The organism is Synechococcus sp. RS9909, assembly GCF_014279595.1.
Taxonomy (GTDB): Bacteria; Cyanobacteriota; Cyanobacteriia; order PCC-6307; family Cyanobiaceae; genus Synechococcus_C.
The window spans coordinates 2,068,175-2,121,620 of sequence record NZ_CP047943.1; the positions used below are offsets into that span (position 1 = coordinate 2,068,175).

Genomic DNA, 53,446 nt, shown 5'->3' on the forward strand with positions numbered 1-53,446 from the left:
TTGATCTCCAGCACATGGATTCCCCGCCCCTTGGCCTCCAGAGCGGCATTCACATAATTGATGCGCTCACCAAGGGCACTGGAGAGGAGCCCCTTGAGAGCCGCCACCACCAGGGGTTGGGAGGGATGCTCGGCGAATTCGCCCTGGAGTCGCACCTCCAGCTCCTGCACCTGACCGCCCGAGAGCTGACTCACCAGCAAACCGAGGGTTTCCGCCAGCTGGAGATGGGGCTTGAGCCGCTCCATGATCTCAGCGCTGAGACCGGGAATATTGACGGCGCTGCGGGCGGGCAGACCGAGCAAGACGTCGCGGATCTGCTCGGCCACATCGATCGCCACATTCTCCTGAGCCTCCTCGGTGGAGGCACCGAGGTGGGGCGTGAGCACCAGACCCCGCTCCACCGCACGAAGCGGAGACTCCACCGCCAGGGGTTCGCTGGCGAACACATCGAGACCAGCCCCGGCGATCACACCGGTGTTGATGGCCTCTGCGATCGCCGCCTCATCGACGATGCCGCCCCGGGCGCAGTTCACGAGGCGGGCGGTGGGCTTCATGCTGCGCAGCAACTCCGCATTCACCAGATTTTCGGTATCTGGCGTGCGCGGAATGTGAAGGGTGATGTAATCGGCCGTGCGAAACAGCTCGTTGAGCTGGGTGAGTCGCACCTGCATCTGCTGAGCCCGATCAGCGGAAATGAACGGATCAAAGGCGATCACATCCATGCCCATCGCCTTGGCCACCCGGGCCACATGGGAGCCGATCTTGCCGAGCCCCACCACCCCGAGAGTTTTCTTGTAGAGCTCGTTCCCCACATATTTCTTGCGATCCCAGGCGCCCTGCCGCATCGAGGCATGGGCCTGAGGCACATGGCGGGACAGAGACAGCAGCAAGGCCAGGGCATGCTCCGCCGCCGCAATCGTGTTGCCCTCCGGTGAATTCACCACCAGCACCCCCCGTTGGGTGGCCGCCGGCACGTCGACATTGTCGACACCAACGCCGGCGCGGCCGATGATGCGCAGTCGATCGCCGGCAGCGATCACATCGGCGGTGACCTGCGTGCCGGAACGGATCATCAGGGCGTCGTAGTCACCGATGATCGCCTTGAGTTCATCGGGGCTGAGACCGGTGCGCTGATCCACCTGTGCCACCTGGCCAAGGATGTCGATCCCCGCCTGATCAATGGGATCGGAAACCAGAACTTTCGTCATCAACCGGCGGAACACAGCCACCCTTCACTGTAGAGAGCGGCTCGCGAAGCACCTGTTGTGCAGCGGACCATGACAGAGCGAATCGTGGCGCAACGGCCCACAGGCGAGACTTGGCAAGTGCGAGGGGATGGTCATGCCGGTCTGTGTGCTGGTGCTGAAGGAGCTGACGGACGCCACCAGCCTCAGGCAACGACTGGACGCTGAACCGTTCCCCCTGCGCCAGTGTCTGCTCGTGGCACCGGAGGGGGAGGACACCGCCGCTGCCGTGGCGATGGATCAGGTGGATCTGCTCAATCCGAGTCTGGCCCGCCAAAGGCGCCAACGATCCATGGCCCGCTGGCTGATGCCCTTCGGCTTCTTCGCTGGCCTCACCTTCACCCAGATCACCAACCTGGAGACCTTCTCGGCCCTCGGCCCCTGGGGAGAACCGGTCGTGGGGGGCCTGCTGGGACTGGTCTCAGGCCTGATGGGCAGTTACGCCGCCGCCGCCAGCGTGCCGTCCGACAACGAAGACGGCGTGCGCATCCTGCGCAATCGCCATGAGGAAAGGCGCTGGCTGCTGCTGCTGGAAACCCCAAGTGGGGTGGAACCGCCCTGGCAGCTGCTACAGAGCGCCCGTCCCCTGCAGGTGGTGCGCCTCAGCGAACTCTGATGCTCCCCCGCACCGAACTGCTGCAGGGGGCCCGTCACCGGGAGGACCTTGAACGCCTGCTCGATCAAGCGGAGGCGGTGCTGCGCACCTGGCAGCCCCAGTGGAGCCCTTTTCTGGAGGCCCCCCTCCAAGAAGAAGCCTTCGACCGTTTCTCCAGCCTCACCGAACTGTCCTGGCAGCGAGAGGGGGGATACCCCGGCGCTGAGCGCTGTCGCCTTCTCTGCCAGCGACGGGATCCCGACCTTGATCCAAGTTCGGAAACGCAGGAGCCAGCGCCGATTGTGGGGCTCACGGTGGAGGGGAATTTCCTGTTTGACCCGATTGTTCCCGCCGACATCCGCCGGGCCCTCGCCCCCCTGGGCGCTGCCCCTGAGCAACTCGGCGACGTCTGGATCCGTGGCGATCGTGGCGCCCAGCTGCTCTGCACTCCGGAGGCCGCCGATCGCCTGAATGGACGAAAGGGGCGACTGCGTGACGTGGAGATCCACTGCGAAACCGTGCCGATCGATGGCCTTCAGCTGCCAGTGCGCCGCGCCATCAAACGCTTCAGCAGCGTGGAGGCCTCCTGCCGACTCGATGCGATCGCCTCAGCCGGCTTTGGGTTATCCCGCAGCAAGGTGAGCCAGGAGATCCGATCGGGGCAGCTGCGCCTGAACTGGGAGCCAATCCGTCAGGCCAGCAGGGAGCTCAAGGTGGGCGACCGATTGCAGCTGCAGAACCGAGGCAGCGTCGAGGTGCTGTCGCTCACGCTCACCAAGCGTGAGCGCTGGCGGGTGGCGATGGAGCGGCGATGAGACCTCATCACCACTCAACTGCTAGGTTCACTCTCACAGCAGGACAACTGCTGGTCACGCCTCTCGCAATGTCCGATGCGACGGGAGGGCGATTAGCTCAGAGGTAGAGCACTACCTTGACACGGTAGGAGTCACTGGTTCGATTCCAGTATCGCCCACTTCCTTTCAACACGATCCAGCTCCATCATGACGCGCACCGTGGTCGTGGGTCTGGGACGCTCGGGAATCGGAGCGGCACGGTTGCTACGGGCGCAGGGGAAAACCGTCACCGTGCTGGAGCGGCTTGAAGGTGACAGCCAGACGCGGCGAGCCAGAGATCTGATCAATCAGGGGATCGAGGTGCAGCTCGGTCGTCCACTCACCCTGCCGAGTTTCGCGCCATGGCTCGACGACCTCGAGGCCGTGGTGGTGAGTCCTGGGATCGACTGGAATCACCCCACTCTGGAGGCCTTGCGGCAACAGGGGGTGGCCGTGATCGGCGAAATGGCCCTGGCCTGGCAGTTCCTCAACAGAACGCCTTGGATTGGCATCACGGGAACCAACGGCAAAACCACGGTGACCCAACTGCTGCAGCACGTGCTCAGCTCAGGCGGACTGCACGCCCCCATGGCAGGCAACGTGGGCCATTCCGCCACTGAATTGGCCCTGAGCCTGAGTGCAGTAGCGCCCAATGATGGCGACCCTGCCACCCCAGATTGGCTGGTGATGGAGATGAGCAGCTATCAGATCGAAGCTGCCGCGATCGTGGCCCCTCGCATCGGCATCTGGACGACGCTGACGCCCGACCACCTGGAACGACACGGCACGCTGGAGGCCTATCGCGCCATTAAACGGGGACTGCTCGAGCGCTCGCAGATTCGCATTTTCAATGCCGATGACTCCGACCTGAGCCGCCAGCGGGCGAGCTGGGACCACGGCCTCTGGATCAGCGCTGCGGGGGCTGGCGACGGGGCAACGGCCGCTGATCTCTGGTGCGATGCCGAGGGCGTTGTTCATTGCAGGCGCCGGGGCCCCCTGTTCCCAGCCAGCGCACTGGCCATGCCAGGAGATCACAACCGCCAGAACATGCTGTTGGTAACCGCCGCGGCCCTGGAGGCGGGGCTGGAACCCGAGGTGATCGCCGCGGCCCTGCGCACCTTCCCGGGGGTGCCCCACCGCCTCGAACGGCTGGGAGAGCTCAAGGGCATGCAGGTGTTCAACGACAGCAAAGCCACCAATTTTGATGCGGCCGTGGTGGCCCTCCGCTCCGTGCCCAGGCCAGCGGTCGTGCTCGCCGGGGGCCAGACCAAGCAAGGGGAGGCAGGTGAATGGCTCACCCTGATGGGCGAACGCAGCTGCGCGGTTGTGCTGTATGGCAGTGGCGCCGAGGAACTCGCCAACCTGCTCAGCTCCAGCGGTTACCCCGGCCAGATCAGACGCTGCGACGACCTGGACGCAGCCGTGCCGATCGCACTCGACCTCGGCCGTCAGTTGCGTGCGGGCACGCTGCTGCTGTCGCCGGCCTGCGCCAGCTTCGACCAATACAGCGATTTCGAAGCACGAGGCGACCATTTCCGCACGCTGATCGCCACGCAGCTGAGCACCTAACCTCGGCGCAGGAAACGGACATCGCCTTGGCCTACTGGCTGATGAAAAGTGAGCCGGATGCCTACAGCATCGAGGATCTTGCCCGAGACAGCACCACCCTCTGGGATGGAATCCGGAATTATCAGGCTCGCAATTTCATGCGCAGCATGAACGTGGGCGATCGTGCTTTTTTCTATCACTCCAACTGCAAACCACCGGGAATCGTGGGGCTGATGGAAGTGGTGGAGACCGGCCTGGTGGATCCCAGCCAGTTCGATCCGAGCTCGAAGTATCACGATCCGGCCTCCAAGCCGGAGTCGCCACGCTGGGACTGCGTGAAGCTCCGCTATCTGGGGGTCTTCAGCGCGATCTTGAGCCTGGAGGCCTTACGCAACACCTACAGCGACGACGATCTGGCGGTGGTGAGGCGCGGCAACCGCCTCTCCATCCTGCCGGTGCCCGAGGCAATCGCCACGGATCTGCTGCAACGCCTTGGCGAGCTCCAGTAACGGCGCAGTGCCGAGCGGAAGGGAGGTCCTCCCCCTGGCCACGGTGTTGCCACGGGCCTGGATCGGATTCAGCAAAGCCCCGTGGCGCTGTGTGGGCCTGGCGGCCTTGATTCTGATCACCCTGATGGGACCAGGGGTGCTGGCCAGCGACATGCAACGCAGTGGCTGGCCCCTGATTGCGAGCCTGGGCCACCTGCTCGTGGCCTGCAGTCTGCTGCTGCCGATCGCTCCCGCCGTGGCGTTGCTGCAGCTGGCGGATCAACTGCTCCCCGGCCCGGGAGCCGCTCCAGAAGGCCACAACCATCCCCAACCCACCACAAGGCTCTGGCTCTGGCGTCAGGGCGTGGCACTGCTGCTTCTCGAGCTGCTGATCCTGGCCGGCGGACTGACGGGCCTGAAGCTGCTGTACGACCTCTTGATCGCCCAGAGCGGCGTCTTGGCTGGAGCAGCCCTGCTCGCTGGCGGACTGGCTCTCAGCGTCTGGACAGCCGGGCAGCTGCTGGCCTTCCCGTTGCTGGTCCATCACCGGCATCGACCCCTGGCTGCCATGGAGCACAGCAGTCGCCTGGTGAATGGCAACCGCCTCAAGGTGCTGGCCCTGATCGGGCTTCTTCTCGGACTCAATGCCGTGGGACTGATGGGTGCCTGCCTCGGGCTGCTCATCAGCCTCCCCTTGAGCGCCTTGGTTCTGATGGCCAGCTGCCGGACTCAGACGTCCTGAAGCAAGGACTGGCGACAGAACAGATTGCCCACATAGAGACGGGTGATCGACCTGGAGCTGACCCCGTTCTGCACCAGAAACCCAGCCAGTGCGGCCTGCACCAGGCGGTAGTGGTCCCAGTTGGGGTGTCGCTCGATGAAACGACGCATGGCCTGCTGGAGCGGTTCGGGAAGCTCGGTCTGAAAACTCACGGTCGCGGTTTCAGCCACCTGGGGGGCGGGAGCTCGATGACCTGAGGGCGCCCCAACCGACACAGGCGCCCCTGCTTCCGCAACCTCAGCTGTGTTCATCACCCGCATGTCGTGCACTGACCGCATCCCAGACCCCTCAAACGCTCACCAGTTCTCCACACCCTGAGGGCGACGTCAAGCGGCAAATGCGACGCCCTTCCAAGCGGTTCTCCCGATAAGACTCCAGGCACAAAGCCCTTTCCTGGCCTGTGATGCGGTGAAGAGTCCGAGACAAGCCGCCTCGCGCCGCCCGTCAAGGGAGCGAGAGCCAGAAAGCCGACTTTTCCACAGTCGAAGCCCATGCGCGCCATTCCAAGCAAAAGCCTGTGGAAAAGCTCCTCAAGACCACGCGGCAAACCGTGGAAAAACAAAAACGAGAAAATGATCAGCAGGGCTTATGAAGGCGGGGAGTCCCAGAGCGTTCTCACCGCTGCCGCCATCGCCTGGGCTGCGGGGGCCGGCCAATGCCCTTCCACGCCCCGTTCCCCCAGGGTGTCGTCCTGCAGAACCACCCGCAGATCCCATTGATCGCGATCACCATCGAGACACCCCCACCAGGGCAAGCGCTCCAACTCCAGGCTCAAAGCCTCTTCAGCCATCAACTGATCGACCAGCGCTCGATGCTGCTCCACCAGGGCGGTGATCAGGGAGACAAGCTCGCGCCACTCGTCTCCGGTCAACTCAAAAGCCCATCCCTCACCACCAATCAAGACGGGATAGCGGCAGCGGGAAGGATCCCAGGCCAGGCGCCAACCGGGCCCCTCGCGCTGAATCATCCAGGCAGAAGGTCAGGTTGGTCCTGCTCGTCGCTCAGCTCAACGATGGCCCGTTGCACCGGCTTGACACTGGATTCCTCCAACAAACCATCGAAATCGTCGAAGCGACGCTGCTTGGCGCGGAAGGCAATGCGCACCGTGGTGAGGTAGCGATTACTCGACTGGCGGATCAGACTTTCGCCCCGTTTGGCGAGATCCTGGGCACTGACACCGGCACTCATCACGCGCGACCAATCGAAGCTTGAACCTTCACCTTAATTGAGCAGGTCGCTGTGAAAGGGAACGTGCATGGGATAGCTGCGCTGCAGCGACCCCGGCACCCTGAGCACGATCTGACGACCGAGCCCCATGGCCGCCAGGGGGCGGCGCACCAGCTCCAACAAACCACTGATCTCCTCGAGATGGCTGGCATCGAGGCACTCGATCCGAACACTGCCCCAGCTGCGCGAGATCCTGCAATCCCGCAGCGGTTCGAGCTTCGCCTCCAGCAGCGGCTCCTCGCGGTAAAAGGACAACACCAGACGCTGCAAGCGGTCCATACCGATCCTCTTTAGTCTCACCACATCTCCAACCTGCCCATGGCAGCGGATCCCCCCCCGGCGGACGAAGAAAACCTTCAGGTTTCCCCCCGCAGCGGCACCCTGGCCATCGACCTCGGCAGCACCACCACCGTGGTGGCCTTCCAGGCGGATGGCTCCAGGCACCTGGAACCGGTTGATCTGCCACCGATCAGCCGCACACCAGGCGAAGTTCCCAGCCTGTTGTGGCTCAAAGACAGCCAAGACACCCACCCCCTGGTGGGCCGCCAGGTGATCGACAGCGGCCTGAATACCTGGGATGGGCCGGAACTGCTCAGGGATTTCAAACGCTCGATCGCAGGCAGCAGCCCAGAATCAGGCGAGGCCGGCCGCAACCTCTCAGCGCAGGAGGCCGCCGAACGGTTGCTGGCAGAGATCTGGCGTCGCCTGCCGAACCAGCTGACCGTGCACCGCTTGGTGCTCACAGCGCCGATCGACCATTACCGCGGCTACCGCCACTGGTTGCTGCGTGCCTGCGAGGCGCTGCCCGTCGACGCCATCGCCCTGGTGGATGAACCGACGGCAGCGGCCCTCGGCGCGGGATTACCCCCCGGCTCCAAGCTGCTGGTGGTGGATCTGGGGGGGAGCACCATCGACATGGCGTTGGTGGCCCTCGAGGGGGGCGAAGGACGGGCGGCACCCCTGGCCCAGCTGCTGCGCTTCAACGGCCGGATGCTGGGATCCAGTCGTCAGGCCCTTCGCTGCGCCAGGGTGCTGGGAAAAGCAGGCTTGCGCCTGGGCGGCAGGGATCTGGACCACTGGATCCTCGATCACCTCACAGGCGCGAGCCGAACCGCTGAGGGCGTGCTGCCGTTGGCCCTGCTCAACGCGGCGGAGCGGCTGAAATGCCGCCTGAGCGATCCAGACCTCGAGGCGCAAACCAGCGTCACGGAACTCGCCGTCACCAGCCATGATGCGGCGCCCTGTGAGCTGCGTCTGAACCGAGAGGAGCTGAACCGTTTGCTGCAGGCGCGCGGCCTGGTTGAGGCCCTGGATGATCTGCTGGAGCAGACCCTCGCCGGCGGCCGCCGCCACGGGGTGAACCTGGAGGACCTGCAGGGGGTGATGGCGGTTGGAGGCGGCGCTCGACTGCCCCTGCTGCGCAATTGGCTGGAACGTCGCACCAGGCCCGTTCCCCTGCTCACGCCCGCCCCGGTGGAGGCGGTCGCCCGTGGCGCCCTGGCCCTGACTCCGGGGGTTCAGATCCGGGACGTGCTGCGTCACGGTGTGTCCCTGCGCTGCTGGGACCGGCGCAGCAACCGCCATCACTGGCACCCGCTGTTCATGGCTGGACAGACCTGGCCCACCACCACGCCCCTGGAGATCGTCCTCGCCGCAGGACGCGACGACCAGAGGCAGGTGGAGCTGGTGCTGGGGGAACCCGAAGTGGTCGGACACCACGATGTGGTGTTTCGCCACGGCCTGCCGACCCTGCAGTCGAGTGACCGCGCCCCCCGCATCCGTGTCTGGGATGGCGACCCTGTCGCCGTGCCGCTCCAGCCAGCGGGGAAAGCTGGCGAAGACTGCCTGCGACTGCGCTGGTCTCTCGACGCTGCTTCCCAGCTGCGCGTGGGGATAGAGGATCTCCGCAACGGCAAATCCCTGCCCTCTCTCGTCCTCGGCACCGTGAGATAAGACGACCGTGGGGTGAGGCGATAGAAAGATGATGATTCCGCCTGATCGCCTTGGCGCTGCGCCGCCACACCCTGCCCCGTTACTGGCTCGGGCTGACCCTGGGAGGTGTCGCCCTGCTGTGTGGTGTCGCCTACTGGTGGGAGCAGCAACTACCCCTACGCCTGCGTGACGCCGCCCAGCGAGGCGACTTAGAGGCCTGCCTCCGGTACAGCGAACAGCTTGCGGCGCTGCGCTGGCTGGGCCAGAAAGCGCCGAGCGAACAGGCCACCTGTCGGCGCCGTCAGGCCGAACTGGCCTGGGAGCAAGGCGACCGATCGCAAGCCCTGCGCCTCCAGGAACAGCTGGTGAATTCGGCGATCGGCAGCAGCAGCGAACAACAACAGGACCGCCAACGTCTGATGCGTTGGCGCGATCAGCTCCGCAATCAGGCGCTTCTTCGCTTCCGGGAAGGCGATCTCGATGCCGCCATCACCCTGCTCCAACCGGTCGAGCAAGGGGATGGTCGTCCCGGCACGCGCCTCAGCGACAGCCTGAGGGAAACCTGGAACCGCAACCGCCTCAACCACGAGCGGTTGCTGGAGATGGTGCAAGACCAGAAATGGTGGGAAGCCCTCTCGCTGCTCAATCAGCTCGACCATCCCTGGTGGCAGCGCAAAGCCCTTGCCGAGAGAGCCAAGGTGGAAGCGGCGATCGATGCGCTCCGCGATCGGGAGGAGCACCACAGCCACGGTGAGCTGCCGGCCCACACCGTTCCCCAGGCGGAACTCGACGCTGCCGTGCGACAACGCATTCGCATGGGCATGGATCCCTGGCAGGCCTTCATCTCGGGCTGCGCCGATGTGGGTGGCACGGTGGTCGAGGACGGGCCGGAAAGCCTCTGCCGCAGGCCCTGATCGGGCAGACGTCCCCCGGTGCATGACACAATGCGCCCCAGCGACAACGGGCCCATGCAAGCGGGAGACAAGGTGACGGTCTCAACCAGCGTCGTGGTCTACAACCACCCCCAGCACCGCGGTGAGGGCTTCGATCTGCAGGGTCAGGAAGGCGAAGTGGTGAGCCTGCTCGGTGAATGGAAGGGCCGCCCGATCAGCCCCACCCTGCCGGTGGTGGTGGCCTTCGGGCGCTACAAGGCCCACTTCCGGGAAGACGAACTCACCGCGCTGAACTGACCGACTCATCGCGGCGCAGATACACACCTTCCTCACCATCGAGGTCGAGCAAGCGCAGTTCAATGGTTTCCGTGCGTCGTGTCGGCACAACCCGTCCACAGAAATCGGGTTGGATTGGAAGCTCACGATGGCCGCGATCCACCATCACCAGCAGCAGCACGCGACAGGGTCGCCCCCAGGTCTGGATCGCTTCCAGAGCAGCCCGCACCGTGCGACCCGTGAAGATCACATCATCCACAAGCACCACCGTGCGGCCCTCGACAGTGATCGGTAGATCGGTGGCCTGCACAAGACGGGTGCCAACCCGATCGAGATCATCGCGATAAAAGGTGGGATCCAGGGTGCCCTGGGCAATGGTGCGACCTGTGAGATCCTCCAGCTGCCGGGCCAGAACCCTGGAGAGATGAACACCACGGGTGGGAATGCCGAGCAACAACAGATCATCGATGCTGTCGACCGCTTCCAGCACTTGCGATGACAGGCGGGCCAGCGTGCGCGCCAGCTCCTGGGCCGAGAGAATTTCAATCCGTTCGGATTCAACAGAACCGGCCATTCTCAACTGCTCGGTTGGCACTCAGTGTATGGCCGAGCCATGGGCGAAAGCTGACGCATGCCAGGGTTCAAGACTCGAGAGGATGGCCCTCGCGGTAACTTGATTCTGGAGAAGCCCTTAAGAACTGATCTTTGCGGAGTGAACGTGCCGAACACCAGTGAGAAGAGCTTTCGTCACTCAGGCGGCGTTGCCCCTGTTGTGCTGACCATTCTGGACGGTTGGGGATATCGGGAAGGATCGGATCACAACGCGATCCGCAGTGCGCAGACACCGGTGATGGATGCCCTCTGGCACGCCTATCCCCACGCGCTGATCGAAGCCAGCGGCGCCCATGTGGGTCTCCCGGATGGGCAGATGGGGAACTCGGAGGTGGGCCACCTCACAATCGGAGCCGGTCGGATCATCCGCCAGGAGCTGGTTCGCATCAGCGAAACCGTGCGCAACGGTCAGCTGGGGGAACGAGAGGCTCTGCGGGAGCTGGCCGCAGACCTGCGCCGCAGCGGCGGCACGCTCCATCTGCTCGGGCTCTGCTCCGATGGAGGCGTGCACAGCCACGTGGATCACCTCTGCGGCCTGCTGCGCTGGGCCGCCGCCGAAGGCCTGGAGCGCGTGGCTATTCATGCGATCACCGACGGTCGCGACACCCCCACCGACAGTGCGCCCCGCTACATCCGCCAGGTGGAGGAAGCGATCCACTCCTGCGGCGTGGGCGAACTGGCCAGTCTCTGCGGTCGCTACTGGGCCATGGATCGGGATCATCGCTGGGAGCGCACCAGCAAGGCCCATGCCCTGCTGACCGATCCCACGCTCCCCAGCAGCGGCCTGAGCGCTGCTGAAGCGGTGGCAGCGAGTTATGCGCAGGGCACCACGGATGAATTCCTCGAACCGGTGCGCCTGAACGATCGGTGCCTGCGCGATGGGGATGGCCTGGTGGTGTTCAACTTCCGCCCCGACCGGGCCCGTCAACTGGTTCAGGCGCTCTGTCTCGAGCACTTTGATGGCTTTGAGCGCGGGCATCACCCCAGGCTCAACGTGGTGACGTTCACCCAATACGAAGCCGATTTGCCCGTGGCTGTGGCTTTCCCGCCGGAATCGCTCGATCAGCTGCTCGGCCAGGTGGTGGCGGAGCACGGCCTGAAGCAATACCGCACCGCTGAAACGGAAAAATATCCCCACGTCACCTATTTCATGAACGGGGGGATCGAGCAACCGCTGGACGGGGAGGATCGTCACCTGGTGCCTTCACCAAGGGTGGCCACCTACGACCAGGCTCCCGCCATGGCCGCGGCCAGCCTCACCGACAGCTGCATTGCCGCCATCGAGAAGGGGGTGTATTCCCTGATCGTGATCAACTACGCCAACCCCGACATGGTGGGGCACACCGGCGTGATGGCCGCAGCCACCGAAGCGATCCAGGCAGTGGATCACTGCATCGGCCGCCTGCTGGACGCGGTGGGCCGCATGGGCGGCACGATGCTGATCACCGCCGACCATGGCAACGCTGAAGTGATGCAGGGCCCTGATGGTCAGGCCTGGACCGCCCACACCACCAATCCGGTGCCGGTGATTCTGGTGGAAGGGGAGCGGCGCAAGGTGCCCGGTCTGGGGAATGCGATCCAGCTGCGTGACAACGGTGGCCTCGCTGACATTGCGCCCACGCTGCTGCAATTGCTTGATCTGCCTAAACCCGACGCCATGTCGGGTGCGAGCCTGATTGAAGCGATCGATGCCCTCGCCTCGCGCTCCCGCCTGCCCCAACCCGTCTGATTCCCCATTCCATGCTCACCTCCGTTCTCTCCTGGATCTGGATCGGCAGCGGCGTGCTGCTCATCCTGCTCGTGCTGTTGCACAGCCCGAAGGGCGATGGCATGGGCGGGTTGGCCGCCAGCGGCAGCTCGATGTTCACCAGTGCCAGCAGTGCTGAAGCCACGCTGAACCGCTTCACCTGGACCTGCCTGGCGATCTTCCTCAGCCTGGCCGTGATCCTCAGTGCTGGCTGGCTTCGCTGACGCGCGTTGGCGCCAGTCTTCAAGCTTCAGCGAGAGCCAAGCGGTTGGCATGAACATGAAATAGTCAGCATGAAAAAACCCCCGCCGCAGCGGGGGTGAATCGTTGATGCTTGCGGAGCCGTCGATCAGTAGTCGAAATCGCCACCGCCCATGCCGCCACCGGCAGGAGCTGCTTCCTTTTTCTCGGGCAGATCGGCCACGATGCACTCGGTGGTGAGCACCATGCCGGCGATGGAGGCAGCGTTCTGCAGTCCGGAGCGGGTCACTTTGGCGGGATCGACAATGCCGGCAGCCAGCATGTCGACATATTCGCCGTTGGCAGCGTTGTAGCCCTCATTGAAAGGCTTGGCCTTCACGTTTTCTGCGACCACAGCACCGTTGACACCAGCGTTCTCGGCGATGCGCATCAAGGGAGCGGTCAGGGCCGCCGCCACGATTTTGGCACCGATCAGCTCCTCACCGTTGAGGCTGCCTGCGGCCCACTGCTCAAGCGCGGGGGCGAGATGGGCCAGGGTGGTACCGCCGCCAGGAACAATGCCCTCCTCAACAGCCGCCTTGGTGGCGTTGATGGCATCTTCGAGACGGAGTTTCTTGTCTTTCATCTCGGTTTCGGTGGCTGCACCCACCTTCACCACGGCCACACCACCGGCGAGCTTGGCGAGACGCTCCTGGAGCTTCTCTTTGTCATAGGTGGACTCGGTTTCGTCCATCTGCTTCTTGATCTGCTCGCAGCGCGCCTTCACGGCCACCTCGTTGCCTTCGGCCACGATGGTGGTGGTGTCCTTATTGATGGTCACGCGACGGGCGGTGCCCAGCATCTCGAGCTTGGCGTTCTCGAGCTTGAGGCCGGCATCTTCGGTGATGAGCTGGCCATTGGTGAGCACAGCCATGTCCTCGAGCATGGCCTTGCGGCGATCACCGAAGCCGGGTGCCTTGACGGCAGCCACGTTCAGCACACCACGCAGACGGTTCACCACCAGGGTGGCGAGCGCTTCCTTCTCGATGTCTTCCGCGATGATCAGCAGGGGCTTGCCGGTGCGGGCGATCTGCTCGAGCACGGGCACCAGATCCTGCACCAGACCGATCTTTTTGTCAGTGAGAAGGATGTAGGGCTCATCGAGGACGGCTTCCATCCGCTCCGTGTCGGTGGCGAAATAGGGCGAGATGTAGCCCTTGTCGAAACGCATGCCCTCGGTGACCTCCAGCTCGGTGGTCATCGATTTGCCCTCTTCCAGGGAGATCACGCCTTCCTTGCCGACTTTGTCCATGGCGTCGGCGATCATCCGACCCACTTCCTCATCGTTGCCGGCGGAAATGGTGCCCACCTGGGCGATGGCGTTGCTGTCGCTGATCGGCTTGGCGTGCTCCTTGATCTTGCCGACGAGGAAATCGGCAGCCTTGTCGATGCCCTTCTTGAGGGTGATCGCATTGGCACCGGCGGCCACGTTGCGCAGACCGGCCTTCACCATGGCGTGCGCCAGGACGGTGGCGGTGGTGGTGCCGTCACCGGCGGCGTCGTTGGTCTTGGAAGCAGCCTGACGAATCAGGGCCACACCTGTGTTCTCGATGTGATCCTCGAGCTCGATCTCCTTGGCGATGGTGACGCCATCGTTGATGATCTGGGGAGCACCGAACTTCTTCTCGAGCACCACGTTCCGGCCCTTGGGACCGAGGGTCACGGCCACAGACTCGGCCAGGATGTCGATGCCTTTCTCGAGCGCGCGACGGGCGTTCTCGTTGTAGATGATGCGCTTGGCCATGGGAGGCAGGAATACAAGAGGATGTGAAAACGGTCAGTCAATCGATCAGGCCCTGATCCTGAGGATTGGGCCTGGGGCTCGGAAGCCTCAGTTCACGACGGCGAGAATGTCCTTCTCGGACAGCAGCACGTATTCATCGCCACCGAGCTTGATGTCGGTACCGGCGTACTTGCTGTAAAGCACCTTGTCGCCCACGCCCACTTCCGGGGCCTGACGGGAACCGTCGTCGTTGCGCTTGCCGGGCCCCACCTGGACCACCTCGCCCACCTGGGGCTTTTCCTTGGCGGTATCAGGCAGAAGGATGCCACCGGCGGTCTTCTCCTCCGACTCAGACACTTTGACGAAAACGCGATCTCCAAGGGGCTTGACGGTGGAGACGCTGAGGGAAACAGCTGCCATGGGTGAATGCAGGAGCAGGAACAGGAGGCGCGAAGCGCCACGGGCCGGCACGAGCTGGCACTCGAGGCCGACGAGTGCCAACCTACGCTTCCGATCCAAGACTCCGCCAGCACCTCGGCGTGCGGGTGACCGAACCCAACCTCGGCAGCCATTGCGGTGGTAAGGTTGCGCCGCTCAGGCGAACTCCTCCTTTCTTATGGCCGCTGCTGCTCCCGCCTCCGCCGGTACCAAGGGTGTTGTCCGCCAAGTGATCGGCCCGGTTCTGGACGTGGAATTTCCAGCCGGCAAGTTGCCCAAGATCCTCAATGCGCTCCGGATCGAAGGCACCAATGCCACCGGTCAGCAAGTGGCACTCACCGCCGAGGTTCAGCAGTTGCTGGGTGACCATCGCGTCCGCGCCGTGGCCATGAGCAGCACCGACGGCCTGGTGCGTGGCATGGAAGCGGTGGACACCGGTACCGCCATCTCGGTTCCCGTTGGTGAAGCCACCCTCGGACGCATTTTCAACGTGCTCGGCGAGCCCGTCGATGAACAGGGCCCGGTGAATGCGACCGCCACAGCGCCGATTCACCGCGAAGCTCCCAAACTCACCGAACTCGAAACCAAGCCTAAGGTGTTCGAGACCGGCATCAAGGTGATCGACCTGCTCGCGCCCTATCGCCAGGGCGGCAAGGTGGGCCTTTTCGGTGGCGCCGGTGTCGGCAAAACCGTGCTGATTCAGGAGCTGATCAACAACATCGCCAAGGAGCACGGTGGTGTATCCGTGTTCGGTGGCGTGGGTGAGCGCACCCGTGAGGGCAATGATCTCTACGAGGAATTCAAGGATTCCGGTGTGATCAACGCTGACGACCTCTCCAAGTCGAAGGTGGCTCTCTGCTACGGCCAGATGAACGAGCCCCCCGGCGCTCGCATGCGCGTGGGCCTGTCAGCTCTCACCATGGCTGAGCACTTCCGTGATGTGAACAAACAGGACGTGCTGCTGTTCATCGACAACATCTTCCGTTTCGTTCAGGCTGGATCCGAAGTCTCCGCCCTGCTGGGTCGCATGCCTTCCGCTGTGGGCTATCAGCCGACCCTCGGCACCGACGTGGGCGCCCTGCAGGAGCGCGTCGCTTCCACCGTCGAAGGTTCGATCACCTCGATCCAGGCGGTCTACGTCCCCGCTGACGACCTCACGGACCCGGCACCGGCTACCACCTTCGCCCACCTTGATGCCACCACGGTGTTGAACCGTGCCCTTGCTTCCAAAGGGATCTATCCGGCTGTGGATCCCCTCGACTCCACCAGCACCATGCTGCAACCGGCCGTTGTGGGTGATGAGCATTACCGCACAGCCCGTGCTGTGCAGTCCACCCTGCAGCGCTACAAGGAACTGCAAGACATCATCGCCATTCTCGGCCTCGATGAGCTCTCTGAAGACGATCGTCGCACCGTGGATCGCGCCCGCAAGATCGAGAAGTTCCTCTCCCAACCTTTCTTCGTGGCTGAAATCTTCACCGGCATGCCTGGTAAGTATGTGAAGCTCGAAGACACCATCGCCGGCTTCAATCAGATCCTGGCCGGTGAACTCGATCACCTTCCTGAACAGGCCTTCTATCTCGTTGGCAATATCGACGAGGTCAAAGCCAAGGCAGAGAAGATCAACGCTGAATCCAAGTGATTGGTCGGGGGGTGTGATGCACACCCCTTGATTGCGATCCCTCGTCCGCTCACCCCTCCGATTCAAGGTTCATGTCACTCACCCTTCGCGTTCTGGCTCCAGACCAGAACGTTTTTGATGGACGTGCTGATGAGGTGATCCTCCCCAGCACCACCGGTCAGCTCGGCATCCTCCCCGGCCATGTGTCGTTGCTTGCGGCGCTGGATGTGGGAGTGTTGCGCGTCCGCGACACCAATGGCTGGCAATCCATCGCCTTGATGGGAGGCTTTGCCGAGGTGGAAGCCGATGAAGTGACGGTGCTTGTGAATTCGGCGGAACTGGGCAGCAGCATCAATGCCAGTGAAGCCGAGGCTGATTTGGAGCAAGCCCGAGCGGCCGTGACTCGCATGGAAGGTCAATCACCGACTCCAGAGAAGGTGAAGGCACAGCAGACTCTCGATCGAGCCCGCGCCCGCGTTCAGGCAGCCAAATAACCAAATAATTTCCAATCATCTTCTCCGTTCAGGAGCCAGACGCGTCTCCCTTCGGGGAGATTTTTTTTTGCCCGCGGGTCGCGATCAGCCATCAAAAAACCGCCCGAAAGGGCGGTGATGACGTGGTCGGTCTGTGCCCAACAGGCCATGGCAAGCCAAACTCAGGCGGTACCGCAGAAGGTGACTTCAGGGAACTTGAGCTTGGCCTCTTCGAGGCTCTTGCCCTTGCCCTCTTCCTGCCAATAATTGATCACCTCGGTGGCCTTGTTCAGAACCTCGACACGCTCGTTGTCCGTGATCCAGCTTTTGCCCTCCAGCTCAGTCTTGAGGGTCTCCCAGGCGTCCTCGCGAGGCCAGAAGAAGTAGGAGGTGAGCGGGCTCGGACCACCGCCCACGATCTGGTCAACGGCCAGAGCGACGTTGTCGGGCAGCCAGAGGATCTTCAGCAGAAAGCGACCCTCATCCGCCTTGGGGGTGTAACCGGAGGGAACCCCATCAGCATCGATCGTGGCGGACGCCAGTGCCGCACTGCCGCCCCGCATCACCGGACGGCCTTCCGTGGCCTCCTGAGCCTGCTCGGCCGCCGCAGGTTCGGGAGCCGATTCGACTGCTGGTGCTGCGGTCGCGACCTCCTGGTCGGCTGCAGCGCCTTCGGAAACCGTCATGGTGTCAGCGCTCAAGAAATCAGGACAAACAACTAACCTACCAGCCACCCGCGATCGCCCCTGCTGAAGCGTTCCAAGGATCGGCCCCGCTGCCTTCTTCTCTTTGACATCGATGGTGTGATCCGCGATGTGGCCGGTAGCTATCGGCGCGCCCTGCAGGCGACCGTGGAGCACTACTGCGGCTGGCGACCTGAGCCAGGAGTGATCGATGCCCTCAAGGGAGAAGGGCGATGGAACAACGACTGGGACGCCAGTCTGGAGCTGCTGCGTCGGCGCCAGGCTCAATCTGGTGAGAACAACGCCTTCACCCTGCCGCCAAGACCGGATCTGGTGGAGATGTTCAGTCGTTTCTATTTCGGCGACCAGCCGGATGGCGATCCCCGTGCCTGGACCGGTTACATCATCGATGAACCCCTGCTGGTGGAACGGCAGTTCTTCACCGACCTCACGGCGATGGCCGTGACCTGGGGCTTCGTGAGCGGGGCTGAGCCTCCCTCAGCCCGTTTCCTGCTCAGCCAGCGGCTGGGGCTGGAGTCCCCACCCCTGATCGCCATGGGCGATGCCCCCGACAAGCCGGATCCCACCGGCCTGCTCCGCCTGGCCCAGAGCCTTCTTCAGGCACCCCTCGGTGCCGGTGCACCCCCGATTGCCTACCTGGGCGACACCGTCGCCGACGTGCAGACGGTGGTTCAAGCGCGCGCGCAATGCCCTGACCAGACCTTCGTGAGCCTGGCGGTGGCCCCCCCCCATCTGCATGGGGCAGAGCAGACCTCAGCGCGACGCCACTACGAACAACGCCTGCAGGATGCGGGTGCGGATCGGGTGCTGGCCAGCACCACCGCCGCCCTCGACTGGTGTCATGCTCTGGGGCCGGCATCAGCGCCATGAACGGAATGCCTTGGAGCGTGTTGGGCAGGGAGTGGTCCCTGCTGATCAGCGCCGTCCTGCTGGTGACTCTGGAGGTCAGCCATGTTCTGGACTGGTTGGTTCAGCAGAACTCCGCGCTGGTGCTGGGCGGGCTGCTGCTGCTCAGCCTGAGCGTGCTGTTGCTCGCCCGCCGAATCGCCCACCATGCCGATCACCTGGCGGAACACCTCGGCGAGCCCCTGGGAACCCTGATGCTGCTCACCGTGGGGGTGGTGTGGGTCGCCCTGCAGGTTGTGTGATCGCCAGATTGTGTGATCGCCGCTCAGCGCTCCATCGCCGCCAGGCTCTTGGCGGCGGCGGCCGTGAGCACCTCATGGCCGCAGGCCACCTCAGCGCGATCCCTCACGGCCACATCATCCTCGATGCGGATACCGATGCCCTTCCAGCGCTCCTCAATCGCCGGCTGCCCCTCAGGCACGGGCAAGCGATCGCTCACATAGAGCCCCGGTTCCACCGTGAGCACCATGCCCGGCTCCAGTTCCACCGGATGCTCACCGAGGCGATAGGCCCCCACATCGTGCACATCCAACCCGAGCCAATGGCCGGTGCGGTGCATGTAGAGGTGGCGATAGGCGCCCTGCTCAATCACGCCGTCGACCTCGCCGCGCAGCAGGCCGAGCTCCAGCAAGCCCTCCACCAGCTGCCGCAGGGCGGTCTGATGCACATCCTCCGCGGTCGCGCCCGGTTGCACCGCCGCCACTGCGGCCTCCTGGGCCGACAGCACCAGCGCATACAGCTGCCGCTGCTCCGCACTGAAGCGCCCATTCACCGGAAAGGTGCGGGTGATGTCGCCGTTGTAGTAATCGGGAAGGGAGCAGCCCGCGTCGATCAGCAACAGATCTCCGTCACGCAAGGGATCCCGATTGTCGATGTAATGGAGCACGCAGGCGTTATCGCCACCGGCCACGATCGAGCTGTAGGCCGGCCCGCGAGCCCCGGCGGCGAGAAAATGCTGTTCAATCAGGGCTTGCACCTGTCGCTCGCCCATCCCCGGCTCCACAGCAGCCCGGGCCAGCTCATGGGCCTCCGCCGAAATGCGGCAGGCCTGCCGCAGACGCGCCAGTTCCTCCGGCTCCTTGCGCAGGCGCTGGCGATGCAGCATCGGGCAGGGAGCCACCAACCCCAGGGCCGCTGCACCACTGCGCGGCGCCCGATCCAGCTGCTGGGCCCAGGCCTTCAGCACCAGGGGTTCCACGGCGGGGTGCCGCCCGACCCGAAAGGCGATGCCCTCCGCACCCTTGAGATACTCCGGCAGGCGTTGTTCCAGCTCATCGCGAGGGTGGGCGATGTCCGCCCCGTAGTGCTCCACCGCTCCCTCACAGCCCCAGCGCCGGCCGGTCCACACCTCGGCGCCTGGCTCGCGCGGATTCACAAACAGCACATAGCGCTCACCCTCCGCTCGGTGGGGCAACAGCAGCGCCACCGCATCGGGTTCGTCGAATCCGGTGAGATACCAGAAGTCGCTGTCCTGCCGGAACGGCCACTCGCAATCGGCATGGTGGGTGACCAGCGTCGCCGCCGGGATCACCGCCGCCGCACCACCGAGCTCAGCGAAACAGCGCTCACGTCGCTGGGCATGACGCTGCTGGTCGATCACGGCGGAGACAGAGTGACAGGGAACCGTCAGGATGGCAGGCAAAGCACCCCGGCATGACCACCGACCTGCTGACCCTGCTGTTGATGGTGCTGGTGGTGCTGGCGGGATCCGCCGTCTGCTCGGGCGTTGAAGCGGCCCTGCTCACGGTCAATCCCGTGCGCGTGCACGAGCTGGCCGCACGGACAGGGCCGCCAGCGGGAGCACGACGGCTGGCCCAGTTGCGTCAACGCCTCGGCCGCACCCTCTCGGTGCTGGTGATCGCCAATAATGGGTTCAACATTTTCGGCAGCATGATGCTCGGCGGCTACGCCGCTTGGGTGTTTCAGAAAAACCAGTTCAGCGACGTGGCCCTGCCGCTGTTTTCGGTGGCCCTCACCGTGCTGGTGATTCTGCTGGGTGAAATTCTTCCCAAGGCGATCGGCACCCGGCTCGCCCTCCCCGTGGCCCTGGCCAGCGCGCCGGTGCTGCACTGGCTCGGGGTGCTGATGCGACCCCTGGTGCTGCTGCTGGAGCGATTGCTGCCTGCGATCAGTGAAGAGAATGAAATCAGCACCGACGAGAACGAAATCCGGCTGCTGGCACGCCTCGGCTCCCAGAAGGGACAGATCGAAGCCGATGAGGCGGCGATGATCGCCAAGGTGTTCCAACTCAATGACCTCACCGCCAGGGATCTGATGACCCCCCGCGTGGCCGCACCCACCCTGGAGGGTGCCGCCTCGCTCGAAGCCCTCCGCCCCCAGCTGCTGGCGAACCCCTCGGCCTGGTGGGTCGTGCTCGGCGCCGAGGTGGATCGGGTGCTTGGGGTGGCCAGTCGCGATCAGCTGCTCACTGCCCTGCTGGAGCAACGCGGTCAGCTCAGTGCCGCTGATCTCTGCGAGCCGGTGGAGTTCGTGCCCGAGATGATCCGGGCCGACCGCTTGCTCACCAGCTTCCGACGCGACAACAGCGGTGTGCGCGTGGTGGTGGATGAATTCGGCGGCTTTGTGGGCGTGATCGGTGCCGATGCGGTGCTGGCGGTGCTGGCCGGCTGGTGGCGCAAAGGTGCGGGCGTGGGGATAGCGGAATGAGAGCCAGCGATCCCAGCCATGCCTGCGACGGGGGGCCATCCACCCTGAAACGTTGCCTGCAGCTGCTGGACCAGTGGCGTGCGGAGCTGCACCTCACCCCCAGGGAAACCACGCTGCTGGCCGGCAACCTCAAGGCGCTGGAACGCCAACTCGATCGATTGGCTCAGCGACGGCTGCGGGTGGCGGTGTTCGGGCGCGTCGGTGTTGGGAAGTCGAGCCTGGTGAATGCACTGGTGGGGGAGGCCGTGCTGGCCACCGACGTCGCCCATGGCTGCACCCGCCAACAGCAGGCCGTACCCTGGCCCATCGCTGTGCCGGGGCTGAAGGGCGTCGATCTGGTGGACACCCCGGGCATCGATGAGGTCGCCGCTGCCGGACGGGCCCGGCTGGCCGCTCGGGTGGCGCTGCAGGCCGATCTGGTGCTGTTGGTGCTGGATGGCGACATCACCCGTGTGGAACTGGAGGCCCTCGAAGCCCTGCGCGACGGCGGCAAACCCGTGCTGCCGGTGCTCAACCGCAGCGATTGCTGGCCGCCACAGGAGCTCGACGCCTTGCTGCAGAGCATCCAGCGGCGACTCCCCAACGGCATGGTCGCCCCCGTGGCGGTAGCCGCCGCACCGCGTCAGGCGGTGCGGCTGGAGGATGGCCGGGTGCGCAGCCGGGCCATGGCCGCCCGGATCACGGCCCTGGCCACAGGCCTGCAGCAGTGGCTGGAGGCGCAGGGCCCGGCCCTGCTCGCCCTCAACGCTCTGCGCCAGGCGGAACGACTGCAGCAGGCGCTGGAGGCTGGTCGACTGAAGCGCAGGCGCCAAGCGGCCCAGGGGCTGATCGGTCGCTACGCCGCCCTCAAGGCGGCGGGCGTCGCGGCCAATCCCTTGGTGCTGCTGGATCTGGCCGGAGGTCTCGCCTGCGACACGGCCCTGGTGGTGCAGCTCTGCCAGCTCTATGATCTGCCCATGGGGGGACCCGCCGCCCGCCGGCTGCTGCAGCGACTCTCGGGCCACAACGCCCTGATCGGCGGGGCCCAGCTGGGCATTCAGGTGGCCCTCAGCGGCGTCCGCCAGCTGCTGTTGGTGGCTGCCCCATTCACAGCCGGCCTCTCCCTGGCACCAGCGGCACCGGTAGCTATGGCCCAGGCGGCTCTGGCCGTCCACACCACCCGCCGCACCGGGCGACTCACCGCTCGCTGGCTCCTGGAGCAACGGGGCCGAGGCCGGCGGAGCCAACCACAGCCCACCAGCCTGCTGAAGCGGCTCGCCTGGCAGGACGCCACGCTGGGGCGACTTCTGATGACCTGGCCCCAGCGCCGGGATCGGGGCGGCCTGCGAGAGCTGCTGCCATGACGGCAGCTCCTGGCCTTGCCCTGTTCGGCACCAGCGCCGATCCGCCCACCTGCGGGCATCAGGCGCTGCTGGAGGGACTGACCGACCGCTTTTCCGAGGTGGCCACCTGGGCGAGCGACAACCCCTCCAAGCAGCACGCCATCCCCCTGGAGCAGCGCCTCGAATTGCTCAGCACCCTGGTGCAGTCGATGCAGGCCCCCCGGTTGCAGCTGGTGCAGGAGCTCAGCAGCCCGTACGCCATCACCACCCTGCAACGCGCCGAAGCGCGCTGGCCCGGTCGCCCCCTCAGCTTTGTGGTGGGCAGTGACCTCACTGCCCAGATCCCCCGCTGGAAAGACGCGGCATCGCTGCTGCAACGCTGCCAACTGGTGATCGTGCCCCGCCAAGGCTTCCCGATCCAGCACCAGGATCTCGACCAATTACGCAACCTGGGCGGCCAGTTGGAGATCTTGCCGCTCACGATTCCAGCGACGGCCAGTTCGAACATCCGGCAACGGCCTGCCGCGGAACAGATTCCAGCCGCCCTGCACCCCCTGCTGCTGAAGCACAATTTCTATGGTTTTGCCCCCGGCTCGGGCTGAGGATCCATGCGCATCGCCCTGGCCCAGATCAATCCACTGGTGGGCGATCTACCTGGCAATGCCGCGCGCATCCTCGCCGCCTGCCAACAGAGCCAGCAGCAGAGCGAACCGGCGGATCTGCTGCTGACGCCGGAACTCTCGCTCTGGGGCTATCCCCCGCGCGACCTGCTGCTCAACCCCACAGGGGTGGCTCAGCAACAGACGGTGATGGACCACCTGAGCCAAGACCTGCACGACCTCGCCCCGGCGCTGGCCGTGCTGGTGGGCGTGGTGGAACCAGCCGGGGACAGCGCTCTGCCCCATCTATTCAATGCCGTGGCCTTGATCCAGGCGGGACGGTGGCGGGTGGTGGGACGCAAACAGCTGCTCCCCAGCTACGACGTGTTTGATGAAAGCCGCTACTTCCGCGCCGCCAGCGGCCCCTCCTGCCTGACCCTCAACCTGGCCGGGCAGCCCTGGCGTCTGGGACTCACCATCTGCGAAGACCTCTGGGTGGAGCCCGCGCTCCAGAACCAGCGGCTCACAGGCCCCGATCCTGTGGCGGCCCTCGAACCGCTCGGCGTGGATCTGCTGCTGAATCTTTCCGCCTCCCCGTTCGCCCAGGAGAAATCCCCCCTGCGCCGCGAGCTGGCCGCACGGGCCGCCGCCCGCCTCAACTGCCCGGTGATCTACGTGAATCAGGTGGGGGGCAACGATGAGCTGATCTTTGATGGCGGCAGCTTTGTGATCGACCGCCCCAGGCAGGAGGGTCAGGCCGTACCGACGCTGACCCTGCAGCTGCCGATCTGCAAGGAAGCCCTGGACCTCTGGGATGCCGGCAGCACAGCCGCCGCGTCTGAGCTCAACCCCAAAGGGGCCGCAGCGATCAGGCCCGATCACCACGCCATGAGCCGCGAAGAGCAACTGCTGCGCGCTCTGGTGCTGGGGGTGCACGACTACGCCGGCAAATGTGGCTTCCAGCGCGCCCTGCTCGGCCTCAGTGGAGGCATCGATTCCGCCCTGGTGGCCGTGATCGCCTGCGCTGCCCTGGGGGCCGATCGGGTGCAGGCCCTGCTGATGCCCTCCCCCTGGAGCTCCAGGGGCTCGATCGAGGACGCCGCTGCCTTGGCGCATCGACTGGGCCTCCACACCGACACCACACCGATCGAGGCGCTCATGGACAGCTTCGCCGCCACACTGACGCCGGTGCTCCAGGGTCCGCCGGCGGATGTGACCGCCGAGAATCTCCAGTCGCGCATCCGCGGCACCCTGCTGATGGCCGTGGCCAACCAGCAGGGGCAGTTGCTGCTCTCCACCGGCAACAAATCGGAACTGGCGGTGGGGTACTGCACCCTCTATGGCGACATGAACGGGGGCCTGGCGGTGATCGGTGACCTCTACAAATCCACCGTCTTCGCTCTCTGCGACTGGCTCGACAGTCCGGCCAGCCAGACCTGCCGCCGCGACCTCGGGCTGCCGACCAACGGCGAACTGGTGGGGCGCCCGATCCGGGAGAAACCCCCCAGCGCCGAATTGAGGCCCGACCAAAAAGACAGCGATTCGCTGCCCGATTACGCCGTGCTCGATCCGCTGCTGCGCGACCTGATCGAAGAGCATTGCGGAGAGGAGGCGTTGCTGCAGCGGGGCCATGCCCCCGAGACGATCACCCGGGTGCTGCGCCTGTTCCGCCGGGCCGAATTCAAACGACGCCAGGCGCCGCCGCTCCTGAAGGTGAGCCGTCAGGCTTTCGGCACAGGCTGGCGGCTGCCGATCGCTGCCGTCTGAGCCAGATTGAAGCAACAGCCCCGCAGCCATGGCCCACTCCATTCTCACCGCTCCGATGGCGAGCATCGGGGTTCCCACCGAAATCAAGGCGGATGAGCAGCGGGTGGCCCTCACCCCCGATGGCGTCAGGGATCTGGTCACCCAGGGGTTGGAGGTGCGCGTGCAGGCCGGCGCCGGTGATGGCGCTGGCATCGCCGATGCAGCCTTTGCAGCGGCCGGCGCCCAGGTGGTGGACCGGGACACCGCCTGGGCTGCCCATCTGGTGGTGAAAGTGAAAGAACCGCAGGAGGAAGAATTCCGGTTCCTTCGCGATGACATGGTGCTGTTCACCTACCTGCATCTGGCCGCCTACCCGAAGGTGGGGCAGGCCCTGCTGGATGCGGGCACCACCGGCGTGGCCTACGAGACGGTGCAACTCGAAAATGGCAGCCTGCCCCTGCTGGCGCCGATGAGCGAAATCGCCGGACGCCTCGCGGCTCAGGTGGGCGCGCGGCTGCTGGAGAGGCCGAACGGTGGACGCGGCGTGCTGATCGGTGGCTGCACCGGCGTGCGCCCGGCCCGTGTGGTCGTGCTCGGAGCCGGCACGGTGGGCTGGAATGCGGCCCGACTGGCGGCGGCGATGGATGCGGAGGTGATGCTGCTGGATCGCTCCCCCGAACGGTTGCGCAGTTTGGAAGCCGACCGGCGCGGGCGGCTGATGAGCGTGGTGAGCAGCCGCGGCCTGCTGGAACGGCTGGTGCCCACCGCCGACCTGCTGATCGGTGCTGTGCTCACCCCCGGCGGCCGTGCTCCCACGCTGGTGGATGAGGAGATGGTGCAACAGATGCAACCCGGCTCGGTGATCGTCGATGTGGCGATCGATCAGGGGGGCTGTGTAGCCACCAGCCGGGAAACAACCCACACCGACCCCACGGTGACCATCCACAGCGTGCAGCACTACGCCGTGGGCAACATGCCCGGTGCGGTGCCGTTCACCTCCACCGAAGCACTGGTGAGCGTCACGCTCCCCTACATCCTCGGCATCGCCGGCCGCGGCCTGGAGGAAGCGGTGACCGAGCGGCCTGAACTGCTCTCCGGCCTCAACACCGTCCAAGGGGCCGTCTGCCATCCAGGCGTTGCCAAAGCGCTGGGTGTTCCCCCGAGACACCCGATGGCCTGCCTGCGCTGAATCAGCAACTCTCCTGCAGTGGCCGCAGCGGCCGCTGCAGCGCTGCGGGAGCAATCCCCTCCCTCAAGCTGAGCACCAACCCCGCCGCCTCGGCATAGCTCGCCGCCGGCAGCACCCGATCCGCCAGGCCGAGGGCCGCTGCAGTCACCTGCAGCAGGGAGGCATTGGCGACGGTGATCACCGGGATCCCTCGCTCAACACACGCCAGCACGGCCTCGCCGCCCAGGGCCCCATCAGGCACCACCACTGCACCGAGATCAGCAGCCTGCAACCGCAGGCTGCGCGCACCAGCGAGACCAGTTGGCACCACCAGATCCGGCGCCCGGCTCAGCCCCACCAACACACAGGCCAGGAACGTGTATCCCAGTTCCTCCCCCGCCGCGCGGGGGTCCAGCTGCGGATCAAGGGGCAACGGCGACAGGGCCGGCGCATGGGCGCAGGGGATCTGCAGGTGACGCACGAGCGCATGGCTGATCACCGCCTCCGCACCGGCGAGGGCATCCACACCACTGCCGTGGCGATAGGCCACCAGAGCGTCACTCTCAGGATCCTCGGGAAAGCGCGCCACCACAGCGATCGCCGTGGCGCCAGCGTCTTTCAGGCGCTCTCCGGCGCGCAGCAAGGCATCGGGATGCTCCAGGGTTCCCCAGCTCACGCCGCTCTCCCCCAGCTCCAGATGGACCCCGAGCGGTTGATCGGTGCTGAGCACAGGTCCGATCTCCAGCCCCAACGTCGCCCGGCAGCCATCCGCCACCTGCAGATGGCGCTGACGCAACTCCGGCTCAATCCCGGCATCCAGCAGGAGGCCGATCCGTTGCTGACGCACGGGTTGCAGGGCCCAGTCGCCGGCGGCGAAGCGATCCAGGGCGTAGCCCTCCACGTAATGGATGCGGCGATCGCTCCAGTAGAGCGCGGCTCCATTCATCACATTCGGGTGGGTCACCAGGCAACCTGAGGCCGCCGCCAGCAGTCGCGCGCTGGCCAGGGCATCCCCGGCGTAGCCACCGATCGCGCAACCGATGCCGGTGGGCACCAGCAGCAGGGTGGGCAGGGACGCTGCCGTCACTGGATCCACACGGCCTCGAGACGCAACAGGCGGCTGTCGCCTTCGGCTGTGGGTGCCACCGAGGTGATCGCCCAGCGCAGCGGTTCACCGTGCCGGCGCAGCTGATCACGCAACCAGGGCCTCAGCTGAGCTGCCGGCAACCCTGGAGGACTGACCAGGGTGACGTGACGGTGCAGCAGCTTCACTTCTGATACTGACCGAACTGGGCCTCATACAGCGCATCCTCCTGACCGGCGATCACCTTGAGATCGGAACGGGGGTAAGACACACACAGAAGGGCAAAACCATCCTGGCGCAGCTCCTCTTTTACGCCCATGGCATCGGGCTGATGCACCTCGCCCTCGGTGATGCGGGCCGCGCAGGTCGTGCACACCCCGGCGCAGCAGGAACTGGGCAGAGGAACACCCGCCGCTTCGGCAGCGGCGAGCACCGTTTGCTCAGGGGTGCACGGAAAGGCATGCTGCTGACCATCCAATTCAACGGTGATGGCGAAGGAGGGGGCCGCAGTGGAATCGCTCATCCTTGTTGAAACGGTGACGGAAAGCAGCATCCTCTCAGGAGGGAGGGTCGGCACTGGCGCCAACACAACAAAAAAGCCGACCCGAAGGCCGGCCTCGTTGAGAAAAGCTGTCAGTGCAACCCAAGGTCAGGCCATCGCAGCGGCACCACCCACCACTTCAAGAATCTCCTGAGTGATCGCCGCCTGACGGGCCTTGTTGTAGTCAAGGGTCAGAGTCTTGGCGAGGGCCTTGGCGTTGTCGCTGGCATTGTTCATCGCCGTCATCCGGCTGGCGAGCTCAGAGGCGGCAGCTTCCTGAAGGGAACGCAGCAGCTGGTTCTGCAGATAGAGCGGCAGCAGAGCATTGAGCAACTGCTCCGGGCTCTGCTCAAACACGATGTCGGAAGGGAGGCTCGGCTGGGTGTTGGCAGGACCCGAACCGGTTTCCACCGTGAGGCGACCTTCCTTGGTGGTGAGACGGAAGATTTCGTCGTCGGCCTCAGCAATCCCCTGGGGGTCGAGGGGAAGCAGGGTCTGCACCACGGGCTTGCAGCTCACCAGGTTGATGAATTTGGTGTAGATGATCTCCACACGATCGGTGGTGTCAGAGAGAAACTCTGCGAACACTTCGTTGGCGATCGCACCGGCTTCATCCGCCGTAGGCACCTGCTCCAGACCGGTGAAGGTGGCCTGGATGGGGTACTGCCGATTGGTGAAATAACTGATCGCCTTACGACCGATCAACACCAGATCGACTTTGTAACCCTGCCCCTTCAACTCTGCGAAGCGTTGCTCCGTGCGCTTGATGATGTTGGCGTTGTAGCCGCCACACAAGCCACGATCACCGGTGACAGCCACCAGGGTGATGGTGTCGACGTCGCGCTGCTCCAACAGGGGAGCGTCGGCATCTTCAAAACGCATGCGCGACTGGAGGTTTTCCAGCAGGCGTGCAAGCCGATCCGCGAAGGGACGGCTACGCAGCACCTGTTCCTGGGCCCGCCGCACTTTGGCCGCAGCCACCAGGCGCATCGCCTCGGTGATCTTGCGAGTGTTCTTGACCGATTTGATCCGGTCTCGGATCTCCTTCAGATTTGCCATGGCTCAGGCCCTCAGTTGGCGGTGGCCAGCATGGTGGAGGTGACTTCAGCGATAGCCTCCTTCAGCATGGTTTCGGCCTCGGGGCTGAGCACCTTCTCCTCCTGAATCTTCTGAATGAACTCAGGCTTGTTGCTCTTGAGGTACTCGCGCAGCTCACGGGAGAACTGCACCACCTGATCCACGGGAACATCGTCGATCAGTCCCTTGACACCGGCGTAGACGATGGCGACCTGCTCAGCCAGAATCAGCGGGCTGAACTGAGGCTGCTTGAGCAGCTCGCGCAAACGCTTACCGCGACCGAGTTGCTTCTGGGTGGCCGCATCCAGGTCCGAGGCGAACTGAGAGAACGCCGCCAGTTCGTCGAACTGGGCCAGTTCCAGCTTCAGGGTGCCGGCAATCTTCTTGATCGCCTTGGTCTGGGCAGCACCACCCACCCGGCTCACGGAGATACCAACGTTGATGGCCGGACGCAGGCCCGAGTTGAACAAATCAGAACTGAGGAACACCTGGCCATCCGTGATCGAAATCACGTTGGTGGGGATGTAAGCCGACACGTCACCGGCCTGGGTTTCAATGATCGGCAAGGCGGTCATGGAACCCTTGCCCATGGCATCGGACAACTTGGCGGCACGCTCAAGCAGACGGCTGTGGAGATAGAACACGTCGCCGGGATAGGCCTCACGACCGGGCGGACGACGGAGCAGCAGAGACATCTGGCGATAAGCCTGAGCCTGCTTGGTGAGATCGTCGTAAATCACCAGGGTGGCCTTGCCCTTGTACATGAAGAACTCAGCGATCGAGGCGCCGGTGTAGGGAGCCAGATACTGAAGGGCCGCGGGCTCGGAAGCGTTGGCCGCCACCACAACCGTGTAGTCGAGGGCACCACGCTCACGCAGCACCTCAGTGACCTGGGCCACAGACGCTGCTTTCTGACCGACGGCCACATACACACAGACAACATCCTGATCCTTCTGGTTGAGGATGGTGTCGATGGCGATCGCGGTCTTACCGGTCTGACGGTCGCCGATGATCAGCTCACGCTGGCCACGGCCGATCGGAATCATCGCGTCGATGGCGGTGATGCCGGTCTGCATCGGCTCGTGCACCGATTTGCGCTGGATGATGCCAGGCGCGGGTGACTCGATCAGGCGCGTTTCATTGGTCGCAAGATCCCCCTTGCCATCGATCGGCTGTCCCAGGGGGTTGACCACCCGGCCCAGCAGGGCGTCACCCACAGGAACCGAAGCGATCTTTCCGGTGGCCCGCACCGTGCTCCCCTCCTGAATCCCCAGGCCCTCACCCATCAAAACCGCGCCGACGTTGTCGTCTTCGAGGTTGAGAGCGATGCCCTCAGTGCCATCCTCGAACTCAAGCAGCTCGCCGGCCATGGCCTGCTGCAGGCCGTAGACACGGGCGATACCGTCGCCCACCTGGAGCACGCTGCCGACGTTGCTGACCGAAACGGACTTGTCATAGTCCTCGATCTGCTGTTTGAGAATGGCGCTGATCTCGTCTGGACGGATGGAAACCATGGCGGGAAATCCCTGGGGAGGGTGGTGAGTGGAGGAGCGGGGTAGGGAAGGAAGCCTCAGCTCGCTTTGGCGAGCGACAGACCGAGACGGCGAACCTGGCCAGCAAGACTGGCGTCAATCACCTGGGAGCCGAGGTTCACAACGAAACCACCGATCAGGCTGGGATCGACGCTGAGCTCGAGTTCCACGGTTCCGGTGCCGACCATGGCCTGCACTTTCCCAGTGAGGGCAGCGAGCTGCTCATCACTGAGGGCCTGGGCCGTGGAGACCTTGGCCAGAGCGATACGGCGGGAATCCCGATACAGCTCGAGGTAGCGGAACAACACCGCATCGAAAGCGGCAAGGCGATGACGATCGGCCAGAACCTTGAGCAGATTGAGAAGAGAAGGCTTCAACTGCTCGGCGAGAAGACTGGTCAGAGCCTGCTTCTTGCTGTCGGGCTCCAGCACGGGCGAGATCATCGCCTCACGGAATTCCTTGGAGCTGTTCCAGAGGCCCAAAAGCTCTTTGCACTGCTGGGCGACGACGTCAGATTCCTGACGTCCATCGGTGACCTGCAGCAGTGCTTCGGCGTAAGGGGTGGCCAGGGAATTGAGCAATGGCATCAGGCGTCCTCCAGATTGGCGATGGAGGCATCGATGAGACGGGCTTGACCGTTGGCATCAAGGCGACCAGGCAATTCGGCCATGACCTTGTCGATCGCGGCCATGGCGGCCTCACGGCGAAGTTGCTCACTCAAGCGGGCACCCTCGGCGGTGAGCTCGGAAAGAGCGTCCTGCTTGAGGGCAGCCATCGCAGAAATCGTGCGCTTCTCGCCATCCAGACGGATCGCCTCAGCACGGGCCTTGCCGTCCGCAAGGATCGTTTCTGCTTTCTGCTGAGCGGCGGCGAGGTCGGCCTGGGCTTTGGCGAGATCAGCCGTTGCTTTCTTCAGACGGGTCTCGGCATCGTCGAGATCGCGAAGGATCGCCTGGCGACGACGTTCAAGAATGCCGCCGAGGAATCCCTTCAGGAACCAGCCCAGCACCCCGATCACAATGATCAGGTTGATCAGGTTGGTCTCGAAGAGGTTCAGGTTGATCCCGAAACCCTCAGAGGCGAAGAGTGAATAGAAAGTCATCATCAGGCCGCCAACAATCGTTGAATGATCTGAGAGCTGAGTTGATCGACCTGGGCCATCAACTGGGCTGAAGCCTGCTCACGCTGTGACTCGATCTCACGGCGGGCCTGCTCGCGCGTGCGATTGGCTTCCGCCTCAGCTTCGGCGAGAGCTTCGCGATACAGACGGTCCACCTCCTGCTCGGCCTCCACAATGGCGGCCTGGGCGGCCTGTCGAGCGCTCCGAAGCTGATCGGTGAGGTCAGCTTCCAGACGCTCAACCTGGGCCAGCTTCTGCTTGGCCTCGGCGCGGCTGGTGGAGATGTAACCCTCACGATCTTCCACGACCTTGCCGACCGGACGGAAGAAAAGGGAGTTGAGCAGGAAGGTGAGGAGCACCACCTGAACCGCCATCAGCGGCAGGGTGGCATCGAGGTCGAAAAGACCTCCCTCCGGTACCCCTGCTTCAGCGAGCAGAAGCCAGGTCATGAAAGAGGAGCGCTGGGTGGAAGCGAAACAGTGAACTCAGACGAAACGGCGGATCGCATCCCGGAGGATGGCGATCCGCGCTGCCTGGATCAGCCGGCGAAGGGGTTGGCGAACAGAAGCACCAGAGCCACAACCAGGCCGTAGATGGTGAGAGCTTCCATGAAGGCCAGGGACAGCAGCAGGGTGCCGCGGATCTTGCCCTCAGCCTCGGGCTGGCGGGCGATCCCTTCCACAGCCTGGCCGGCTGCGGTGCCCTGGCCGATGCCAGGGCCGATGGCGGCGAGACCCACCGCGAGAGCGGCGGCCAGGACGGAGGCGGCGGAGGTCAGATCACTCATTGGTGGAAAGCGTTGGGGTTGCGCAGGATGAGCGCGGAAAGGGCAGAGCGCGCCCGGGACACTCCCCTGAAAGGAGTGGGCCCGGTTCCACCCGGACCTGCGCGCGAAGTGTTTAGCAGATCGCCTGGGACCGGCGAAAGCGATGGGGAGACCTAGTGGGCCTCTTCGTGAACGGCTTCGCCGATGTAGTTGGCGGCAAGCGTGGCAAAAATCAGAGCCTGGATGGCACTGGTGAACAGGCCGAGAAACATGGCGGGCAGGGGAACCAGGACCGGCACCAGAAAGGCCAGCACAGCCACCACCAGTTCATCCGCCAGGATGTTTCCGAACAGACGGAAGGACAGCGACAGAGGCTTCGTGAAATCCTCGATGATCTTGAACGGAAGCATGATCGGAGTCGGATCCACGTAGTACTCGAAGTAACGCAGACCTTTGCGGCTCAGACCGGCATAGAAGTAAGACAGGGAGACCAGCAGGGCCATGGCCACGGTGGTATTGATATCGGCCGTGGGAGCGCCGAGTTCGCCATTGGGAAGCTCAACAAGCTTCCAGGGAATCAGCGCGCCACCCCAGTTGCACACGAAGATGAACAGGAACAGGGTGCCGACGAAAGGCAGCCAGTCGCGGTAAGCCTTTTCGCCAATCTGCTCCCGGGCAAGATCGCGCAGATAATCCCAGAGGAATTCGAGGAGGTTCTGCACACCCCGGGGATCACGCTCCATCTTGCGGGTGCCAACGACCACGAGGGCCAGCAGCACACCGATGACAACCCAGGAGCTGAGAAACACCTGGCCGTGGAGGTTGAGATTGCCGATCTGCCAGTACAGATGCTGGCCCACCTCCAGTTCGGCGAAGGGAAGGGGGAGGGGCAACAGAGCCATGAAGTCAGGGGGTTGCGCGGACTCAGGCGTCAGTGACGGCCTGAAGGATCAAGGCGGGCTTGTAGAGAAGAAAACCGAGAAAGGCGGGAAGCAATTCGAGCTGGGGAAGCCTGGCCGAAGCGACGATCAGGAGCATCGGCACAACCAGCTGAAATCGCCCCACCTGACGGGATCCTCCGCCGAGCCGGGCCACGCTGCGGGCGAGCAGACGCAGGTACAGAAGACCGGCGGCTGCTCCCACCAACAGGCTGCGGGCCACAAGGAGATCGAAACGGATGGCCGCGACAAGGGCCGCAACCAGGGAAACGATCAAGGTGGCCAGCATCAGTCGCCGTTGCAGTCGGGCGTAATCGTCCATTCCGTTGTCGGCAGGGCCGGAGGCCAGAGCCGCATCAGTGGAAGACAACGCCTGCAAAAAGCTTCTGAGAAAGCGCGCGGAATCTATCACGCGTGCTCGGCTCGTACCCCTTTGGGAGCACGGAGGAGCAGCAGTCTCCGCCGCCAGAGATCCCGAACGATGGAGGCGTTGATCTCCAGGCCGGCAAGGGAGTGCAGGGGCACCCCGGGCTGAGACTCCACAGCACGCAACACGGCGACCTCAGCATCGCTGAGCGAAAGGGGCTCGAGGTCCGGACCGAGCAGACTCCCGGAAGGCCAGCCCCAGAGGCAGGGCTGAAGCTCCGCAGAAGCATCCAGCAGCAGCCGATCGTCCAACCATGGATTCGGCACCACCGGGCGCCGCGTCAGAAAAAACTCGAAATGACTGATGTCGGGGTCGAGCTCCTCCACAAGAGCCCACTGATCGCGAGGAGAGAGCGCAAGGGCTCTCTCCAGGAGCTCACCCGTGAGAAGGCGGGATGGGTGCCACACCGCAGGATTGGAGAAACCGGCGAAATGGAGCCCGGCCGCTTCGATCAGAGCCATCAGCCGCTCCAGGTTGTAACTGGTCTCCTGGGGGTGGAGATACATGTCGGCGAAATTGGCATCCGCGGCCGTGTCAAGCGCCCACCGCTGCTCGTGATGGCGCCGGAGCCGATGCTCTTCGGGAAGCACCTGAAACAGTTCTCGACCCAATCTCAGACCGCTCTCCCCCGTGCCCACCCCCAAAAGAGCGAGGGCCCGCTGACAGCGATGAATCTCCCAACGTCCCGCATCGGCATAAAGGAACAGATGCAGAATTCCGTCCTCCGCCATCAGCTCAGCCAAAGAGCGCAGTCCGGCGAGGGGATCCCGGAGATGGTGGAGCACCCCCACGGAATTGATGTAGTCAAACGGCCCCTCGCCAGCGAGATCCAGCAGGCTGCGTTGTTCCTGGCGCAGTGCCACCACCCGCTCGCCTCCTCCGGAGCGACGCAGGCGCTCCCGCGCCACCTCCAGGGCGCCGGCGCTGATGTCCACTGCCAGCACGTCCGCCCCCGGATTGAGATGGCAGAGATAATCCGTGCTCACCCCGGTGCCGCAGCCGGCATCGAGTAACCGCAAGGGATGGGGGGCTCCAGAGGAGGGGCACGGCAACTGGCCCCGCACGGCGGACTGAACGCTGGCCCAACACCAACGCCAGTTGTACCCGGGAGGGGGGCCATCCTGAAGCGGATCACCCGGGTAGGGGAAGCGGTCATAGAAAGCGCTCACCACTGGCGTGGCAGCGTCGCGGCGGGAGTCGGACATGCGGATGGGAGCAGACGGCAACACCGCTGGGGTGTGTCGCGAGCTTTTCATGCGCCAGGGCGGGATTCCGAGCGCGCAGCCACGGCCTGCAAACATTTGTTCATGCCCTTCCTGGAGCCCAGAAGGCGACCCGTAACCTGGCCGGATCCGGCTTGCTTTCGTTCATGACCGTGACCGCCAGCAGCGGCAGCCCCAGGGTCTCCCCTCAGCTGTTCGACACCCTGCCGCTCTCCAGCGTTCGTCAGGCTGAACAACAGGACCGCTTTCCCGATGGAGCGGAGCTCGACAACCTGGTCACCTTCTTCCGCAGCGGTCAGGATCGTCTGGCTGCCGCCCAGGTGCTGGCCGCCAATGCCGAAGCGATCGTGGCGCGAGCAGCCAACCGCATCTTTGCCGGCGGTACGCCGCTGTCCTTCCTCGACGCACCCCTGAGCACGGGTGAGAGAACTGCAGCCGACGGCGCGCCGCTGGCGTCGGATCAGGTGGCATTCGCTCAGTCGGTGCGCACCTTCACCGGGGCCGATGGCTCCGCCGGACGCGGCAACGTCCTCAGCCGCCTGCTCCAGGGCAGTGGAGAAGACGCTGACGTCCGCGTGGTGCTGCCGACCGGATTTGCTCCGATCAGCGTCGCCAAATACGGCCCTGATCGCATGCGGAAGTCGATCCGCGATCTCGGCTGGTTCCTGCGCTACGTGGGTTACGCCCTTGTGGCGGGTGACCCCAGCATCCTTGCCGTGAACACCCGCGGCCTGCGCGATGTGCTGGAGAAAGGCTGCTCCCTCGCTGCCACCAACGTGGCACTTCAGGAAATGCGTGCAGCCGCAGCCAGCCTGCTCAAACAACAACCGGAAGCGCGGCGCCTCACCGTGCAGTGCTTCAACGTGCTGCTCGAAGAACTGGCGATTCCAACGCCTTCGGCCCGACAACGCCTGGGCAGCTCCGAGAACCAGGGCCTGCAACTGCCGGCGATCTATGCCCTCGCCGCCAAGGGCAAGGCGCTGCGTTACACAATGAAGCCGGCCATGACCGGCGCCCAGAAAGCCGAGGTGGTTCGCGCCGCCTATCGCCAGGTGTTCGAGCGCGACATCACCAAGGCCTATTCACAGAGTCCCTGCCCTGTGGAGGCCACCCAGGTGCGCCAGGGTGACATCTCCATGCGCGAATTCATCCGCGCCCTCGGCCGCAGCAAGGAGTATCGCCAGCAGTTCTACGCACGCTTCTCCAACAGCAGGGCCGTGGAACTCGCCTTCCGCCACTTCCTCGGACGCGGTATCAGCTCCCGCGAAGAATTCACCCGTTATTTCGACATCGTCAGCGCCCAGGGGCTGAACGGTCTGGTGGATGCGCTGATCAACACGATGGAGTATGCGCGCGTCTTCGGCGAGGAAACCGTTCCTTTCCTTAGAGACCTGGGCGAGGAAGCCCAGGAGAGCGCCGGCTGGGGCTCAAACCGCAAACTCTTCCGCTTCAGCGCCCCCTTCGAAGGAGCACCCCAATACGTCACCCTCTATGCCTCCTACCGCCAGCCCTTCGGCGACCAGCATGCCTACGGCGGCGGCAACGACCCGCTAGCGATTCAGTACGGCGCCATCTTCCCCTCCGCCACAGCATCGGTTGCCACCCGCCCAGCCCCGGCTGGCTACGACAACCGCCGGATCCTCGTGGGTAATGGCATGCGGGAGCCTGGTCAGATGGCCAGCCCCCAGTTCCGAGGCAGCACACCTCGCCGCGTTGGCCCCCGGGTGATGCGTCTCCAGCAGATCGCCACCGGCGGAAATTCCATTCCTCGTCGCGCCGGCCAGCCCAGCATTCGCGGCACCGAATCCAGCACCCAGGCGGTGATCAACGCCGTGTACGTCCAGGTGCTGGGCAGTGCCGGCTACGAGGGCGAACGCAACAGGGTGGAAGAGATCAAATTGGAAAACGGCGACATCAGTCTGCGTGAATTCGTGCGTCAGGTCGCCCGTTCCCAGGCCTTCCGCCGTCGCTATTGGAGTGGCCTCTACCTCACCAAAGCGATTGAGGTGATGCATCGCCGCCTGCTCGGCCGTCCCACCTTCGGGCGCTGGGAGATCGACGCCCTGTTCGACACGGCAGCGCAAAAGGGTTTCTACGGCGTGGTGGATGCCCTGATCAACAGCAGCGAATACAACGACTGCTTTGGTGAAGACACCGTGCCCTATGAGCGGTTCATCACCCCCACCGATCTGCGCACCCGTCGGGTCCCCGCCCTCAAGCGTCCCGTTGACCTGATTGCTGCTGGCGCCGCCACCACCTATCAGCGCCCCAATGTGCTGAAGCCGAAGGGGTTCCGTTCCAGCGCCGATCTCACCCGCCGCAATCTGGCCGACAAGCCAACCGTCCGCGGCAGCTGGAGTGCCCAGCTCAGCGGTGGCCAGGTGCAGGAAACGCGCCCGGCGCGACAGCAGGGCCCTGAAAGCCTGCGCAGCCAGCCAGCACCACGCCGTCGATGGAGCGCACCGCGCTGGCAGCCCGGCGGTGCACAAGCCACCAGCTGGAGCAGCGTTTCGTCAACGGCGGCACCGGTCGCGCCCCAACCCAGCGCCCCGGCAGGTGCAACCCCCAGCTGGAGCAGCTCCAGCAGCAGCGGCGGCTTCGGCCTCCCCGAAACGGCCGAAACCGCCATGCGCAAGGCTCTCGCAGGCGCCAGCCCCAGCGGTCTCAGCCGGCGTGAGGGGCTCGATCGCCCCCTGCGCCTGGCGGAGGCCGCGACCGGGAACGAAATTGACGCCGCGATTCAGGCGATCTATCGCCAACTGCTCAACCGCATGCCTATGGAGTCAGAACGTCTGAGCGATGCGGAATCCCTGTTCCGTCAACGCCGCCTCAGCGTGGCCGAATTTGTGGGACGCGTGGCCGCCAGTGAGCTTTTCCAGCAGCGTCTCTGGCGCATGGCTCCACTGCGGGCCGCGACGGCAGCCCACTTGGCGCTCCTGGGGCGGGCACCGCTGCCACGCGAAGTGAGCGCGTTCCTGGCCACCCGCGTCAAGCAGGGCCAGCAGGCCGCCATCGATCGCCTGCTCAGCTCCGAGGCTTACGCCAATGCCTTCGGCGCCGATCAGGTTCCGAGCTACCAGGGCATGAACAGCCAGGACGGCACCACCATGGCCAGCTTCAACCGTGGTGCAGCGCTGTATGGCGGCAATGCCGGCCTCAACCCTCCGTTTAAGGGCGCCATCTGAGCCGCAGCCTGCGCCAACGTCTCCAGCCTCGGATTGACCGATCACATCACCCCATGCACTCACCTGTGCATGGGGCTTTTTCTTGCGTTTGTTGTCATCAACAGAGGGCAAAATTGATGGCGATTGTATTGATCAATGCCGCAGTCGCCCCATCGACAGGCTCCCTGCAGACTCCTTGCGCTGCAATGACTCTTAAGGATTCATGGCGGAGTGAAGAACTGTTACCGGCCCCGGGGGAGATTCTCAGCGCTGCCACAGAATGCTGGGGCGATCAGGCACACTGGTCGCGTCAACCACTCACCGGATATCGGTCTCCTTCGGGCGGCCGCTTGTTTCGAGGCAGAACTGCATGAGCATCGTCTCCAACTCGATCATCAACGCGGACGCCGAAGCCCGCTATCTCAGCCCTGGCGAACTCGACCAGATCAAGGCGTTCGTCGCCGGCGGTCAGCGTCGCCTTCGCATCGCCCAGGTTCTCAGCGAAAGCAGGGAGCGCATCGTCAAGCAGGCTGCTGGCCAGCTCTTCCAGAAGCGCCCTGACGTCATTTCCCCTGGCGGCAACGCCTACGGCGAGGAAATGACCGCTTCCTGCCTGCGCGACATGGACTACTACCTGCGTCTCGTCACCTACGGCGTGGTCGCTGGAGACGTCACGCCGATCGAAGAGATCGGCGTGATCGGCGCCCGCGAAATGTATCGAGCCCTGGGCACTCCCCTCGAAGCCATGGCTGAAGCGATCCGCGAAATGAAGGCGGTGGCCATGGGCATTCTCACCGGCAGTGATGCCGAAGAAGCTGGCACCTACTTCGACTATGTGGTGGGCGCTCTCGCCTGACCTTCGTCGACTTCTCGCCTTCTCGCCCCTCTTCACGGATCCATGCAAGACGCCATCACCAACGTCATCAACAAGTCTGACGTTCAGGGTCTCTATCTCGACTCTGCGTCGATGAGCAACCTTGAGAGCTATTTCGCCAGCGGCGAACTGCGCGTCAAGGCCGCTGCCACCATCAGCGCTAATGCTTCCACCATCATCAAAGATGCGGTTGCCAAGGCTCTGCTCTACTCGGACATCACCCGTCCTGGAGGCAACATGTACACCACGCGTCGCTACGCCGCCTGCATTCGCGACCTGGATTATTACCTCCGGTATTCCACCTACGCCATGCTCGCCGGTGACACCTCCATCCTGGATGAGCGCGTGCTGAACGGCCTCAAAGAGACCTATAACTCTCTGGGTGTGCCCATCGGTGCCACTGTGCAGGCCATTCAGGCCATGAAGGAAGTCACCGCTTCGCTGGTCGGCCCCGATGCTGGTCGTGAAATGGGCGTGTACTTCGACTACATCTGCTCCGGCCTCGGCAACTGAGTTCCATGCGGTTGTTCAAAGTCACCGCCTGCATTCCAAGTCCTGAAAAGACCCGGAGTCAGCGCGAACTTCAAAACACCTTCTTCACGAAGTGGGTGCCATACGACAGCTGGTTCGCTGAACAGCAGCGCATCATGAAGCAAGGTGGACGCATCCTGAAGGTGGAACTCTGCAGTGGGCGTCCTCAGGTGAACGTCGGCAACTGAGCTTCCATCCATTCACCAACGCCATTGTTGAGAGCCCGACGTCAAGTCGGGCTTTTTTGTGGCTTGGCAAAGTCGCCCTCAGGCGTCTGAATGGGAGGTCATAACTCGATGGCGTTGCGCAGTTCCCGTGTCCTCACCCGTAGAAGCCAGCCAGCCGAACGGGCAACCGAGCGGTCTGCCGGTTTCTGGCAGCGGCATCTGCCCCTCGATTGGTCGCTCTGGCCTGCTGAAGCCAGGCTTTTGATCAGCCTCACCGCCATCTGGAGCATCGCCGGCCTGCTGATCCTGGCCTCCGCGAGCTGGTGGGTCGCAAGCCGGGAAATGGGCGAAGGGGCCTACTACGTGAAACGCCAGCTGATCTGGATGGGTGCCAGCTGGATGCTGCTGATCAGCGCGATCAGCACCGATCTCCGGCGCTGGATGAAGATTGCCGGTCCTGCCCTCTGGCTGGGAATCCTGCTGGTGGGAGCGACCCTCGTGTTCGGAAGCACGGTGAACGGCGCCAGCCGCTGGCTGGTGATCGGCCCGATTCAGATCCAGCCTTCCGAATTGGTGAAGCCGTTTGTGGTGCTCCAGGCCGCCAGTCTGTTTGCGCACTGGAAACGCAGCGCCGCTGATCAGAAACTGCTCTGGCTGGGCAGCTTCGGAGCCCTCATCCTGCTGATCCTCAAGCAACCGAACCTGAGCACCGCAGCACTCACCGGACTCCTGCTGTGGCTGATGGCCTTTTCCGCCGGTCTCCGCCTGCGCACCTTGTTCGGCACCGCGCTTCTTGGTGGGCTTCTGGGCTTCGCCAGCATCATGATCAATGAGTATCAGCGCCTTCGGGTGATCTCCTTCCTGGACCCGTGGCAGGACCCCCAGGGCAACGGCTATCAACTCGTGCAGAGCCTGCTAGCGATCGGCTCGGGTGGTCTGTTTGGCGAAGGCTTCGGCCTCTCGACCCAGAAACTGCAGTATCTGCCCATCCAAAGCACCGATTTCATCTTTGCCGTGTATGCCGAGGAATTCGGCTTCATTGGCTCCTTGATGCTGATCCTCTTTCTCATGCTGGTGGGCTTCCTCGGCCTGAGGGTGGCGCTGCGCTGCCGCAGCAATCAAGCCAGGCTCACGGCGATCGGCTGCACCAGCCTGTTGGTGGGGCAATCGGTGATGAACCTGGCCGTGGCCTCCGGCTCGATGCCCACCACCGGTCTGCCTTTGCCGATGATCAGTTACGGCGGCAATTCTCTGCTCTCGAGCCTGCTGATCGCTGGGTTGCTGATCCGCTGCTCCCTGGAATCCACCGGTCTGGTGGGATCGCGTCGATTGAAACGATCAAGCGAGCGGTCGCCCCAGGGCGGTCCTGCTGCTCGATAAGGTGAATTTTCCTTCCTCAGGCAATCATCAACCTCGATCTCCCCGGACTTGCCCAGAGCAGTGAGCAGCTGCTGTCCCAGGCCCTCACCCAGCCTGGGCCAGTCACGGTAGGCCTGGTGTTCGTCGGTGGTGCCCTCACCAGCCTCGGCCCCTGCTCCCTCTCGCTGCTGCCGGTGACCCTTGCTTACCTGGCGGGCTTTGAAGGGCGCCAACCCCCCTGGCAGCGCAGCCTGCTGTTCTGCGCCGGCATCGTGTCGGCGCTGGTGATTCTGGGGAGCCTGAGCGGCTTGCTGGGGCGCATCTACGGACAAGTGCCCGATGCGCTCGCCACTGTGGTGGCCGTTCTCGCCCTGGTGATGGGCCTGAACCTGCTCGGCCTGGTCCGGCTCCCCCTTCCGGCAGGGCCCGATCCCCAGCACTGGTCCCAGCACGTGCCGGCCCCTCTGGCCCCGATCGCAGCAGGACTGGCCTTCGGCCTGGCCGCATCGCCCTGCACCACCCCCGTGCTGGCGGTGTTGCTGGGCTGGATCGCCACCAGCGGCAGCCCCCTGATCGGCGTGGTGTTGCTCTCCAGCTTCGGCTTCGGCCAGGTGATGCCCCTGCTCCTGGCTGGCAGTGCCGCCGCCAGTGTTCCGGGTCTGCTCGCCCTGCGGCCAATCGGCCGCTGGGTTCCCCCCATCAGCGGCATGGTGCTCATCGCCACCGGTGCTCTCACCCTGTTCTCCCACTGGATCTGAACCGATGACTGCCCTGCGCCGCCTGGCTGCCCTGCTGTCAGACCTGCGACTGGCGATCGGACTGTTGCTCCTCATCGCCCTGGCCAGTGCCATTGGCACGATCCTGCCCCAGGACGAAGCGGCTGAGCTCTATCTGGAGCGCTTCAACGCCACCCCCTGGCTCGGCCTGATCAACGGCGACTGGATGCTGACGCTCCAGCTCGACCACGTGTATCGCAGCACCTGGTTTCTGGGGCTGCTGGCCTGGCTGGGGTTGGCGCTGATGCTCTGCAGCTGGCGCCGGCAGTGGCCGGCCCTGCAGGCGGCTCTGCGTTGGGTGGATTACCGGGAACCACGCCAGTTGAGCAAGCTGGCGCTTGCACAGAGCGTCAGCCTGCCCGATCCCGATGCGGCCCTTCTGAGGCTCAGCCACACCTTGCGGCAATCGGGCTGGCAGGTGCAGGAGGGAGAGAAGCGCATCCAGGCCCGTCGCGGCACGATGGGCCGGGTCGGACCCCTTTTGGTGCACACCGGCCTGGTGCTGCTCATGCTGGGTGCCGCCTGGGGATCCCTGGCTGGTCACCGGCTGGAACGATTCCTGGCTCCGGGCCGGAGCCTCGACCTGCTCGATCGCGCCGGCAACAGCCAACTCACCCTCACGCTGGAAGACTTCGCGATCGATCGGGACCCGGCCGGCCGGCCGGAACAATTCCGCTCGCAGCTGCTCCTGCGGGGCCCCGACGACATCAACAATGAACGGCAGATCAGCGTCAACCATCCGTTGCGCTACCGCGGCATGACGGTGTACCAGGCCGATTGGTCACTGGCCACGATCACCGTGCAGCTGGGCAACAGCCCGAAGCTGCAGCTGCCCCTGCAGAGCTTTCCCGAGCTGGGGGAACAACTCTGGGGCCTGGTGCTGCCGACCCGGCCGGATGGGAGCGAACCAGTGCTGCTGACGGTGAGCAGCGAACAGGGGCCGGTGCAGGTGTTCGGTGCAGGAGGGGAGGCCCTCGCGACCCTGCGCCCTGGTGGCGATGCCGCAGAGATCAACGGTCTGCCGATGCGGGTGTGGAGCATTCTTCCCGCCAGCGGGCTCCTGCTCAAGCGCGATCCAGGGGTGCCCCTGGTGTATGCGGGCTTTGCCATCACCCTGCTCGGGGGCGGCCTGAGCATGGTGGCCACCCGACAGCTGTGGGCGATTCAGGATGTTGATGGGTGCCAGCTTCATGTGGCTGGCCTCTGCAACCGCAACCTTGGGGGCTTCGCCCGGGAGTTGCCGGAACTGATCAGCACGGCTGTCGCGAGCCGTGCGTGACGCGCACCACGGTGTGCACATTGCCGCGCGGATGAAAATCTGCCTCCAGCTGCATCCACACCGGGTCGCAGGCCGCCACCAGGTCGTCGAGGATCCGATTCGTCACCTCCTCATGGGAGATCGTGCGCTCGCGATAGCTGTTCACATAGAGCTTGATCGCCTTGAGCTCCACCACGCGGGGCCCGGGCTGGTAGAGCAGACGCAGAACAGCGAAATCGGGATAACCGGAAAACGGGCAGAGGCAGGTGAACTCCGGCAGCTCGATCGCAATCTCATAGGGCCGGCCGGGCCGGGGGTTCTCAAAACAGATCAACTCCGCCTCGGCGATGGCGCGTTCGCCATACAGGGGCGTGCGCGTGGAAGAGGAGTCAGAAGGGGACGTCAAAGCGGAGTCAGAGGCGGTGGACGAACGCATCACGCAGACACAACAGCATCATCACGCTACAAACTCACAAACTTTTCACAAACAAACAGGCAAACTGTTCACCATGAACAGCATCGATAGGGTAGAAATGCATTGAAGGACAAAACGTTGAGCTTGATGGGTGCTCCGCATCTGTCGTTCAGCCGGAAGTAGCCCCTCCGCAAGGCGAAGCAACGCTCCTTCCATCGAAGCGGCCCCGACCCATCGGGGACTTTCCAACCCTTCGAGGCTCCCACCATGACTGTTCAACAACGCACCTACCGCGGCGTCGCCTACGACGCCAGCCAGCACGAGCAACCCAGCAAGCAGGCGGTGGATCACACCTACCGCGGCCAGCACTATGACGCCCCCCTGCGTCACGACGCCGCCGCTGCCGAAACCGGCATTGAGCTGCACTATCGCGGCACCACCTACGAGCACCGCCAGGCTGAGGCCCAGAACCAGGTCAACTCCTGATTCGGTTGCAAAAAGCACAACTCAGACCCGGGCGAAGCGCCGTAATGGACTCATTGCCCGGGTCTTTTCATGGATCTTTGCCTTTACAGCTCCAGCCCTTCGATCCGCCTGCGCCCGGGGACCGTTCACGGCATGCTCTGGCTCCAGACCCATTTTGAAGCGGAGCACTGGGATCTTCTCGCCGATGGGCTGGTCACTCTCCCCTCCGCCGACGCGGAAGCCCTGCGTCACGACGCCATTGCCGCAGGTCTGCAAGTGAGTCAGCTTCCGGCCCTTACGGCAACCAAACGGATCTGACACACTGCCCGTGACTGAACGCCACCCCATCTGACATCACATGAAAAAAGTTGAGGCGATCATCCGCCCTTTCAAGCTGGAGGACGTGAAACTGGCCCTGGTCAACGCCGGAATCGTGGGCATGACCGTGAGCGAAGTGCGTGGCTTCGGCCGTCAGAAAGGCCAGGTGGAGCGCTATCGCGGCTCGGAATTCACCGTTGAGTTTCTCCAGAAGCTGAAGGTTGAAGTTGTCATTGACGATGCCAGGGTTGACACCGTGGTGACTGCCATTGCTGAAGCCGCCAAAACCGGTGAAATCGGCGACGGAAAGATTTTCATCTCGCCGATCGACACCGTGGTGCGCATTCGCACCGGCGATCGCGACGGCTCCGCTCTCTGATCGTCAACCGTTATCCAGCCAGCGTCGTGCGCACGAGCGTCTCGATGGCCTGAAGCTGAAGGGGAGTCTGGGGCTTCCCTTCAGCCAACCAGAGCAGATATTCATGGTTTCCGGCGGGGCCCGTGATCGGGGAGGCCACCAGACCGTGGGGGCTCCAACCCAGTGGCTCCGCTGCTGCGATCACCCCCTGCAAAGCCACAACATGGGCGTCAGGATCACGCACAACACCCCCTTTGCCGACCCGCTCGCGCCCCACTTCAAACTGCGGTTTCACCAACACCACAGCCTCGGCGCCTTCAGCTTGCAGCAGGCCGCGTAATGCCGGCAGCACCAGACCGAGTGAAATGAACGACACATCCGCAACCGCCAGGGTCGGTCGCAGATCCGCTGCTTCAAACAGCTCCTCCGGCGTCAGTCGCCTGAGGTTGGTGCGTTCCCGCAGGATCACGCGATCGTCGGTGCGCAGGCTCCAGGCCGTCTGCCCGTAGCCCACATCAATGCCATAGACCCGAGCAGCCCCATGTTGAAGGAGGCAATCGGTGAAGCCACCGGTGGAGATGCCGCCATCAAGGCAGATCCGACCCTCGAGCTTCAGAGGAAAGGCTTGGAGGGCAGCCAGAAGCTTCTCCCCACCGCGGGAGACAAAGCGTGGTGGCTGCTCGACCTGCACCTCCAGATCCATCGGCACGTCCTGACCTGGTTTATCGAGCAGCTGACCGCGGCCATCCCGCACCCGACCGGCACGGATCAACTGCTGGGCCTGCTGACGGGACGGCACCAGCCCCAGCGTCAGCAGATGCAAATCCAGGCGGTGTTTACGGGCCATTTCGTCATAAAAGCAGAGGGGAAAACCGAACAAAACCAGAGGTTCCCCCCAGCGCAGCAGGAACCACCGGGAAGATCAGTCCAAGCCGCCCGCAGGGACGTGTCCGCTCAACAGCCACCCCGATCCAACCAGCGTCGTCGCTCGGCCCATTGCCCCCATCTTCAGAGCGTGCCGAACCAGGACGCCACACCCGTTCTCGAGCTGCTCGCTCCAGGCACGTTCGTGACTCTCGACAACCATCCCAAGGATCTCCCCCCTTTTCAGGTGATCCACTGCCGGGGAGGGCGGTGCTGGGTGCGCCAGCAGGCCTGGGGACACCATGTGCAATGGGAGGTGGAGCACAACCGCCTCACCTCGGCCTGACGTCACAGCCACGCCATACATTGGTTGGGTTGTTGCCACGCGCTGGCCCTTGATCGAGCGCTACACCCTGCCCGAGATGGGCGAGCTCTGGACGGACAGGGCCAAGTATCAAAGCTGGCTCGACGTGGAAGTCGCCGCCTGCGAAGCCAATTGCAGCCTCGGTCGCGTTCCCGAGACAGCCATGGAGGAGATTCGCGCCAAAGCGCGTTTCGAGCCCGAGCGGATCCTCGCCATCGAAGCGGAAGTGCGTCACGACGTGATCGCCTTCCTCACCAACGTCAATGAACACGTGGGGGATGCGGGCCGTTACATCCACGTAGGGATGACCAGCAGCGACGTGCTCGACACCGGTCTGGCGCTGCAGCTCAAGGCCTCCGTCGCCCTGCTGCGCAAGGAGCTGTCGGCACTGGATCAGGCCATTGCCGCGCTGGCTGCCGAGCACAAGGACACCGTGATGATCGGCCGCTCCCACGCCATCCACGGCGAACCGATCACCTTCGGCTTCAAGCTGGCCGGTTGGCTCGCGGAGACGCGGCGCAACGCCGAGCGCCTCGAGCGGCTGGAGCGGGATGTGGCCGTCGGCCAGATCAGCGGCGCGATGGGCACCTACGCCAACACCGATCCCGAGGTGGAGCGCCTCACCTGCGAGCGCCTCGGCCTCAGCCCAGACACCGCCAGCACCCAGGTGATCTCCCGTGATCGTCACGCCGACTATGTGCAGACCCTGGCGTTGGTGGGCGCATCTCTCGATCGCTTCGCCACCGAAATCCGCAACCTGCAGCGCACCGACGTGCTGGAGGTGGAGGAAAGCTTTGCCAAAGGCCAGAAGGGCAGCTCGGCCATGCCCCACAAACGCAACCCGATCCGCAGTGAACGCATCAGCGGCCTGGCCCGGGTGCTGCGCAGTTATGTGGTGGCAGCCCTCGAGAACGTGGCGCTCTGGCACGAGCGTGACATCAGCCACAGCTCCACCGAGCGGATGATGCTTCCCGACTGTTCGGCGACCCTGCACTTCATGCTGCGGGAAATGACCGCCGTTGTGGCTGGCCTCGGGGTCTACCCCGACAACATGCGCCGCAACATGAACGTGTATGGCGGTGTGGTGTTCAGCCAGCGCGTGTTGCTGGGCCTGGTGGATGCCGGCATGAGCCGGGAGGATGCCTATCGGGTGGTCCAACGCAACGCCCACAGCGCCTGGAACAGCAACGGCGGTGACTTCCGCGCCAACCTGGCGGCGGATCCGGAAGTGACCGGCAAACTCAGCGCCGAGCAGCTAGCCGACTGTTTCAGCACCGACCTCCATCAGGCCAATCTCGGCGTCATCTGGGATCGTCTCGGCCTTTGAGTCGCACAAGGCGATGTTCTGGACCCCCTACGCCGACTGGATCTACGTGGTCATCAGCCTGAGCGGCCTGCTGTTGATCATCACGCTGGTGCTGAGGAGCAACCCGAAGCGATGACGCATGCAATCCGGACCGATCATGACAGCATGGGCCCTGTGGAGGTGCCAGCTGAGGCGCTCTGGGGCGCTCAGACCCAACGCTCGCTCCAGAATTTCGCCATCAGCCAGGACACCGTCCCCCTGGAACTGATCCACGCCCTGGCCCGGATCAAACAGGTGGCCGCCGTGGTGAACACCCGCCTGGGCGTTCTCGATCAGGAGCGCTGCACTCTGATTGTGGAGGCGGCGGCGGCGGTGGCCGAAGGCCAGCACGACGCGCACTTCCCCTTACGGGTCTGGCAGACCGGCAGTGGCACCCAGACCAACATGAACCTCAATGAGGTGATCAGCAATCTCGCGGCCCTCTCCGCTGGCGAGCCCCTGGGGAGCCACAGGCCGGTGCACCCGAATGATCACGTCAATCGTTCCCAATCGACCAATGACGCCTTCCCGGCCGCCATCCACGTTGCAACCGCCGCAGGGATCAGCCGCCGCTTAGTACCTGAACTGCAAAGGCTGGAGGAGGCCTTGACCAAGAAAGCCGAAGCCTGGAACGGGATTGTGAAAATCGGCCGCACCCACCTGCAGGACGCGGTGCCACTCACCCTGGGCCAGGAAGTGTCCGCCTGGCGCGACCAGATCGGCACGGCGACCGAGCGGATCGATGCCTGCCTCTCCGAAGTGCTGTCTCTGCCCCTTGGCGGCACGGCCGTTGGCACAGGCCTGAACGCACCCGATGGCTTTGCGGAGCAGGCCGCCGCCGAGCTTGCACGCCTCACCGGCCTGCCCTTCCGCTCAGCGCCAAACAAATTCGCCGTGATGGCCAGCCATGACGGCCTGGTGCATGCCATGAGCCAGCTTCGGCTGCTGGCGGTGACACTGCTGAAGATCGCCAACGACATCCGCTTGCTGGCCTGCGGCCCCCGCGCCGGCCTGGCCGAACTCCATCTGCCGGAAAATGAACCCGGCAGCTCGATCATGCCCGGCAAGGTGAATCCCACCCAGTGCGAGGCGATGGCGATGGTGTGCACGCAGGTGATCGGCCTCGATGCCGCTGTGGCCATGGCGGGAGCCGGTGGGCACCTGCAGATGAACGTGTACAAACCGCTGATCGGCTTCAATCTGCTCCAGGCGATCACCCTGCTCACGGATGCCTGCCGCTGCTTCCGGGTGGCGATGGTGGAAGGGATGGAACCGAACCGCAGCCGCATTCAGCGCGACGTCGAGCAGTCGCTCATGCTCGTGACACCCCTGGCGCCGGTGATCGGCTACGACAAAGCCAGTGCCATCGCCAAATATGCCCATGAGCAGGGCACGAGCCTGCGCGATGCTGCCCTGGAGCTGGGCTACGTCAGCGCTGAGGATTTTGACCGGATCGTGGATCCGGCGGCGATGACCGTGCCACACGGATGACCCGTCAGGCGGCCCGTTCCGTCGCCGGATTCAGGCCGCCCGCCTCCGCAGCCGCCGCCTTGAGCAGATCCTCGGCTTCCGCCACCGGGAAGCGGTTGATCGCTTTCAACGCCTGGCGGGCATGGCGCCGCAGCTGCTCACTGATCGCCTCGCAGTAGGGCACCTGGGCGAGCAGATCCACCGTGCGCCGCATGATCCGCACCACATCCCCCTCATCCAGGGAGGTGTTGGCAATCAGATCGTTCCAGGCCGTGCCGCTCGCCCAGGCCTCCACCAATCCCATCAGCTCCGGTTCCCACCAAGCGGGCATCACCACCTGGGCCCGCTCCTGGGCCCGCAAGAGCTCACGGCGGATCCCCATCAGGTCATGCAGAGCCTCCTCAGCCCGCGGCGGCGGCGGAAAACCGCTCCAGAGATCGGGACGGTTCACCTCCGTGCTGATCGCCTCGAACACCGCCGCCAGTTCCGCTGGCTGCAGCTCATCCAGGTGCCCACTCATCAGCGCCAGCCCCAACCAGAGCTCGTTGTCACCGCGCAGGGCCGCCACGGTCCGCCCGATCTCGGTGGGCTCCAGATCATCCAGGCAGCCGAAGTGCTGCAGGATCTCAATCAAGGCCAGGAAGGTCTCCCAGTGCCGGTTGGCCCGGTGGTGAAGCATCTGCTGTCGCTCACGGATTTCCAGCTCCAGTTCCTCCATGCGGCGCCGGTGCTTCTTCAACTGACGGCGATCACCCCAGCGATGGGCCGGATGGGCCTCCAGATCAGCCTCCAGCTCCTGCACCAGACGCGCCTGGGTGAGCACCTCACCGGCCAGGTCGTACTGGGGTGTGGTCATGTCGTGGCGCTGGGCCATATGCCCCACCGCCAGGGCCAACCCACCGCTCTGCTGATCACCATGCCGCAGCTCACCGGCTCGGCGCAGCTCCGGTGGATTCACCCCCTCCACCTGAAGGCAGCTCAGTTCCGCATGCAGGCTCACCACAGCCTGGCAGGGCAGCAACAGCCAGGCGTTGTCGTCGGTGAGGCACAGCAGCAGGGGGAACTGACCGGGGCCATCGCATTTCTCGACGATGACCGCGGGCGTGACCACCCCCCGAAGCTGGGGCGCCTTGAGGCTCACCAGGGTGCCGACACTGGCGAACTGCAGCGCCAGCGTGAGCTCGTGGGCAAGGGTTTCTTCCGCCTGTTGCTGCAGGATCCTGAGCAGTCGACGCTCCTCACGCAAGCGACCCCGGCGTTTCTCGTACTCCTCGAAGTCTTCCCAGGGCACATCACCCGCCGTGCCCTGCAGCTGACCGAGCTGGAGGCGCAGCTGGGTGAGGATCTCTTCTTCTTCAACCAGATCGAGGCTGGCGAGGTAGCGGCCGAAACTGCGCTCCACCAGCTCCCGCGCCTTCGCCAGATCGTGGCGCTGCAGCAGATTCAGCACCATGCCGTAACTCGGGGTGAACTGACTCACGAGCGGATCGGAGGGGCTGGTGGCCAGCTGCCCGGCCTCACGCACCCCCTCAAACCGGCTCTGCACCGTCACCACATAGCCCTGGGAATCGAGACCTCGCCGACCGGCGCGACCGGCCATCTGCAGAAACTCACTCGCCATCAGCGGCCGATGGCCCCGCTCGGTGCGCTTGGACAACGCCGCGATCACGGTGCTGCGAGCCGGCATGTTGATGCCGGCCGCCAGGGTTTCCGTGGCAAACACCACCTTCACCAACCCCTCCTGGAAAAGTTCCTCGATCAGCTCCTTCCAGGCGGGAAGCACGCCGGCATGGTGCGCGGCGATGCCGCGCAGGAGAGCATCGGCATGCACCCCATCACGCACCGCCTCCGGATTGGCGCTGGCGTAGGCCTTGAAGCGCTCGCGGATCCTCGCCTGTTCGTTCTCATTCACGAGGCATTGCGCACCGAGATCGCGAACCGCCTTGTCACAACCGCGCCGGCTGAAAATGAAATAGATGGCTGGAAGCATGTCCCGTTCGGCCATCTGGGCGACCACGAAACTGATCGGTGGTGGCTCGGGCTGGGGTGGCTTGGGGGAGCGGCCTTTGCGTTTGCTCCCCTTCGGAGCACGCCAGACCTTGCAGTTGGGATGGAGACCGGTGCCCTGATCGTTCAGCAGCGGGTGCAGACCCTTGGCACTGCAGAAACTGAACTGCAGCGGAACGGGCCGATGATCACTCAGAACAAGCCGGGTGGGGCCATGCACCCGCTCGATCCAGTCGGTGAGTTGCCCGGCATTGGCCACCGTGGCTGAGAGGGCCACCAATTGCACCGAAGGCGGGCAGTGAATGATCGACTCCTCCCAGACCGTGCCCCGCTGGGAGTCGTTCATGTAGTGGCATTCATCGAGCACCACCGCCTCCACATCCGCCAGCGGATCGCGATGCGCATCCGCCTCGGCGTAGAGCATGTTGCGGAAGATCTCAGTGGTCATCACCACGATGGAGGCCTCCCGGTTGACGCTGAGGTCACCGGTCATCAGACCCACGTTCTCCGCCCCGAACTGGGCGCGGAAATCGCGCAGTTTCTGATTGGATAACGCCTTGAGCGGCGTGGTGTAGAACACCTTCTGGCGATGCGCGATCGCCCGATAGATGGCGTATTCCCCCACCAAGGTCTTGCCCGATCCCGTCGGTGCACTCACCACCACGGAATGGCCCTGATTGAGGGCCTCGATGGCCTCCAGCTGGAACCCGTCCAGGGGGAAGGGGAAAATCTGCGCCGGATCCGGCGACCCCACGCTTGCGGGCTCAGCAGCCAGGGTGTCGATCTCGGCCATAGGCGCGATCCTAGGGACGCCGCCGCCACCAGGCCGCCAGGGCACTGCCGAGCAGGGAATGCACCACCGCGGAGATCGCCCCGGGCAGGGCCGTGAGCGGACTGGCGAATCCACCAGCCCGGGCCAACACCACCGCCAGCCCAGAGTTCTGCATCCCCACCTCCAGGCTGATCGTGCGACGTGACGACGCCCCGTCTCCCAGCAGGGCCGGAACCAAGAGCCCCAAGGCGAAGCCGCCGGCATGGAGCAGCACTGTGGCCAGAAGCAACAGCATGCCCTGACTGAGCAACGCCTGGCGCTGGCCGGCCAGGATCCCGGCCACGATCAAGGCGATGGCGACCACGGCAATCGGCGGCATCAACGGTTCGATCCGCCGCGCCAGCCCCGGCTGCCCCTGCTGCAGGGCAACACCGAGTGCCACCGGCACCAGCACCACCTGCAGCACATTGATCAACAGGGTCCAGCCCTCCACAGGCACATAACGCCCGGCCAGCAGGCTGGTGAGCGACGGCGTCAGCACCACCGCCAGCCCCGTGCTCAGGCTGGTCATCACCACCGAAAGGGCCACATCAGCCCTGGCGATCAAGGCCACGACGTTGCTGGCCGTGCCACCGGGGCAACACCCCACCAGGATCAGGCCCACCGCCAGCGGGGGTTCCAAGCGCAGGCCCCAGGCCAGCAGGGCCGCCAACGACGGCATCACCAGAAACTGCAACGCCACTCCGATCAAGGCGGAGCGGGGCCGAACCAGCACCCGGCGAAAGTCAGCCGGGGCAAGCCCCAGCCCCATGCCGAGCATGATCAGAGCAAGGCCCCAGGTGATCACGGGCCCCGTCACCCAGGCGAACAAGCCCGGCACCGCCAGCGACAGCAGGGCCGCCAGCAGGGTCCAGAGCGGGAACAACAGGGTGAAACGCTCCAGCGACGGCAGCGATGGGGACGACGACACGAGCTCGGCAGCAGCGCCACGCCATCCTGCAGGCTGCGGTGATCGCCAGACTGGTCGCCATGTCGATCCCTCCGGCCCGTCGTCGTCGCTTGCGAAGCTTCAGCAGCCCGCCCGGCAGCAGCCGGCTGCAGGTTGAAGGCTGCCATGACAGCGACTCCGGGCTCGTGGATCTGGCCAGCAACGACTATCTGAACCTGAGCCGCGACCCCAACCTGATCGCCGCGGCCCAGAGCGAACTGGCGTGCAGCGGCGTCGGCGCAGGAGGATCGCGGCTGATCAGCGGCAGCAGGCCGGTGCATGCCCGCCTGGAATCGGCCATGGCCGAGTGGCTCGGCCGGGAGCGGGTCCTGCTCTTCCCCAGTGGCTTCCAGGCCAACCTGGCCGCCATCGTCGCCCTGGCCGACCGGCACACCACCGTGGTGGCCGACCGGCTGATTCACCATTCCCTCCTGATGGGGGTTCGCGCCAGCGGCGCCCGGCTGAAACGCTTCGAGCACAACGACCTCCAGGCCCTGGAGCGCCAGCTGCAGGCCTGTGGACCTCACCACCGTGGGCATCCCCCCCTGGTGGTCACCGAAAGCCTGTTCAGCATGGAGGGCACCAGCCCGCCCCTGGGGGCCATGCTGGATCTCTGCCAGCAGCACGGAGCACGCTTGCTGGTGGACGAGGCCCATGCCCTCGGCGTGCTCGGCCCCGAAGGGCGAGGGCTGGCCCATGGCCTCCGCGAGGTGACGATGCTCAGCGGCACCTTCGGCAAGGCCTTCGGCAGCGGGGGTGCCTTTCTGGCCTGTGATGGCGCCCTCGGCGAGGCGCTGCTGCAGAGCAGCGGCGCCTTCCGCTACACCACGGCCCTGGCGCCGCCCCTGGCGGCGGCAGCCCTGGCGGCGCTCAGCCTGATCCAGGCAAACCCTCAATGGGGTGCCCAGCTGGTGGCCCGGAGCGAGCAATGGCGCGACCGGCTCCAGAGCGCCAGCTGGCAGCGCCCTGGCGGCCAGGGGCCGATCCTGCCGCTGCTGGTGGGCGATGACCAGGCAGCCCTCGATCTCCAGGCGCAGTTGGAGCAGGCCGGGCTGCTCACAGTGGCGATCCGCCCCCCCACCGTGCCGGAGGGAACGGCACGGCTGCGCCTGGTGCTGCATCGCCACCAGAGCGATGAGACATTGGAGATCCTGCTGAAGGCGCTTGCGTGTGGCTGATCCAGCGCACAACCAGGTCATCGCCATGCACGGCTGGAGCGGCGACAGCTCCGCCTGGCAGCCCTGGCAACGCCATTTCGAGCACCATGGCTGGCAATGGCAGAGCGGCGAACGGGGCTATGGAGCCTTCCACCCCGTCCGGCCCCGCTGGCAGGAGACGACTGGATGCACAGCCGCGCGGCGGGTGGTGATCGGCCACTCCCTGGGCCCCCATCTCGTGGAGGCGGAGGTTCTCGGCAGCGCCACGGATGTGGTGTTGCTCACCAGTTTCGGCCGCTTCGT

At 64.7% G+C, this 53,446-nt stretch carries 61 protein-coding genes, 1 tRNA gene and 1 riboswitch (2 of these 63 cut by a window edge); of the genes, 36 read left to right on the forward strand and 26 right to left on the reverse strand.

Features of this window, described 5'->3' with window-relative positions:
* A protein-coding gene (serA, locus tag SynRS9909_RS10975; protein WP_007101674.1) for a phosphoglycerate dehydrogenase crosses the window boundary here: on the reverse strand, window positions 1-1,208 show its 5' portion. 379 nt of this gene lie to the left of the window's left edge; only the first 1,208 of its 1,587 coding nucleotides appear in the window; its start codon is at window positions 1,206-1,208; the stop codon falls past the left edge of the window.
* Window positions 1,209-1,341: 133 nt separating this feature from the next.
* Between serA and SynRS9909_RS10980 the strand changes: the two genes are divergently transcribed.
* The 6 genes from SynRS9909_RS10980 (at window position 1,342) to SynRS9909_RS11005 (ending at window position 5,450) form a co-directional block, all read left to right on the forward strand.
* Window positions 1,342-1,860, forward strand: a complete 519-nt coding sequence (locus SynRS9909_RS10980) for a hypothetical protein (protein WP_007101673.1) — start codon at window positions 1,342-1,344, stop codon at window positions 1,858-1,860.
* Entirely contained in the window at window positions 1,860-2,654 is a 795-nt protein-coding gene (locus SynRS9909_RS10985) for a photosystem II S4 domain protein (protein WP_007101672.1), read from the forward strand. The genes SynRS9909_RS10980 and SynRS9909_RS10985 overlap by 1 nt, the downstream gene beginning before the upstream one ends.
* An 86-nt stretch (window positions 2,655-2,740) precedes the next feature.
* Window positions 2,741-2,812: transfer RNA gene (locus SynRS9909_RS10990), tRNA-Val, on the forward strand.
* A 28-nt stretch (window positions 2,813-2,840) separates the two neighbouring features.
* A complete protein-coding gene (gene murD, locus SynRS9909_RS10995) occupies window positions 2,841-4,241 on the forward strand; it encodes a UDP-N-acetylmuramoyl-L-alanine--D-glutamate ligase (protein ID WP_007101671.1) in 1,401 nt (466 codons plus the stop codon).
* 41 nt (window positions 4,242-4,282) lie between these two features.
* Window positions 4,283-4,729, forward strand: coding sequence for an EVE domain-containing protein (locus SynRS9909_RS11000; RefSeq protein ID WP_050752626.1), 447 nt, complete (start codon window positions 4,283-4,285; stop codon window positions 4,727-4,729).
* Entirely contained in the window at window positions 4,713-5,450 is a 738-nt protein-coding gene (locus SynRS9909_RS11005; protein ID WP_038001126.1) for a hypothetical protein, read from the forward strand. The genes SynRS9909_RS11000 and SynRS9909_RS11005 overlap by 17 nt, the downstream gene beginning before the upstream one ends.
* On the opposite strand, the gene SynRS9909_RS11010 is transcribed toward SynRS9909_RS11005, so the two are convergent.
* The 4 genes from SynRS9909_RS11010 to SynRS9909_RS11025 form a co-directional block, all read right to left on the reverse strand.
* The gene (locus SynRS9909_RS11010; RefSeq protein WP_007101668.1) at window positions 5,438-5,749 is read right to left on the reverse strand and encodes a DUF2811 domain-containing protein; all 312 of its coding nucleotides are present in this window, start codon (window positions 5,747-5,749) and stop codon (window positions 5,438-5,440) included. The two genes, SynRS9909_RS11005 and SynRS9909_RS11010, sit on opposite strands and share 13 nt — an antisense overlap.
* 326 nt (window positions 5,750-6,075) lie before the next feature.
* Window positions 6,076-6,456, reverse strand: a complete 381-nt coding sequence (locus SynRS9909_RS11015) for a DUF1818 family protein (protein ID WP_007101667.1) — start codon at window positions 6,454-6,456, stop codon at window positions 6,076-6,078.
* Window positions 6,453-6,680, reverse strand: a complete 228-nt coding sequence (locus SynRS9909_RS11020; RefSeq protein WP_038001123.1) for a DNA-directed RNA polymerase subunit omega — start codon at window positions 6,678-6,680, stop codon at window positions 6,453-6,455. The genes SynRS9909_RS11015 and SynRS9909_RS11020 overlap by 4 nt, the downstream gene beginning before the upstream one ends.
* A 30-nt stretch (window positions 6,681-6,710) precedes the next feature.
* On the reverse strand, window positions 6,711-6,995 hold the full coding sequence (locus tag SynRS9909_RS11025; protein ID WP_007101665.1) for a hypothetical protein: 285 nt from the start codon (window positions 6,993-6,995) through the stop codon (window positions 6,711-6,713).
* 39 nt (window positions 6,996-7,034) lie between these two features.
* On the opposite strand from SynRS9909_RS11025, the gene SynRS9909_RS11030 reads away from it, so the two are divergent.
* Genes SynRS9909_RS11030 through SynRS9909_RS11040 form a run of 3 tightly spaced genes read left to right on the forward strand, consistent with a single transcriptional unit; the run spans window position 7,035 to window position 9,838 of the window.
* Entirely contained in the window at window positions 7,035-8,669 is a 1,635-nt protein-coding gene (locus SynRS9909_RS11030) for an Hsp70 family protein (protein ID WP_007101664.1), read from the forward strand.
* A 50-nt stretch (window positions 8,670-8,719) separates the two neighbouring features.
* The gene (locus SynRS9909_RS11035; RefSeq protein ID WP_007101663.1) at window positions 8,720-9,562 is read left to right on the forward strand and encodes a hypothetical protein; all 843 of its coding nucleotides are present in this window, start codon (window positions 8,720-8,722) and stop codon (window positions 9,560-9,562) included.
* Window positions 9,563-9,616: 54 nt separating this feature from the next.
* Complete coding sequence (locus SynRS9909_RS11040; RefSeq protein ID WP_038001864.1) at window positions 9,617-9,838, forward strand: ferredoxin-thioredoxin reductase variable chain; 222 nt, start codon at window positions 9,617-9,619, stop codon at window positions 9,836-9,838.
* Here SynRS9909_RS11040 and pyrR read toward each other — a convergent pair.
* Entirely contained in the window at window positions 9,822-10,391 is a 570-nt protein-coding gene (gene pyrR / locus SynRS9909_RS11045; RefSeq protein WP_007101661.1) for a bifunctional pyr operon transcriptional regulator/uracil phosphoribosyltransferase PyrR, read from the reverse strand. The two genes, SynRS9909_RS11040 and pyrR, sit on opposite strands and share 17 nt — an antisense overlap.
* 138 nt (window positions 10,392-10,529) lie before the next feature.
* On the opposite strand from pyrR, the gene gpmI reads away from it, so the two are divergent.
* Window positions 10,530-12,158 carry a 2,3-bisphosphoglycerate-independent phosphoglycerate mutase gene (gene gpmI, locus SynRS9909_RS11050; protein WP_007101660.1) on the forward strand — a complete coding sequence of 543 codons (1,629 nt, stop codon included), beginning with the start codon at window positions 10,530-10,532 and terminating at the stop codon, window positions 12,156-12,158.
* 11 nt (window positions 12,159-12,169) lie between these two features.
* Window positions 12,170-12,400 carry a preprotein translocase subunit SecG gene (gene secG / locus SynRS9909_RS11055; RefSeq protein WP_007101659.1) on the forward strand — a complete coding sequence of 77 codons (231 nt, stop codon included), beginning with the start codon at window positions 12,170-12,172 and terminating at the stop codon, window positions 12,398-12,400.
* 125 nt (window positions 12,401-12,525) lie between these two features.
* Here secG and groL read toward each other — a convergent pair whose 3' ends face one another.
* Complete coding sequence (gene groL / locus SynRS9909_RS11060; RefSeq protein WP_007101658.1) at window positions 12,526-14,160, reverse strand: chaperonin GroEL; 1,635 nt, start codon at window positions 14,158-14,160, stop codon at window positions 12,526-12,528.
* An 87-nt stretch (window positions 14,161-14,247) separates the two neighbouring features.
* Window positions 14,248-14,559 (reverse strand): co-chaperone GroES, encoded by a 312-nt coding sequence (gene groES, locus SynRS9909_RS11065; RefSeq protein ID WP_007101657.1) that lies wholly within the window; start codon window positions 14,557-14,559, stop codon window positions 14,248-14,250.
* Between the two features lie 196 nt (window positions 14,560-14,755).
* Here groES and atpD point away from each other — a divergent pair, with 196 nt between their 5' ends.
* Both atpD and atpC read left to right on the forward strand, forming a co-directional pair.
* Entirely contained in the window at window positions 14,756-16,219 is a 1,464-nt protein-coding gene (gene atpD, locus SynRS9909_RS11070) for a F0F1 ATP synthase subunit beta (protein ID WP_007101656.1), read from the forward strand.
* Between the two features lie 71 nt (window positions 16,220-16,290).
* Window positions 16,291-16,692, forward strand: coding sequence for an ATP synthase F1 subunit epsilon (gene atpC / locus SynRS9909_RS11075; protein WP_007101655.1), 402 nt, complete (start codon window positions 16,291-16,293; stop codon window positions 16,690-16,692).
* A gap of 161 nt (window positions 16,693-16,853) precedes the next feature.
* Here atpC and SynRS9909_RS11080 read toward each other — a convergent pair whose 3' ends face one another.
* Entirely contained in the window at window positions 16,854-17,357 is a 504-nt protein-coding gene (locus tag SynRS9909_RS11080; protein WP_038001120.1) for a 30S ribosomal protein PSRP-3, read from the reverse strand.
* A 108-nt stretch (window positions 17,358-17,465) separates the two neighbouring features.
* Here SynRS9909_RS11080 and SynRS9909_RS11085 point away from each other — a divergent pair, with 108 nt between their 5' ends.
* On the forward strand, window positions 17,466-18,245 hold the full coding sequence (locus SynRS9909_RS11085) for a TIGR01548 family HAD-type hydrolase (RefSeq protein WP_071933955.1): 780 nt from the start codon (window positions 17,466-17,468) through the stop codon (window positions 18,243-18,245).
* Window positions 18,242-18,523, forward strand: coding sequence for an LPXTG cell wall anchor domain-containing protein (locus SynRS9909_RS11090; RefSeq protein ID WP_007101652.1), 282 nt, complete (start codon window positions 18,242-18,244; stop codon window positions 18,521-18,523). Before SynRS9909_RS11085 ends, SynRS9909_RS11090 begins: the two co-directional genes overlap by 4 nt.
* 23 nt (window positions 18,524-18,546) lie before the next feature.
* Here SynRS9909_RS11090 and SynRS9909_RS11095 read toward each other — a convergent pair whose 3' ends face one another.
* On the reverse strand, window positions 18,547-19,881 hold the full coding sequence (locus tag SynRS9909_RS11095) for an aminopeptidase P N-terminal domain-containing protein (protein ID WP_050752495.1): 1,335 nt from the start codon (window positions 19,879-19,881) through the stop codon (window positions 18,547-18,549).
* A 53-nt stretch (window positions 19,882-19,934) separates the two neighbouring features.
* Between SynRS9909_RS11095 and SynRS9909_RS11100 the strand changes: the two genes are divergently transcribed.
* From SynRS9909_RS11100 to ald, 5 genes are read left to right on the forward strand one after another with little or no spacing between them, the layout of a single operon-like run.
* Complete coding sequence (locus SynRS9909_RS11100; RefSeq protein ID WP_007101650.1) at window positions 19,935-20,948, forward strand: CNNM domain-containing protein; 1,014 nt, start codon at window positions 19,935-19,937, stop codon at window positions 20,946-20,948.
* The gene (locus tag SynRS9909_RS11105) at window positions 20,945-22,291 is read left to right on the forward strand and encodes a GTP-binding protein (protein ID WP_186593723.1); all 1,347 of its coding nucleotides are present in this window, start codon (window positions 20,945-20,947) and stop codon (window positions 22,289-22,291) included. Before SynRS9909_RS11100 ends, SynRS9909_RS11105 begins: the two co-directional genes overlap by 4 nt.
* On the forward strand, window positions 22,288-22,872 hold the full coding sequence (locus SynRS9909_RS11110) for a nicotinate-nucleotide adenylyltransferase (RefSeq protein WP_007101647.1): 585 nt from the start codon (window positions 22,288-22,290) through the stop codon (window positions 22,870-22,872). Before SynRS9909_RS11105 ends, SynRS9909_RS11110 begins: the two co-directional genes overlap by 4 nt.
* Window positions 22,873-22,878: 6 nt before the next feature.
* The gene (locus SynRS9909_RS11115) at window positions 22,879-24,636 is read left to right on the forward strand and encodes an NAD+ synthase (protein ID WP_007101646.1); all 1,758 of its coding nucleotides are present in this window, start codon (window positions 22,879-22,881) and stop codon (window positions 24,634-24,636) included.
* Window positions 24,637-24,664: 28 nt separating this feature from the next.
* A complete protein-coding gene (gene ald / locus SynRS9909_RS11120; protein WP_007101645.1) occupies window positions 24,665-25,804 on the forward strand; it encodes an alanine dehydrogenase in 1,140 nt (379 codons plus the stop codon).
* 1 nt (window position 25,805) lies between these two features.
* Here the strand turns inward: ald and SynRS9909_RS11125 are convergent, their stop codons facing one another.
* The 12 genes from SynRS9909_RS11125 to SynRS9909_RS11180 all read right to left on the reverse strand — a co-directional run bounded on the left by SynRS9909_RS11125 (window position 25,806) and on the right by SynRS9909_RS11180 (window position 34,473).
* Window positions 25,806-26,870: a DUF3326 domain-containing protein gene (locus SynRS9909_RS11125; protein ID WP_007101644.1), complete on the reverse strand. Its 1,065-nt coding sequence runs from the start codon at window positions 26,868-26,870 to the stop codon at window positions 25,806-25,808.
* The gene (locus SynRS9909_RS11130) at window positions 26,867-27,055 is read right to left on the reverse strand and encodes a hypothetical protein (RefSeq protein ID WP_007101643.1); all 189 of its coding nucleotides are present in this window, start codon (window positions 27,053-27,055) and stop codon (window positions 26,867-26,869) included. The genes SynRS9909_RS11125 and SynRS9909_RS11130 overlap by 4 nt, the downstream gene beginning before the upstream one ends.
* Entirely contained in the window at window positions 27,052-27,390 is a 339-nt protein-coding gene (locus SynRS9909_RS11135) for a 2Fe-2S iron-sulfur cluster-binding protein (RefSeq protein WP_007101642.1), read from the reverse strand. Before SynRS9909_RS11135 ends, SynRS9909_RS11130 begins: the two co-directional genes overlap by 4 nt.
* A gap of 126 nt (window positions 27,391-27,516) precedes the next feature.
* The gene (locus SynRS9909_RS11140; RefSeq protein WP_007101641.1) at window positions 27,517-28,467 is read right to left on the reverse strand and encodes a F0F1 ATP synthase subunit gamma; all 951 of its coding nucleotides are present in this window, start codon (window positions 28,465-28,467) and stop codon (window positions 27,517-27,519) included.
* 11 nt (window positions 28,468-28,478) lie between these two features.
* On the reverse strand, window positions 28,479-29,999 hold the full coding sequence (gene atpA / locus SynRS9909_RS11145; RefSeq protein ID WP_007101640.1) for a F0F1 ATP synthase subunit alpha: 1,521 nt from the start codon (window positions 29,997-29,999) through the stop codon (window positions 28,479-28,481).
* Window positions 30,000-30,055: 56 nt separating this feature from the next.
* On the reverse strand, window positions 30,056-30,604 hold the full coding sequence (atpH, locus tag SynRS9909_RS11150; protein ID WP_007101639.1) for an ATP synthase F1 subunit delta: 549 nt from the start codon (window positions 30,602-30,604) through the stop codon (window positions 30,056-30,058).
* Window positions 30,604-31,122, reverse strand: a complete 519-nt coding sequence (locus tag SynRS9909_RS11155) for a F0F1 ATP synthase subunit B (RefSeq protein ID WP_007101638.1) — start codon at window positions 31,120-31,122, stop codon at window positions 30,604-30,606. The genes atpH and SynRS9909_RS11155 overlap by 1 nt, the downstream gene beginning before the upstream one ends.
* Complete coding sequence (locus SynRS9909_RS11160; RefSeq protein WP_007101637.1) at window positions 31,122-31,586, reverse strand: F0F1 ATP synthase subunit B'; 465 nt, start codon at window positions 31,584-31,586, stop codon at window positions 31,122-31,124. Before SynRS9909_RS11160 ends, SynRS9909_RS11155 begins: the two co-directional genes overlap by 1 nt.
* A gap of 89 nt (window positions 31,587-31,675) precedes the next feature.
* Complete coding sequence (atpE, locus tag SynRS9909_RS11165) at window positions 31,676-31,924, reverse strand: ATP synthase F0 subunit C (RefSeq protein ID WP_006911576.1); 249 nt, start codon at window positions 31,922-31,924, stop codon at window positions 31,676-31,678.
* 152 nt (window positions 31,925-32,076) lie between these two features.
* On the reverse strand, window positions 32,077-32,805 hold the full coding sequence (atpB, locus tag SynRS9909_RS11170) for a F0F1 ATP synthase subunit A (RefSeq protein ID WP_007101636.1): 729 nt from the start codon (window positions 32,803-32,805) through the stop codon (window positions 32,077-32,079).
* Window positions 32,806-32,827: 22 nt separating this feature from the next.
* Window positions 32,828-33,163 carry a hypothetical protein gene (locus tag SynRS9909_RS11175; protein WP_007101635.1) on the reverse strand — a complete coding sequence of 112 codons (336 nt, stop codon included), beginning with the start codon at window positions 33,161-33,163 and terminating at the stop codon, window positions 32,828-32,830.
* Window positions 33,164-33,249: 86 nt separating this feature from the next.
* Entirely contained in the window at window positions 33,250-34,473 is a 1,224-nt protein-coding gene (locus SynRS9909_RS11180; protein ID WP_007101634.1) for a methyltransferase, read from the reverse strand.
* A 164-nt stretch (window positions 34,474-34,637) separates the two neighbouring features.
* Between SynRS9909_RS11180 and SynRS9909_RS11185 the strand changes: the two genes are divergently transcribed.
* The 7 genes from SynRS9909_RS11185 (at window position 34,638) to SynRS9909_RS11215 (ending at window position 42,641) form a co-directional block, all read left to right on the forward strand.
* Entirely contained in the window at window positions 34,638-37,676 is a 3,039-nt protein-coding gene (locus tag SynRS9909_RS11185) for a phycobilisome rod-core linker polypeptide (RefSeq protein WP_007101633.1), read from the forward strand.
* A 349-nt stretch (window positions 37,677-38,025) separates the two neighbouring features.
* Window positions 38,026-38,511 carry an allophycocyanin subunit alpha gene (locus SynRS9909_RS11190; protein WP_007101632.1) on the forward strand — a complete coding sequence of 162 codons (486 nt, stop codon included), beginning with the start codon at window positions 38,026-38,028 and terminating at the stop codon, window positions 38,509-38,511.
* Window positions 38,512-38,553: 42 nt separating this feature from the next.
* On the forward strand, window positions 38,554-39,042 hold the full coding sequence (gene apcB, locus SynRS9909_RS11195; RefSeq protein ID WP_007101631.1) for an allophycocyanin subunit beta: 489 nt from the start codon (window positions 38,554-38,556) through the stop codon (window positions 39,040-39,042).
* Window positions 39,043-39,047: 5 nt separating this feature from the next.
* Window positions 39,048-39,248, forward strand: coding sequence for a phycobilisome linker polypeptide (locus tag SynRS9909_RS11200; RefSeq protein ID WP_007101630.1), 201 nt, complete (start codon window positions 39,048-39,050; stop codon window positions 39,246-39,248).
* A gap of 90 nt (window positions 39,249-39,338) precedes the next feature.
* Window positions 39,339-40,607, forward strand: a complete 1,269-nt coding sequence (locus SynRS9909_RS11205) for an FtsW/RodA/SpoVE family cell cycle protein (protein WP_116431307.1) — start codon at window positions 39,339-39,341, stop codon at window positions 40,605-40,607.
* A gap of 68 nt (window positions 40,608-40,675) precedes the next feature.
* Window positions 40,676-41,344, forward strand: a complete 669-nt coding sequence (locus tag SynRS9909_RS11210; protein WP_050752493.1) for a cytochrome c biogenesis CcdA family protein — start codon at window positions 40,676-40,678, stop codon at window positions 41,342-41,344.
* A gap of 4 nt (window positions 41,345-41,348) precedes the next feature.
* On the forward strand, window positions 41,349-42,641 hold the full coding sequence (locus SynRS9909_RS11215) for a cytochrome c biogenesis protein ResB (protein WP_007101627.1): 1,293 nt from the start codon (window positions 41,349-41,351) through the stop codon (window positions 42,639-42,641).
* Here the strand turns inward: SynRS9909_RS11215 and queF are convergent.
* Entirely contained in the window at window positions 42,613-43,026 is a 414-nt protein-coding gene (gene queF, locus SynRS9909_RS11220; RefSeq protein ID WP_038001111.1) for a preQ(1) synthase, read from the reverse strand. The two genes, SynRS9909_RS11215 and queF, sit on opposite strands and share 29 nt — an antisense overlap.
* Window positions 43,027-43,169: 143 nt before the next feature.
* Window positions 43,170-43,245, forward strand: a riboswitch (Glutamine riboswitch).
* Between the two features lie 57 nt (window positions 43,246-43,302).
* On the opposite strand from queF, the gene SynRS9909_RS11225 reads away from it, so the two are divergent.
* The 3 genes from SynRS9909_RS11225 (at window position 43,303) to SynRS9909_RS11235 (ending at window position 44,197) form a co-directional block, all read left to right on the forward strand.
* Window positions 43,303-43,521 (forward strand): DUF4278 domain-containing protein, encoded by a 219-nt coding sequence (locus tag SynRS9909_RS11225; RefSeq protein WP_007101624.1) that lies wholly within the window; start codon window positions 43,303-43,305, stop codon window positions 43,519-43,521.
* A gap of 69 nt (window positions 43,522-43,590) precedes the next feature.
* Window positions 43,591-43,818, forward strand: a complete 228-nt coding sequence (locus tag SynRS9909_RS11230; RefSeq protein ID WP_038001109.1) for a hypothetical protein — start codon at window positions 43,591-43,593, stop codon at window positions 43,816-43,818.
* 40 nt (window positions 43,819-43,858) lie between these two features.
* Window positions 43,859-44,197 carry a P-II family nitrogen regulator gene (locus SynRS9909_RS11235; RefSeq protein ID WP_007101622.1) on the forward strand — a complete coding sequence of 113 codons (339 nt, stop codon included), beginning with the start codon at window positions 43,859-43,861 and terminating at the stop codon, window positions 44,195-44,197.
* A gap of 10 nt (window positions 44,198-44,207) precedes the next feature.
* On the opposite strand, the gene SynRS9909_RS11240 is transcribed toward SynRS9909_RS11235, so the two are convergent.
* Window positions 44,208-45,023, reverse strand: coding sequence for a TlyA family RNA methyltransferase (locus tag SynRS9909_RS11240; RefSeq protein WP_186593724.1), 816 nt, complete (start codon window positions 45,021-45,023; stop codon window positions 44,208-44,210).
* Window positions 45,024-45,122: 99 nt separating this feature from the next.
* On the opposite strand from SynRS9909_RS11240, the gene SynRS9909_RS11245 reads away from it, so the two are divergent.
* Genes SynRS9909_RS11245 through fumC form a run of 4 tightly spaced genes read left to right on the forward strand, consistent with a single transcriptional unit; the run spans window position 45,123 to window position 48,240 of the window.
* On the forward strand, window positions 45,123-45,386 hold the full coding sequence (locus SynRS9909_RS11245) for a hypothetical protein (protein ID WP_240307838.1): 264 nt from the start codon (window positions 45,123-45,125) through the stop codon (window positions 45,384-45,386).
* A 49-nt stretch (window positions 45,387-45,435) separates the two neighbouring features.
* Window positions 45,436-46,731 (forward strand): adenylosuccinate lyase, encoded by a 1,296-nt coding sequence (gene purB / locus SynRS9909_RS11250; RefSeq protein ID WP_007101618.1) that lies wholly within the window; start codon window positions 45,436-45,438, stop codon window positions 46,729-46,731.
* A gap of 13 nt (window positions 46,732-46,744) precedes the next feature.
* Window positions 46,745-46,846, forward strand: a complete 102-nt coding sequence (locus tag SynRS9909_RS11255) for a hypothetical protein (RefSeq protein ID WP_007101617.1) — start codon at window positions 46,745-46,747, stop codon at window positions 46,844-46,846.
* Window positions 46,843-48,240 (forward strand): class II fumarate hydratase, encoded by a 1,398-nt coding sequence (gene fumC, locus SynRS9909_RS11260; protein WP_007101616.1) that lies wholly within the window; start codon window positions 46,843-46,845, stop codon window positions 48,238-48,240. Before SynRS9909_RS11255 ends, fumC begins: the two co-directional genes overlap by 4 nt.
* A gap of 4 nt (window positions 48,241-48,244) precedes the next feature.
* On the opposite strand, the gene SynRS9909_RS11265 is transcribed toward fumC, so the two are convergent.
* Together SynRS9909_RS11265 and SynRS9909_RS11270 are read right to left on the reverse strand one after the other, a co-directional pair.
* The gene (locus SynRS9909_RS11265; protein ID WP_007101615.1) at window positions 48,245-51,019 is read right to left on the reverse strand and encodes an RNA helicase; all 2,775 of its coding nucleotides are present in this window, start codon (window positions 51,017-51,019) and stop codon (window positions 48,245-48,247) included.
* Between the two features lie 10 nt (window positions 51,020-51,029).
* The gene (locus SynRS9909_RS11270; protein ID WP_007101614.1) at window positions 51,030-51,968 is read right to left on the reverse strand and encodes a bile acid:sodium symporter family protein; all 939 of its coding nucleotides are present in this window, start codon (window positions 51,966-51,968) and stop codon (window positions 51,030-51,032) included.
* 59 nt (window positions 51,969-52,027) lie between these two features.
* On the opposite strand from SynRS9909_RS11270, the gene SynRS9909_RS11275 reads away from it, so the two are divergent.
* Together SynRS9909_RS11275 and SynRS9909_RS11280 are read left to right on the forward strand one after the other, a co-directional pair.
* Window positions 52,028-53,164, forward strand: coding sequence for an 8-amino-7-oxononanoate synthase (locus SynRS9909_RS11275; protein ID WP_038001105.1), 1,137 nt, complete (start codon window positions 52,028-52,030; stop codon window positions 53,162-53,164).
* Window positions 53,157-53,446 carry the 5' portion of an alpha/beta hydrolase gene (locus SynRS9909_RS11280; RefSeq protein ID WP_007101612.1) on the forward strand. The gene runs 457 nt beyond the window's last position, so 290 of the gene's 747 nt are visible here — the first part of the coding sequence; it begins with the start codon at window positions 53,157-53,159; the stop codon falls past the right edge of the window. The genes SynRS9909_RS11275 and SynRS9909_RS11280 overlap by 8 nt, the downstream gene beginning before the upstream one ends.

Excerpts from the sequence above, each read along its gene's own strand:
- SynRS9909_RS11175 (WP_007101635.1), bottom strand. The coding sequence starts at position 33,163 with ATGGACGATTACGCCCGACTGCAACGGCGACTGATGCTGGCCACCTTG.
- SynRS9909_RS11140 (WP_007101641.1), bottom strand. The coding sequence starts at position 28,467 with ATGGCAAATCTGAAGGAGATCCGAGACCGGATCAAATCGGTCAAGAAC.
- SynRS9909_RS11200 (WP_007101630.1), top strand. The coding sequence starts at position 39,048 with ATGCGGTTGTTCAAAGTCACCGCCTGCATTCCAAGTCCTGAAAAGACC.
- SynRS9909_RS11090 (WP_007101652.1), top strand. The coding sequence starts at position 18,242 with ATGAACGGAATGCCTTGGAGCGTGTTGGGCAGGGAGTGGTCCCTGCTG.
- SynRS9909_RS11180 (WP_007101634.1), bottom strand. The coding sequence starts at position 34,473 with ATGTCCGACTCCCGCCGCGACGCTGCCACGCCAGTGGTGAGCGCTTTC.
- atpH (WP_007101639.1), bottom strand. The coding sequence starts at position 30,604 with ATGCCATTGCTCAATTCCCTGGCCACCCCTTACGCCGAAGCACTGCTG.
- pyrR (WP_007101661.1), bottom strand. The coding sequence starts at position 10,391 with ATGGCCGGTTCTGTTGAATCCGAACGGATTGAAATTCTCTCGGCCCAG.
- SynRS9909_RS11030 (WP_007101664.1), top strand. The coding sequence starts at position 7,035 with ATGGCAGCGGATCCCCCCCCGGCGGACGAAGAAAACCTTCAGGTTTCC.
- SynRS9909_RS11230 (WP_038001109.1), top strand. The coding sequence starts at position 43,591 with ATGGATCTTTGCCTTTACAGCTCCAGCCCTTCGATCCGCCTGCGCCCG.
- SynRS9909_RS11100 (WP_007101650.1), top strand. The coding sequence starts at position 19,935 with ATGACCACCGACCTGCTGACCCTGCTGTTGATGGTGCTGGTGGTGCTG.
- SynRS9909_RS11185 (WP_007101633.1), top strand. The coding sequence starts at position 34,638 with ATGACCGTGACCGCCAGCAGCGGCAGCCCCAGGGTCTCCCCTCAGCTG.
- SynRS9909_RS11155 (WP_007101638.1), bottom strand. The coding sequence starts at position 31,122 with ATGATGACTTTCTATTCACTCTTCGCCTCTGAGGGTTTCGGGATCAAC.
- SynRS9909_RS11010 (WP_007101668.1), bottom strand. The coding sequence starts at position 5,749 with ATGCGGGTGATGAACACAGCTGAGGTTGCGGAAGCAGGGGCGCCTGTG.
- SynRS9909_RS11205 (WP_116431307.1), top strand. The coding sequence starts at position 39,339 with ATGGGAGGTCATAACTCGATGGCGTTGCGCAGTTCCCGTGTCCTCACC.
- SynRS9909_RS11025 (WP_007101665.1), bottom strand. The coding sequence starts at position 6,995 with ATGGACCGCTTGCAGCGTCTGGTGTTGTCCTTTTACCGCGAGGAGCCG.
- SynRS9909_RS11275 (WP_038001105.1), top strand. The coding sequence starts at position 52,028 with ATGTCGATCCCTCCGGCCCGTCGTCGTCGCTTGCGAAGCTTCAGCAGC.
- SynRS9909_RS11240 (WP_186593724.1), bottom strand. The coding sequence starts at position 45,023 with ATGGCCCGTAAACACCGCCTGGATTTGCATCTGCTGACGCTGGGGCTG.
- SynRS9909_RS11000 (WP_050752626.1), top strand. The coding sequence starts at position 4,283 with ATGAAAAGTGAGCCGGATGCCTACAGCATCGAGGATCTTGCCCGAGAC.
- SynRS9909_RS11215 (WP_007101627.1), top strand. The coding sequence starts at position 41,349 with ATGACTGCCCTGCGCCGCCTGGCTGCCCTGCTGTCAGACCTGCGACTG.
- SynRS9909_RS11190 (WP_007101632.1), top strand. The coding sequence starts at position 38,026 with ATGAGCATCGTCTCCAACTCGATCATCAACGCGGACGCCGAAGCCCGC.
- atpB (WP_007101636.1), bottom strand. The coding sequence starts at position 32,805 with ATGGCTCTGTTGCCCCTCCCCCTTCCCTTCGCCGAACTGGAGGTGGGC.
- SynRS9909_RS11225 (WP_007101624.1), top strand. The coding sequence starts at position 43,303 with ATGACTGTTCAACAACGCACCTACCGCGGCGTCGCCTACGACGCCAGC.
- SynRS9909_RS11255 (WP_007101617.1), top strand. The coding sequence starts at position 46,745 with ATGTTCTGGACCCCCTACGCCGACTGGATCTACGTGGTCATCAGCCTG.
- secG (WP_007101659.1), top strand. The coding sequence starts at position 12,170 with ATGCTCACCTCCGTTCTCTCCTGGATCTGGATCGGCAGCGGCGTGCTG.
- apcB (WP_007101631.1), top strand. The coding sequence starts at position 38,554 with ATGCAAGACGCCATCACCAACGTCATCAACAAGTCTGACGTTCAGGGT.
- SynRS9909_RS11235 (WP_007101622.1), top strand. The coding sequence starts at position 43,859 with ATGAAAAAAGTTGAGGCGATCATCCGCCCTTTCAAGCTGGAGGACGTG.
- SynRS9909_RS11265 (WP_007101615.1), bottom strand. The coding sequence starts at position 51,019 with ATGGCCGAGATCGACACCCTGGCTGCTGAGCCCGCAAGCGTGGGGTCG.
- atpC (WP_007101655.1), top strand. The coding sequence starts at position 16,291 with ATGTCACTCACCCTTCGCGTTCTGGCTCCAGACCAGAACGTTTTTGAT.
- atpE (WP_006911576.1), bottom strand. The coding sequence starts at position 31,924 with ATGAGTGATCTGACCTCCGCCGCCTCCGTCCTGGCCGCCGCTCTCGCG.
- SynRS9909_RS11080 (WP_038001120.1), bottom strand. The coding sequence starts at position 17,357 with ATGACGGTTTCCGAAGGCGCTGCAGCCGACCAGGAGGTCGCGACCGCA.
- atpD (WP_007101656.1), top strand. The coding sequence starts at position 14,756 with ATGGCCGCTGCTGCTCCCGCCTCCGCCGGTACCAAGGGTGTTGTCCGC.
- groES (WP_007101657.1), bottom strand. The coding sequence starts at position 14,559 with ATGGCAGCTGTTTCCCTCAGCGTCTCCACCGTCAAGCCCCTTGGAGAT.
- SynRS9909_RS11040 (WP_038001864.1), top strand. The coding sequence starts at position 9,617 with ATGCAAGCGGGAGACAAGGTGACGGTCTCAACCAGCGTCGTGGTCTAC.
- SynRS9909_RS11160 (WP_007101637.1), bottom strand. The coding sequence starts at position 31,586 with ATGACCTGGCTTCTGCTCGCTGAAGCAGGGGTACCGGAGGGAGGTCTT.
- SynRS9909_RS11015 (WP_007101667.1), bottom strand. The coding sequence starts at position 6,456 with ATGATTCAGCGCGAGGGGCCCGGTTGGCGCCTGGCCTGGGATCCTTCC.
- ald (WP_007101645.1), top strand. The coding sequence starts at position 24,665 with ATGGCCCACTCCATTCTCACCGCTCCGATGGCGAGCATCGGGGTTCCC.
- SynRS9909_RS11110 (WP_007101647.1), top strand. The coding sequence starts at position 22,288 with ATGACGGCAGCTCCTGGCCTTGCCCTGTTCGGCACCAGCGCCGATCCG.
- SynRS9909_RS10980 (WP_007101673.1), top strand. The coding sequence starts at position 1,342 with ATGCCGGTCTGTGTGCTGGTGCTGAAGGAGCTGACGGACGCCACCAGC.
- murD (WP_007101671.1), top strand. The coding sequence starts at position 2,841 with ATGACGCGCACCGTGGTCGTGGGTCTGGGACGCTCGGGAATCGGAGCG.
- SynRS9909_RS10985 (WP_007101672.1), top strand. The coding sequence starts at position 1,860 with ATGCTCCCCCGCACCGAACTGCTGCAGGGGGCCCGTCACCGGGAGGAC.
- SynRS9909_RS11135 (WP_007101642.1), bottom strand. The coding sequence starts at position 27,390 with ATGAGCGATTCCACTGCGGCCCCCTCCTTCGCCATCACCGTTGAATTG.
- fumC (WP_007101616.1), top strand. The coding sequence starts at position 46,843 with ATGACGCATGCAATCCGGACCGATCATGACAGCATGGGCCCTGTGGAG.
- SynRS9909_RS11115 (WP_007101646.1), top strand. The coding sequence starts at position 22,879 with ATGCGCATCGCCCTGGCCCAGATCAATCCACTGGTGGGCGATCTACCT.
- SynRS9909_RS11105 (WP_186593723.1), top strand. The coding sequence starts at position 20,945 with ATGAGAGCCAGCGATCCCAGCCATGCCTGCGACGGGGGGCCATCCACC.
- groL (WP_007101658.1), bottom strand. The coding sequence starts at position 14,160 with ATGGCCAAGCGCATCATCTACAACGAGAACGCCCGTCGCGCGCTCGAG.
- atpA (WP_007101640.1), bottom strand. The coding sequence starts at position 29,999 with ATGGTTTCCATCCGTCCAGACGAGATCAGCGCCATTCTCAAACAGCAG.